A 56,474-nucleotide genomic window follows, 5' to 3' on the forward strand; every position below is an offset into this window, starting at 1 on the left:
CGGCCCAACCGAACAGGACCATCAATGACTGCGAAGAGAAGTGTGACCCGGATGAGAGACAAGGATTCCTACAGCACGGAAATGACACAATGAAATGAACTTGACCCAAACGCCCGATTAGAGAAGTGCGAATTAGGAGATGCCTCCGTACCTTTCTTGTTCGATACCCATGCCATGATCTATTCAGAGGAAGCTCCTGCGCTAGAGACGGCGTTACACAACCAGTTCGCAGATCGGCGGATCAACGCATCCAACATGCGCAAAGAATTTTTTACAGTGTCTCTGGAAGAAGTTGAGGCCGCTGTGAACGATCTTGCCCCCGAGGCTGATTTTCATACCGACATCGAAGCCCAGGAGTATTACGAGACGCTTGCAAGACGGAAAGAATTGGCCGAGCGGCTTGCACGCCAAGATTCCGAAGAATTGCTAGCGGAGATATCGGCAGCTCGGCTGGTCATATTCTGCACGCGTCAACGTCCGCTTCAGGAAAGCTGCGCTGCAGCAATACCCACAAGCTCAACTTCCGCTCTGGGCCGTCCCTGAAGATGGCCCGCTTCGTTAGATTTCAATGGCTTCTGCAATCGCAAGAGCATCTTCCAGCTCAACATCCAGATACCGAACTGCGCTATCCATTTTCGTATAACCCAACAAGAGCTGAACCGCGCATAGGTTGCCTGTCTTCTTGTAGATCTTTGTGACCTTGGTTCTCCGCATTGAATGGGTACCATAAGGCCAAGCTGAAAATCTATCACACGCCGTGGTCACCCAACTACGGCAACACCAAAATCAACACTGACAATGACGAGCGCTGGTTCTGCTACGAAGCCGAAGCTCTCGCCGCAGGATGGCGACCCGTCGCAGGGCGGTAGTCATTAAATATCGACACTACTGCCAAGCTCGGACGTTCAAACCGATCTGTTCATCGTCTTGCCGGTATCCATTTCTCCAACTTTTGCACTGTATCTATCAATCTTGGTACCTGGCGGCAGTGTCTGGCGAACAGGTGGAGCAGAGAAACCATCAGGAAATCCGGTGGTCTGAGTATTTGGCCATATGAGTTCTCCCGTTTTAGGATCATACCATTCGTCACCCAAACCCGGCTTGTGCCAAGGCTCTCGTTTCAGCGGCACATGGGGCTTTATCTTGCCCATGATCCTGGATTTTGCGACGACCCTCGCAATCAGCACACCAGCTTCTGAGAGGACGGCACCCGCGAGGCCTCCGGTGGCCGCACCCAGGGCCGCGCCGTCGAGGCGGTCGAGCACGCCGCCTTCGTCGTGGCCCGCGCCCGAGAGGCCGCCTGTTGCAGCACCGGTGCGGGCACCGGCTGGGACAGCGCCACGCACGCCTTGCCTGGCGCGGGCGGCGTTGGCGGCGACCCCTCCGACGGGAACAACGATCGTGGGCACGGCCACCGCGAGTTCGCCGCCGACAAACCAGTTCGGGTTGGCAAGCCGTTCCACATTCATCAGTTGTCGACGTTCTGCAACAAGTTTCTCGTAAGAGCGGTCGGTGAACAGCGTCTCCAGCCGCGCCATGCCTTCTTCGCCAAATCCAAAGGTCAGACCCTGGTCGCCGCCGCCCCAAAAGCTCTCGGAATCCGATGCGCGCCGTGCGTTGGTGGCCAGCTGATATTGCTCGAAGTTCCTGCGTGGGTCGTCGAGATAGAGTTCGTTGAGCATGTGCTGGGAATCAAAACCCGAAGAGACATAATCCCACAGCATATTTGCGCCGTAGCCCGCGCCTTCGAAGAGACCCACGCCGGGATTATCGTGTCTGCCAGACTCGCGCGCGGCCTGATCATAGGCCTGGTTGAAGCCTTGTTCGTCAAGGTCTGCGGGAATACCGCGCCAGTCGGACACCGCGTTTTGCTGCAACGCCTGCTCGCGTTGGCGCTCTCCGATCTGCTCCTCGGCCTTGGCCATGGCGGCTTCAGTGCCGAAGATCACATAGAGTTGTGTGACGGGCAGCGGAATATTGTGGCGGGGCGACTGGCCTTCGTCGTTCAAAATGCCCGAGGCGACACGGTCTCCGTTGGTCATGTCGTAGATGCGGTAGCCTTATGCCGGGAAGCGGCTGGCCGGTGCTGTCATCCACGGCCTCCGCTTCGACCCAGTTGTCAGGGCAGTCCTCGCAGATCTGCCCCACATCGCCGCCGGGTTGGCCGTCTGTGGCGGCAAGACCCTGCCGGAGCAGCGCGGGGTTGTTCGGGTTGCCATTTGGTCCCATCAGGCGAAGCCCGCATAAAAGTCGGTCATCTGCGTGTGCATCAGATCGACCGTCTCACCTTGGGCGACGATCCGGCGGAGCGCGCCCATCAGCGGATCATCGAACCAGTAAATGCCGTGGATCAGCGCCGCGCCGACGTAGGCCAAACGTCGCTCCGCTGCGCGCAGGCCATAGCCATCCGCATGAGAGAGACAGGCATCGAGAAACGCCTGCACGAAAGCGGCCTGCCGCCTTGCAACCAACTACTGCGCCGATGTCGTCTGATCACCATGCTGAAAAAAGGAAACGATGTGTCCGAAAAAGGGAAGATGTCGTGGCAAACGTTGGGAAGACGCGGAAAACTGGCTGTTCTGCATGGATAAAGCGCTGGATGACGAAGACCACACCGGGCCGCATGTTGACAGGTTGCGGGTTGTCTTTCGCCGTGTTGCCGCGATCCTCATCAATGATATGCCGGACTGGGAAGAGGGCAATGCCGCCGACGGTATGACGGGCAGCAAGTTCAGCAGGGCCAGAGGGCGATCAGGGTCCTGATCGCATCGACCGCGGTTGGGGCGGTCAGCCGGGCCGGGGAGGTGCACGGCCAATAGGGGTCTGGGCGGGGACGCTCCTTCGCAATCCTTCATAAAGCGTGGCAGATTGCACCAGAGCATCGCCGCTATGTGCGTCGCACTCTGTCACGAAGGCTTCGGTCGCGTTCTGTGATCCGAACCATTGCACGGCAGCGGCCATATTGGCCGGATCTGTGAGCCACCCGCGCACCAGACCTGCAGTGATCTCGGGGTGAAACTGCACGCCCCAGGCATGGGGACCGACCCGGATCGCCTGATGACGGCAGGCCGGTGAGCCGGCGAGCGTGATGCTGTCTGGTGGCAGGCGGGTCGCCGCCACCCCGTGCCACTGCAACACCGGAAACCGTGCGGGCAGAGTGTCGAAGACCAGGTCCGGGGCACCGGTGCGGGCAACGGGGCCGATGGCCACGGTCGGGGTCGCGAGCGGTTGGCATGTGCCGCCAAGGGCATCGACAAGCAATTGGTGACCGAGGCAAATGCCCAGATACGGCTTGCCCAAATCTCGCACCCATCGGGCGATTGCGGCCTTTTCGGCGATCAACCAACGATGGCTGTGGCTCTCCCAGACATCCATCGGACCGCCCATCACAATGAGCGCGTCAAAAGCGGTCAAGGCCGGGATCGGATCACCCTGATAGAACCGGACAACATGGGCGGTGTCGCCCGCTGCCGCGATATGGTCCGAGAAGGCAGCAGGTCGTTCGCTCGCAACATGCTGAAAGATCAGCACCTGCATCAGTTCTGGAGATAGACCTCCAGGCTGTCGTCGAGCGCGTCCTTCCAGGGAGTATGATGTACCGGGGCCATGGTGCCGGTGATCACGGATTTGTAGCTGTTGTTGCGGAAAGTCATGATGCCCTTTTTCTTATGGCCTTTCCATTCCTTGAAGGCTTGGCAAGCCCCTTCGACATCAAAGGTGGGGTAGTCGGTTTCTTCGATCAGCTCTTTGACATAGTCGCCCTGATACCAGATGGCGTCGTAGTCATCCTCGCCCGCGTCCTCGCGGGCCACGCGGTCTGCCACATCGGCCTGCATGGTGGCCAGATCCGGCATTTCGATCCGCCCCATGATCGCGTCGCGCACCCACCAGGCCTGCGCATCGAACATGTTGAAGGTGAACCACTGGTCCTGCATCCCGATGTAGAACAGTGCAGGTTCGTGGATATAGGCGACCCCTTTGTAGAGGTCCGCCGTGGCCAGCCGGTTGGCCGTTTTCAGACGCAGCCTGTCGGGCAGGAAGGGGAAGTGATGTTTGTAGCCGGTGCAGAGGATCACCGCCTCCACGTCCTTGGATGTCCCGTCTTTGAAGTGCGCGGTATTGCCATCCACATGGATCAGCAGCGGCACCTCCTGCCAGTTGCTGGGCCAGTCATACCCCATCGGGGCGGTGCGGTGGCTGACGGTCACGCTCTTGCAGCCGTATTTCCAGCATTGCGAGCCGATGTCTTCGGCCGAATAGGAGGTGCCGACGATCAGGATATCCTTGTCCTTGAATTCCATCGCATCGCGGAAGTCATGAGCGTGCAGCACCCGTCCCTTGAAGCTCTCAAAGCCCGCAAAATAGGGAACATTCGGGGTGGAGAAATGGCCCGAGCAGACGATCACATGGTCGAATTCCTCGGTATAGGTGTGATCTTCGGGCAGGTTGCAGACCGTGACCTTGAAAGTATCGCCGTCCTTCTCGACCCAGCGCACGGCAGTCTCGAACCGGATCCAGTCGCGCACCCCGGCCTTTTTTACCCGCCCTTCGATATAGTCGAACAGCACCGCCCGCGGCGGATAAGAGGCGATCTGTTTGCCGAAATGTTCCTCGAAGGAGTAATCCGCGAACTCCAGCCCTTCCTTGGGGCCGTTCGACCACAGGTAGCGGTACATGGAGCCGTGCACGGGCTCGCCATACTCATCAAGCCCGGTGCGCCAGGTGTAATTCCACAAACCGCCCCAGCCGGATTGTTTTTCGAAACAGACAATCTCGGGAATATCTGCGCCTTTTGCCGCAGCGGATTGAAAGGCGCGCAGCTGCGCAAGGCCCGAGGGGCCAGCGCCGATGACAGCGATGCGTTTTGTCATAGTGATACTCCCGGAACGTTTTATTTATGTCTGCCCGATTGGGCGCGATGCACGACCTTTAAGTCAATATTTTTTCACAACAGGAAACAGGCAGTGGCCGAGCATTTCTGTACACAGCCTTTGTTTTCGGCGTTTCCGACCCCTCAGATGTCAAGTGTGTTGGCTTTCTCCCAAGCTGAGAAATGTGCACAGAAATCCAGCCATTCCTGGTGCTTCATCTTCAGATAGGCCTTTGAGAACTCCTCGCCCATCGCGGCCTTGAGCCCCTTGTCCTTGTCGTATTCGCGCAAAGCATCCAGCATGTTGAGCGGCAGTTTCGGGGCCCCTCGCACCTTGTGGCCGTCGGCATACATATCGATGTCATAGCGTTTGCCCGGATCCGCCTGGCTGCGGATTCCCGACAGCCCCGCCGCGATGATGACCGCTTGCAGCAGATAGGGGTTGGTGGCCCCATCGGGCAGGCGCAATTCAAACCGACCGGGGCCGGGGACGCGGACCATGTGGGTGCGGTTGTTGCCCGTCCAGGTGACAGTGTTTGGCGCCCATGTCGCCCCGGAGGTGGTGCGCGGCGCATTGATGCGTTTGTAGCTGTTCACCGTCGGGTTGGTGATGGCGGCGAGCGCCGAGGCGTGTTTCATGATCCCGCCCAGAAAGAACTTGCCCTGCTCGGAGAGGCCCAGTTCTCCCGTCGGCCCCTCGGCCTTGTCCGTGGCAAAGACGTTGGTCTTGCCCTCCCTGTCCCAGACCGAAATGTGAGCATGACAGCCATTGCCGGTCAGCCCTTCGATGGGCTTTGGCATGAAGGTCGCCCGCAGCCCGTGTTTCTCGGCCACCGATTTGACCATGAACTTGAAAAACGAATGTTTGTCGGCGGTGGCCAGTGCATCGTCGAACGCCCAGTTCATCTCGAACTGACCGTTGGCGTCTTCGTGGTCGTTCTGGTAGGGGCCCCAGCCCAGGGCCAGCATGTGGTCGCAGATCTCGGCCACCACGTCATAGCGGCGCATCACCGCCTGTTGATCGTAACAGGGCTTGGCGGCGGTATCGAATTCATCGCTGATCTCGCTGCCATCGGGGGTCAGCAGGAAGAACTCCGCCTCGATGCCGGTTTTGACACGCAGGCCTTCCTCAGCAGCCTCTGCCACCAGGCGGCGCAGCACGTTGCGGGGGGCTTGCGCCACATCTTCGCCTTCCATAACGCAATTGCCCGCCACCCAAGCGACCTCGGGCTTCCACGGCAGCTGGATCACCGAGGCCGGGTCCGGCACCGCCAGCATATCAGGGTGCGCGGGCGTCATATCGAGCCAGGTAGCGAAGCCGGCAAAGCCCGCGCCCTCCTCCTGCATATCGGCGATGGCCTGCGCGGGCACCAGCTTGGCGCGTTGCCCGCCAAAGAGGTCGGTAAAGGAGATCATGAAGTATTTTACGCCGTTGTCGGCTGCAAATCTGGCGAGATCAAGTGTCATGCGTGTTCCCTGTCATCGATGTTGTAAGGGCGCGTCCGATGCTCCGGCGCGCCCCTTTTGCGGTTAGTAGGATGTGCCTGGTTTACCGGGATACCAGTCGGTGCCGGCAAGGGGGATCTTGGCCATCGCCGCCGCCTCCAGCGTCAGTGCACAAAGGTCTTCCGGCTCCAGGTTATGAAGGTGGTTCTTGCCGCAGGCCCGCGCGATGGTCTGTGCCTCCAAGGTCATGACCTTGAGGTAGTTGTGCAGACGTCGCCCGCCTTCGACGGGATCGAGCCGCGCCATCAGGTCGGGATCCTGCGTGGTGATGCCGGCGGGGTCCTGACCCTCGTGCCAGTCATCATAGGCCCCTGCGGTGGTCCCCAAGGCCTGATAGTCTTCCTCCCACTTGGGGTCGTTGTCCCCCAAAGCGATGAGGGCCGCGGTCCCGATGGCCACCGCATCTGCTCCCATGGCCATGGCCTTGGCCACATCGGCTCCCGTACGGATGCCGCCGGAGACGACAAGCTGTACCTCGCGGTGCATGCCAAGGTCTTGAAGGGCGCGCACGGCTTCGCGGATGCAGGCGATGATCGGTTGGCCCACATGTTCGATGAAGACATCTTGCGTGGCGGCTGTGCCCCCCTGCATGCCGTCCAGCACCACCACATCCGCGCCCGCCTTGACCGCCAGCGTCGTGTCGAAATAGGGCCGCGCGCCGCCGACCTTGATGTAGATCGGGACCTTCCAGCCGGTGATCTCGCGCAGCTCAAGGATCTTGATCTCCAGATCGTCGGGTCCCGTCCAGTCCGGGTGCCTGCAGGCAGAGCGCTGGTCGATCCCCTTGGGCAGGTTGCGCATCTCCGCCACCCGGTCCGAGATTTTCTGACCCAGCAACATGCCACCGCCCCCCGGTTTTGCCCCTTGGCCCACGACAATCTCAATGGCGTCCGCGCGGCGCAGGTCATCGGGGTTCATCCCGTAGCGGGAGGGCAGGTACTGGTAGACCAGCTTGTCGGAATGGCCGCGTTCCTCATCGGTCATGCCGCCATCGCCGGTGGTGGTCGAGGTCCCCGCCAGCGTGGCGCCCCGCCCCAGCGCTTCCTTGGCCGGGCCCGAGAGGGCGCCGAAAGACATCCCAGCAATGGTGATCGGAATGTCCAACTCGATGGGGTTTGTCGCGTGGCGGGTGCCCAGCGTGACGGCGGTTTCGCATTTCTCCCGATAGCCTTCGAGCGGGTAACGCGAGATCGAGGCCCCCAGAAACAGCAGATCGTCAAAATGCGGCAGCTTGCGTTTGGCTCCGCCGCCGCGAATGTCGTAGATGCCGGTCGCCGCGGCCCGGCGAATTTCCGCATTCACAGGGTTCGAAAAAGTGGCCGATTGTATGGGAACGGTGCGGGGAATGCCGCGTGTTTCATCGTCTTTCATCGCCATTCCTCAATATGCGTTGTCGATGTGGAAGTTATAGAGCTTGCGGGCCGAGCCGTAGCGCCGGAATTCCTCGGGCTTGGCCGTAGAGCTGCCGCGCGCCAGCAGGTCGGCGAGGATTTCGAGATGTTCGGGCCGCATCTCTTTTTCGATGCAATCGGCGCCGAGCGATTTGACCGATCCGCGCACGAACAGGCGCGCTTCATAGAGCGAATCGCCCAAGGCCTCGCCGGCATCGCCGCAGACCACCAGATTGCCCGACTGCGCCATGAAGGCGCTCATATGTCCGATGTTGCCGTGCACCACGATGTCGATGCCCTTCATCGAGATCCCGCAGCGCGAAGAGGCATTGCCCTTGATGACCAGCAAGCCGCCATGGCCCGTGGCCCCTGCGTATTGGCTGGCGTCCCCGTCGATCACGACTGTGCCGCTCATCATGTTCTCGGCCACGCCCGGCCCGGCAGAGCCCTTGATGTTGACCGTCGCCTGCTTGTTCATCCCCGCACAGTAGTAGCCTGTGTGCCCGTTGACCGTGACCTCAATGGGCGCATCGAGCCCGCAGGCCAGCGCATGCGCCCCGCGCGGGTTTTCAATGGTCCAGGTGGTCTGGTTTGTGGTTTCGGCCTGCGCATGCAGGGTGGCATTCAAGGTCCGCAAATCGGTCTGTTGCAGATCAATCGTTTGCATATCAGGCGGCCTTTTCGCTGCTGGTGGGGGCCGCGTTATGGCTCCAGAAATAGACCGTTGCGGGCTCCGGTTCCCAGACGCGGGCCGCCTCGATGCCCGGCAGGTCCACCAGCGCGCGATATTCCGAGCCGAAGGCCACATATTGGTCGGTTTCCGCCATCACCGCAGGTTTGCACGCAATCGGGTCGCGCAGCACACCGAAGCCATCCTTGGTGCCGACCACGAAGGTGAAAAAGCCGTCGAGGTCTTCAAGGCTGCTTTGCAGAGCCTCCCCCAGTGTCGCGCCGTTCTGCATCTTCCAGGTCAGATAGGCGGCGCCCACCTCGGTGTCGTTTTCGGTTTCGATATGGATGCCCTCGCGGCGCAGTTTGCGGCGCAGGGAGTTGTGGTTGCTCAGCGAGCCATTGTGCACAAGGCACTGATCGTCGCCTGTGTTGAACGGATGCGCGCCCATCGTGGTGACGGCTGATTCGGTCGCCATGCGGGTATGGCCGATGCCATGCGTGCCGCGCATTTTTTCAATCTCAAAGCGAGCTGCCACATTTTTGGGCAGGCCGACTTCCTTGTAAATCTCGATGCTGTCGCCTCTGCTCATGACCCTCAGGGACGGGTCGATATCCGTCAAAACGGCCCGTGCAGCGGCCGTCTGACCCGCTGGTAGCGTCACCACCGCATGGGTGCTTTTCACGCGCACGTCGACGGGTATGCCGAGGGGCGCGCCCAGCCGCGCCGCAAGGTCCTCAAAGCTGGTTTCAGGTGTCTCCGACTGAAGGGTGAGCTTGGTCTTATCCTCTTGTTCTCCAGAATAAATCGCAATCCCCGCGCTGTCCGGACCGCGATCTGTCATGGTAATGAGCATTTGCGTCAGCAGCGCGCCCAGCTGAGGTTCGAGACGGCTGTCTTTCAGAAACAGTCCAACTATTCCGCACATGGTGAATTCCCCGAAAAAACACCGCCCCTCGGGCGGCATACGAATCCGACGCTAGCACCAAAAAAATCACGGCTCAACTGTTGGGAAACTTTTTTTCATGTTGGGCAAAAAATACTAGTCAGATGCGGCATCTCGTGGTTCTGTTCCGACAGTGGCGCGAAAACGCAAAGCAGCCACATCCAACAGATAGCCGACACGGGGGTCAAAAACGTGGAACAACAACTTGCAGAACTCGCAGCCAAAGTGGCCGAGTTAGAGGCGGCAAGTGCGGTGGCTGCGGTCACCAACACGATGTTCGCCGAGACATTCTATTATCTAACCATCCCGCTGATGATTATCATCCACGCGGGCTTTCTTGCCTATGAGATGGGGGCCTCGCGGCTCAAAAATGTCCTGTCGTCGGGGGTCAAGAACATCCTCGCCTTCGCCTTCATGATCCCCACATTCTACTTCTTTGGCTGGTGGGTCTACTGGGGCTTCCCCACGGGTCTGCCGGGGGCACCCGGGCCTGCGGGCATCTCCGGTGTGGAATATGCCAATGCCATTGCGTGGGGCTGGGGGGAAAGTGCTCAGTACATGGGGCCAAATATAGCGGATCAGGCCTCGGGTGTTTTCTTTGGCGCCTTTGCGCTCTTTGCGGCAACAACGGCGTCGATCATGTCGGGGGCTGTCATTGAACGCATCCAGACCGTGGGCTTTGTGATCCTTGCGGTTGTGCTGGGCTCTTTTGCCTGGGTCGTTGCGGCGGCCTGGGGCTGGCATGCGGACGGCTGGCTGGTCACCCAATGGGGCGTACATGACTTTGGCGCGGCGGGCCTTGTGCACGCGGTTGCGGGCTTCTTTGCCCTGGGCGTGCTCATCAACCTTGGGCCCCGTATCGGCAAGTTCAACGCGGACGGCTCGGCGAATCACATTCCGGGCCACAACCTGCCGCTGACGGTCACGGGCCTGATGCTTATCATCGTCGGGTTCTGGGGCTTTCTGATGGCCTGCGTGATCGTACCGGGTGAAGCGTGGAGCTGGTCTGCCAGCACGCCGACCACCATATACGGCACGCCGATCACGCTGTCTGCGCTGTCCTTCAACATCCTGATGGGCATTTCGGGCGGTATCATCGGCAGCTGGGTTCTCACCCGCGATCCGTTCTGGATGATGTCGGGCGCGCTGGCGGGGATCATCTCGGTCGCCTCCGGCCTTGATATCTATTATCCGGCGCTGGCCTTCATCATCGCGTTTTCGGCCGGCATTCTGCTCAAGCCCTGTGCGGATTTCCTTGAAAACCGGGGCATCGACGATGCGGTTGGTGCGGTGACGGTGCATGGCACAATCGGTCTCTACGGTCTGATTATGCTCGGCATCTGGGGTTCTGGTTTTCCGGCGCTTCAGGGGGAGGCAGGCAGTGTGCCGACGATTTCTTTGATGGGGCAGATCGTGGGCGCCGTGGTGTTTTTCCTGATCGGCTTTGTGCCGGGCTACGTGGTTTCGCTGGTTCTGAAAATGCTGGGCATGCTGCGTATTCCGCAAGGGGCGGAAGAGGCCGGCATGGACCTCGTCAAGGTCCCTGCACGGGGCTACCCGGAATGGGGGGATGACGCCCCTGTGACACCTGCGCATCCCGCCGAATAACGACAAACCTGAAAGGAGAAAGATATGTTTCCATACGAAGAAGCCAGCTGGTCGGTTGTTGACGGTGCCATGTTCATGGGCTGGGGATCTGCCCTGCCGGGGGGTGCAACACTTGTCGCGGGGCTGCTCTGCGTGCTCGTGCTGGTCTATGGCCAGCGGTCTGAGGCGCAAAAGGCCAAACGCTTCGACAAGTAAGCGAGCGCGCATCCAGAGGGGCCGTCAGCGCGGCCCCTTTTTCCTGTCGTTTCATTTGCCCAGCAGGAAACTTTTTCTACTGACAGTCTTGATTTTGAGGCTGTCCTGAGTCTCAATCAAGGCAACAAACACATCAAGTGGGAGATCGGAATGGCCATTCTTTGGAGAACATCAGCACTGGCGCAGCGCCACGCGGAAATCGGCGGCGAGCTGGAAGACTGGAATGGCATGGGCACCGCGTGGTTCTACGATCATACGCCTGAACGCGCCAAGGCCGACTACGAGGCGATCCGCACCAAGGCGGGGCTGATGGATGTCTCGGGGCTCAAGAAATGCCACGTGGTCGGGCCCGATGCGGCCTATGTGATCGACCGGGTCACAACGCGGAACGTGGAAAAGATCATGCCCGGCCGCTCCACCTACGCCTCGATCCTGAACGATCAGGGCAAGTTCGTTGACGACTGCATTATCTACCGGCTGTCGGTGAATTCCTGGCTGGTGGTGCATGGCACCGGTACAGGCATGGAGCAACTGACAACGGTGGCCGCCGCCAAAAACTGTTCTGTTCTGTTTGACGACGACATGCATGATATGTCCCTGCAAGGGCCTGTCGCCGTTGATTTTCTGGCCAAGCACGTCGAGGGCATCCGCGATCTGGCCTATTTCGGTATGATGCAGACCAAACTTTTTGGCTGCCCCGTGATGATCTCGCGCACCGGGTATACGGGAGAGCGCGGGTACGAGATTTTCTGCCAGCGCAAACATGCGGTGCACCTTTGGGACAACATCCTTTCGGAAGGGGCGTCGATGGGCATCCAGCCGGTGCAGTTCAGCACGCTCGATCTGCTGCGCACCGAGAGCTATCTGCTGTTTTATCCCGGCGACAACTCCGAGACCTATCCCTTCGACGGTGAGACCTGCGGCGATACGCTGTGGGAACTAGGTCTGGAGTTCACTGTTTCTCCCGGCAAGACAGGGTTCATCGGGGCCGAGAACCATTATGCCTCCGAGGGCAAGGAACGCTTCAAGATTTACGGTGTCCTGCTGGACGGGACGACCCCCGCCGACGAAGGCGCGGACCTGCTCAAAGACGGTGAAAAGGTCGGTGTTGTCACCTTCGGTATGTATTCGGAGCTCAACCAGCACAACGTGGGCATTGCCCGCATGCCCGTTTCTTGTGCAACGCCCGGCACCGCATTGACAGTGCGTAACGCGGACGGGGCCGAAATTGCTGCAACCGCGCAGGAAATGCCTTTCTATGACAAGGACAAGTCCATTCGAACCGCCAAGGGCTGAACCGGATCAGCCCCAAGTGTGACCAGCATCAGCCAGAGGAACCCAATGTCGACCTTCGCTTTTCCACCCAGCATCAAGAGCCGCCCGGTCTGGGGCAGCTTTGAGCCGCAGTCAGGCTCGGCGTACCTGTTCGTGGCCGACGCAGAGGGGGCCGAGGCCATCCTTGATCTGGCCAAGGTGGCGCCCGCGCTGATGGCGTCCGCGCATATCATCTACATCCCCAAAGGAACCGATTTCGAAACGGCCCTGCGTGCCCTGAACCCCGCGCAGCTTTATGTCGGGCCCAGCTATGCGGCCTCCCTGCCACGGCTGCGCAAGACGCTTGAGGATGCCAAGATGGGGCTTCAGGTGTATCTGTCGGGCAGCGAAGGGCTGATGGGACAGGCGATGCGCGAGGCGGCAGAAGCGGGCATTCCGCACGCCGCCATCCAGACTGAGCATCGCGGGTCCGTCGCGCGGCGCATGCAATGTGTGCACTGCAAGGGCATCACCGAAGATGTGGCGGTTGACCCCTTTGTCTGCTCCCACTGCGGGTTGAACCTGTTTGTGCGCGATCACTATTCGCGCCGACTGGCCGCCTATCAGGGCGTGTGTATCGACGCCGAAGCGCCTGGATGCGTGCCGGAGCCAAAGGGGATTTACGAATGAGTGGCGCAGAAAAAATCGCCGTCAAGGTGACCGAGATCGTGCCGGTCAACGATCTGGTGACGCGCTTTCGGTTCGAGCGGGTAGACGGTGGCGCTTTGCCCACCTTCTCTGGCGGTGCACACACCGTGGTTGAGATGCAGGATGGTGAGATCACGCGGCTCAACCCCTATTCGCTGATGTCCGATCCGATGGACCCATCCGCCTATACGATCTCGGTGCGGCGCGATGATAAAGGACGCGGTGGCTCGCTCTTCATGCATCAAAAAGTGCAGGTCGGGGACGAGATGACGATCAGCTACCCGGTCAACCTCTTTCCACTCGATCTGCGGGCCAAAAAGCATCTGTTTCTGGCCGGGGGCATCGGGATCACGCCGTTTCTGGCTCAGATCAAGCAGCTTGAGCGTTTGGGGGGCCATTGGGAGCTGCATTACGCCTGCCGTACCCCGGCGCTGGGGTCTTACGTGGATGAGCTGACAGCGCATCACCCGAATGAGACCCATGTCTATTACGATGATCAGGATCAGGCGATTGACCTGAAAAACCTGCTGGATGGCCAGCCGCTGGGCACCCATGTCTATGTCTGCGGGCCGAAAGGCATGATCGACTGGGTGCGCTCCACCGCCCAAGCCGAGGGCTGGCCGCGGGAGATGGTGCATTACGAGGAGTTCCTCGCCCCACAGCCTGGCAAACCCTTTGAGGTCAAGCTGGCTGTGTCGAACAAGGTCATCGCGGTGGGCGAGCACGAAAGCCTGCTCGAGGCGATTGAACGCGCCGGTGTCGATGCGCCCTATCTGTGCCGGGGCGGTGCTTGTGGTCAGTGCGAGACGGATGTGATCGACTATGCAGGCAAATTCATTCACCGCGATCACTGGCTGGAAGAGGAACAACAGGCGAGCGGCAAAAAGATCATGCCCTGCGTGTCACGATTTGAGGGCAGAACCCTCGTGCTGGACCGATAAGGAGCCCTCATGACAATTCAATTCAACGACGAGACCTTTCGCGACGATTACACCTTTCGGAATTCCGATTGGGCGCTCAAGCGGTTTCCCTTTCCGTTCCACGAAGACAGCTACATGTATTCGGTCAACATGGAGCAACACCGGGGCGGGCCCGAAGGATCGGTCTACGAAAAACGCTTTGACGTGGACGAGCATTACGTGAGCGAAATGCGCGACCGCGCGCAGGTCCTGAGTGAAGATCCTTTGCGCTGCCAGTCGCTGCCTCATATGACGCTGGCGGGCTGGGATGTGCTGGAGCTTATCATGGTCAGCAAGTCCGAGGATTACCCGGATCTTTTTGAGCTGCACCGCGATGGCAATCGCTGGCGCTGGATCAACAAGCCGCTGGGCATTGACGATACCTTCACGTTTCTGGATGAAGCGACGCTGCCCTACGGTCCACTGGAATACATCACGCGGCAGACGCAGGGCGATTTTGCCGTATTGGATCAGCGTGACGACAACCTGTGGATGGACGCGGGCATGGTTACCACCCAGGCGGACTGGAGCCTCGATTTCGACATCGGCATGAACTTTTTCGAATGGCACGCGCCGGTGCCGATGGCGCATGAAAAGGGCATCTTTGTGCGCGCGCTCAAGTTCCTGATGAACATCCAGCAGGGCGCGCCGGCGCGTCGGCTGAACTGGACGATGACGGTGAACCCGCTACTCGACACCAGCCCCGAGAACTACCACAAATGGGGCATCCAGAAGACCACGCTCACACCTGAAAACATCGGCGCAAAACAGCATCTGCGGGTTGAGTTGCAGACATTTTTCCGCCTGCCGAGATCGAATGCGCTGGTGTTTCCGATCCGGTGTTACCTGTGCAGTTTTCAGGATCTGATGACCGTCCCGAAATGGGGGCGGCGGCTGCACCGGGTGGTGCGCGATCTGCCAGCGGAACTGGCGACATACAAGGGCTTCATCGACAATCGTCCGCTGATGCTGGACTACCTGTCAGGTTTTGACGACGGGCTGCCAACCTCGCCCGGCATCTGGCCGGATCTAGAGACCGAACCGCCACTGGCCAAATAGCCCCGCGCGAGCAGAGCGAGTCAGGTCATCTGCGGGTAGGAAATCACCGCAAGATACTTGGCGGGCAGTTTCACCAGCACCTCAGGGCCGTGGGGCGCATCCGCGTCGAAAAACAGGGTGTCTCCGGGCTGCATCTTAAAGACATTGTCGCCATGCCGGTAATCCACCTCGCCTTCGAGCATATAGATCATCTCTATGCCGCCATGCTGGAATGTCGGAAAGACGTCCGACTTATCCGACAGGGTGATGAGATAGGGCTCCACGATCACGCCGCTGGCGTTGGACCCGATGTGGCCCAACAGATTATACTGATGGTTGGCGCGGGTCCCCTCGCGCTCCAGCTCCACACCTTCGCCGGCTTTGGTATGAACTGCCTCGCGCTTTTCCTCGAAGCCTTTGAAAAAAGCGGTGAGCGGCACGGACAGCGCATTTGCAAGGGTCTGGAGCGTGGTCAGCGAGGGGGAGGTATTCCCGTTCTCGATCTTGGAGAGCATGCCGATCGACAGCCCCGTGTTCGCCGAAAGCTCCGCAACGGTAATGTCTTTTTGCCTGCGATGGCTCCGCACTTCGCGGCCAATCGCGATCTCAAGAACCTTTTCGCGCGCCTCACGCACCCTGTGAGGGTCCTGGGCAAGCTTGATCGTGCCGGGTGCACGCGTCTTTTTCAGGTCTTTCAACGTGTCTTTCCTTTTGCGCCCAGAGGCTCTGGTCCAATTTTGGCAGACAGTCGCACAACTGGCTATCAAGGTGCAATTATTTCCTGTTAGTATAAAAAAGATGACGGAGAATAAAAAAACCAAGATCGGATTTCTGGTCTTTCCAGGCTTTCCGATGGCCTGCCTGACCTCGATGATCGAACCCTTGCGCGCGGCCAATGAAATCGTGGGATTCACCGCCTTTGACTGGGCCATTCTGTCGGAGCAGGGCAGCACCGTCACCTCCAGCGCGAGGGTCGTTTTCCAGGCCGATGCCGCGCTGTCGGAGGCGGAGGGTTTTGCCCAGCTCTTTCTTCTGTCGGCCCCGACAAGCGAGTTCACGGACCCCACCCTGTCGCGGGGCCGGTTGCGCAGGCTTGACCGGCACGGCACGCTTTTGGGCGCGGTGAGCGGGGGCGTTTTCCCGCTTGCGCGGGCCGGGCTGCTGGACAGCGCCAAGACCTCGGTGCATTGGTGCTACGCGGCGGCTTTTGCGCAGGAGTTTCCGCAGATTGCCGGCACCAATGAAGTGATTTCCATTGACGGGCGTCGTATCACCGTCTCCGGGGCGGCGGCGGCCTTTGATCTGGCGCTGCATCTTGTCAGCGACAAGCTGGGCCAAGGCGTTGCGACCGAGGTTGCGTGCTGGTTCCAGCATGCGATTGTCCGGGGGCAGGGGGTCGATCAGAAGGTGCCGACCGTGCGGGCGGAAAGCACAGATGACATGCTGCCGCAGATCGTGCGGGAGGCGGTGGATATCTTTGCCAGCCACATTGAGGATCCGATCAAGGTTGCGGATGCTGCTGATATCATTGGTGTTTCCGCGCGGCAGTTGGAGCGGATGTTTCGCAAGGCAACGGGGCGCAGTCCGCTGCATTACTATCGCGCGATGCGCATGAATGCCGCCCGGCAACTGGTGCTCTATTCCAACGAAAACATGACAGATATTGCGCTCGCCGTCGGCTATGCCTCAGCCACGCCGATGATCCAGAACTACAAGGAAATCTTTGGCATCCACCCTGCGGCAGACCGCGACAAGATCAATCTATTCCGGGTGCGCAAGAATGCGGCGGTCCCGACCGCGCATTAGACAATGGCGTCTGCTGCCGTGACCAGCGCATGGTACAGCGATCCGGCAGAGGACCGCGGGCCGATGAACCGCATTTCCTCACTTTGTTTCAGACAAACCAGAAAGCAGCCCATCTGATGCACGGTCGTCCGTTGCGCGTCCCCGGTCTGCATCCGGCGGGCAGGGGCCGGGCACAGCCGCTCACACAGATCAACCACCCTGTCGCCCGACACGTCGAAACAGACCCAGGCATCGGTTTGCTCCGTGATCGAGGCCGCCTGTTTCAGCTTTGCCTTGAGCTCATCCGCGAGCCGCTCATGCGCGTCATAATCGGCGGCCACAATCCATTGATCCGGCCCCATCCAAAGCGCCGAGAACGGGTCGCGCAGCAGCGCTTTGCCGGGTGGCGGTGGCCCATCGCCGAGCCATGTCGTCAGAGTTTGACGGCAGGTCGGTTCACGCCCCTGCCGCGCTGTAACCGAGGCCAGCGCAATCTGCGGCCTCTCGGTGATGGCCATCCCGCCGATCTGATCGGTCCAGGGGGCCGCGTGCCCAAGGGCGGTGAGGGGGGCAAGATCATGCACGCAGACGCTCTCCTTCAGGATCGATGAAATGGGCGCTGACAACTTCGACCCGGGTCTCGACACCGGTCAACGGGCTGACAAGGCGCAGCACCTCGCCGAGGCGCGCGGCCCCGCCCTTGAGAAAGCCCAGGGCGATGTGATGTCCCAGGTTGGGCGAATAGCATGCCGAGGTGACATAGCCCTGATCGTGGGCGGCATCGATGGGCCCGGTTGCCGCCATCAGATGCGCCCCGGCGGGAACGGTATCGTCCGGGTTCAGCGGCTTGAGACCCACCTGATGCAGCGCGTCCGGCGCCGTCAGACCTTCGCGCTGGGACAGGACAGAGCCGATGCTGTCCTTGGCCTTGCTGACCATCCGGCCCATGCCGAGATTGAGCGCCGTGGTTGTCCCGTTCAGCTCGTTCCCCGTGGCATGGCCTTTTTCGATCCGCATCACGCCAAGGGCTTCGGTGCCGTAGGGCACGATATCGAATTCCGCCCCGGCGGCCATGATCCGCCGGATCAGCGCATCCCCATAGCGGGTGGGGACCGCGATTTCATAAGCCAGCTCACCACTGAAGGAGATGCGGAAAAGCCGCGCGCGCAAGCCGCCGCAGACGGTGATGCTGCCGCAGGCCATGAAGGGGAAGGCCTCGTTTGATAGGTCAAATTCCGGGTCCACGATCTTTTGCAGCACCCGGCGCGCGTTCGGCCCCGCCACGGCAAATTGTGCCCAGGCTTCGGTGGTCGAGATCAGCTGCACATCGAGGTCCGGAAACAGACATTGGCGTACGAACTCCATATGCCGGTAGACGCTGACCGCATTGGCCGTCGTGGTGGTGATAACAAAATGGTCCTCGGCCAGCCGGGCAGCCGTCCCGTCGTCCATGGCGATGCCGTCCTCGCGCAGCATCAGACCATAGCGCGTCCTGCCAACCGCCAGCTTGGCAAAGCCATTGCAGTAGACCCTGTTGAGGAAGGTCGCCGCATCCTCGCCCTGCACGTCGATCTTGCCCAATGTCGTGACATCGCAGACCCCGACGGACGCGCGGGTGCCTAGCACCTCGCGGTCGACACTTTCGCGCCAGTGGGTTTCATGCGGCAGGGGGAACCACTGCGCCCGCAGCCAATTGCCCACTTCGACAAAGACCGCCCCCCGCTCTTTGGCCCAGAAATGGCTGGGGGTTTTCCGGGTCGGATGAAAATCCTGTCCCACCGCCCGCCCGGCAAAGGCAGCAAGGGCCACAGGCGTGTAGGGCGGACGAAAGATCGTGGTGCCCACCTCGGGGATGGATTTTCCCGCCAGCTCCGCCATGATCGCCAGCCCGCCGAGGTTGGAGGTTTTGCCCTGATCGGTCGCCATGCCCAGCGTCGTATAGCGCTTGAGGTGCTCGACAGCGCGAAAGCCCTCCTGATGGCTCAGTTTGACGTCCTTGACGGTAACGTCATTTTGCTGATCCAGCCAGGCGCGCTCCGCCCCCTGCACGTACCAGAAGGGGGGGGCGGTGACATCTGCATCCTCGGCCTCGGGCAGGACCGGCAAGCGCCCCTTGAGCCCGAGCGCCTTTCGGGCCGCCTGCGCGCCGCTGCGCAGGGCGGCGGCGGTGGACATCTCACCCTTGGCGGCCCCCGCGACCAGCATGCCGGGGGGCAGGGATTCGCCGGGCACGAAGGCTGACAAAGCGTTGTTCCAGATCGGGCGGCCGCGCTGATGGCAGGTAAGATGCACGTTCGGGTTCCAGCCCCCCGATACCCCCAGAGCCCCACATTCGATCAGGCGCGTGTCGCCCCCGGGCAGCCGGACCTCGACAAAGGTCAGTCCCATCCGCCCCCTTGTGTCAACCACCTGCGCGCCGGGGAGCGTTTCATAGGCGCCGTCGCGGGGAGCCTCTTTGCGCACATCGATGACGGCGGCCACCTTGATCCCCTTGGCGATCAGATCGCGTGCGGTCCGATGCCCGTCATCCGACTGGGTGAAAAGCGCGATCCGTTGCGCCGGAGCGGCCCCGAAACGGTTCACATAGGTCCGCACCGCCGCGCCCAGCATGATGCCGGGCCGGTCGTTGTTGTCAAAGGCGATGGGGCGCTCTGTTGCCCCGGCGCACAGCACGGTATCGCGGCTGTAGATGCGCCACAGGATTTGGCGGGGCTTGCCGGGATCAGGGCTGTGCAGGTGGTCGCTGACCCGCTCCACCGCGCTATAGATGCCGTGATCGAACGCCCCGATCACCGTGGTGCGCGGCATCAGCCGCACGTTGGGCAGGCCTGCCAGTTCCGCCACCGCCCCGGCGGCCCAATCGGCACCGGGCTGATCCGCGATGCTCAGCGTTTCACTGTTGAGCCGCCCGCCAAAGCGAAAATCCTCGTCCGCGAGGATCACATCCGCCCCCGCGCGCCCCGCCGTCAGCGCCGCCATCAGGCCGGAGGGCCCCGCGCCGATCACCAGCAGATCGCAATGCAAAAACCCTTTGTCATAGCTGTCCGGGTCGGCCTTTAGGGACAGTGACCCAAGTCCGGCGGCCCTGCGAATGATCGGCTCGTAGAGCTTTTCCCAGAAAGCTGCGGGCCACATGAAGGTCTTGTAGTAGAACCCGGCGGTCAGAAAGTTCGAAAACCGGTCGTTGATCGCCAAAAGATCAAACCGCAAGGACCCGAGCCGGTTCTGGCTGCGTGCCCATAGGCCATCGTAAAGCTCGGTTGTGGTAGCGCGGGTGTTGGGCTCCTGTCGCGCACCGCCACGCAATTCGACCAGCGCATTGGGCTCTTCGGATCCGGCGGTCAGCGGGCCGCGCGGGCGGTGGTATTTAAAAGAGCGGCCCATCAGACGTATGCCATTGGCCAGCAGGGCGGAGGCCAGCGTATCGCCGGGATGGCCGGTGTATTGCTTGGCATCGAAGTTGAATTTCAGGGTTTTGCTGCGGTCGATCTGTCCTCCGGGGACGCGGTTCGCTTGGGTCATCTGCTGCGTCCTCTGGCGCGCGCCACGTCGCGGGCAAGTTCTACGGAGATGATTTCGTGGGTCACCGTATCGCGGGTCACCACCAGCCATGATCTGTCGCCCGCCTCGTGATACCACAGCTCGCGGTGCAGACCGGCGGGGTTGTCGCGCAGATACTGGTAGGCGTAGAACGCTTCTGCCGCAGTCTCGGCCATCCCATCGGGGCGGTCGATCAGGCTTGCATCGCCCAGGTAAGTGAATTCGGCGCTGTCCCGGGGGCCAAGCAAAGGATGGTCAATAATCATCAGTGCAAATTGGGCTGTGCACCCACCCCCTTTTCATCAATCATCAAACCCTTTTCAAAGCGGTCAAACCGGAAGGCTGTCGCCATCGGGTGCGATGCGTCGCGGGCCAGCAGATGGGCAAAGCAGAAGCCCGAGGCCGGTGTCGCCTTGAACCCGCCGTAGCACCAGCCCCCGTTGAAATAGAGCCCGTCGATGTGGGTCCGGTCGATGATCGGCGAGCCATCCATCGACATGTCCATGATGCCGCCCCACATGCGCAGCAGACGCGCGCGGCCCAGCATGGGAAAGATCGCCATGCCGCCTTCGCAGACGTCTTCGACGACGGGCAGGTTGCCGCGTTGCGCATAGGAATTGTAGCCATCGAGATCGCCGCCAAACACCAGCCCGCCCTTGTCGGACTGGCTGCAATAGAAATGCCCGGCTCCGAATGTAATGACCCCCGGCAGCACCGGCTTGAGCCCTTCGGAGACGAAGGCTTGCAGCACATGGCTCTCGAGGGGCAGGCGCATTTCTGCCTTGGCCATCAGGCGGCTGGAGGCGCCCGCAACCGCGCAGCCGACCTTCCCGGCACCGATAAAGCCGCGCGATGTTTCCACCCCGAGGCATCTGCCGTTCCGGGTCCGAAACCCGGTAACTTCGCAATTCTGGATGATGTCCACGCCCCGGCTGTCGGCCCCGCGCGCATAGCCCCAGGCCACGGCATCGTGCCGCACCGTGCCACCGCGATGCTGCGCCAGCCCGCCCTTGATCGGGAAGCGGGCGTCGTTGACGTTGAGGAAGGGGTACCGCGCCTTGATCTGGTCCACGCTTAGCAGTTCGGCGTCCGCACCGTTCAGGATCATGGCATTGCCGCGCCGGATGAAGGCATCCCGCTGCGCATCGCTGTGGATGAGGTTGAGAATGCCGCGCTGGCTGACCATGGCGTTGTAGTTGAAATCCTGCTCCAGCCCCTCCCAGAGCTTGAGCGAGAACTCATAGAACGGCTCATTGCCGTTCAGCAGGTAGTTGGAGCGAATGATCGTGGTATTCCGGCCCACGTTACCGCCGCCGATCCAGCCTTTTTCCAGCACGGCGATCTTTTTCTGGCCGAACTCTTTCGCAAGATAATAGGCCGTGGCGAGCCCATGGCCGCCGCCGCCGATAATCACGATATCATAGTGATCCTGCGGCTCAGGGTCGCGCCACGCGGGGGTCCAGCCCTTGTGGCCTGTCAGGGCCTCTTTGATGACCCGGAAACCTGAATAACGCATGGCACACCCTCTTTGGGACAAGGTGTCATATCCCTAAGATATTACCACGGCGAAACCGGACATGGTGCTTTTCAAATGCGACATGCGCGGTTGTGCATGCCGGATGCCGCACCGCCTGCTAGGGTGGATCATCCGATCTGCATGTTCCTTGTACCGACACCCAATCCTGCGCAGCATTCACCAGTGCCCAGCAAGAGGTTGCCGTCGGGATGATCTTGACCGAGGAGGAAAGCGCGCAGCTTGTGGGGCAACCAACTCCCGCTGGCAGCCCGATCGCGATGCGGATTGTGACCGAGGCGGCATGTTGCCCCCGGGGAGCCGGTTGCCGTGGCCTTTTGCAATGCGGTTCTGGAGGCCCGGACAAACCGTCATGGCGGTTTTTCGGACCTTGCCTGCAGCGTCAGCGGGGGGGCAGCATACGACGGGTTGCATATTGCTGAAAACCGACATGCGCGGCGGGTGATCGACATAAGATCGCTGCCCTGCGCAGGCAATCTGAGGACATCTGTTTACCCGGAGCCCGGGGGCCTTAATCGGGCACCTTGCAGACGCGGGGGAGAGGGGGCTGGCAGGGGCTGCCGCTATTTTTACTGGCTGAATCGCCGTTTCCGACCGGCGAGGTGTTCGCTTTGGCCGAGGATGGGAGGATCCGCCGATCCGATGCGCCCCATGCCGGTCACCGACCTTGGTGACACCTAAGACGATGTGACAAACCCGGTGATGAGCTGGCGCAGTCCCAGCGCGGCCCCGGCAAAGATCGCCAGGAAAGTGATCGGCGCGCTCAGCGCAAAGAGCGAGAAGGCAGAGATGCCCTGTCCAATGGTGCATCCCAGCGCCAACACCGCTCCAAACCCCATGCAGATGGCGCCAAGGCACTGACGTTTCAACTCCCGCGGGTCTTCGCAGGCTTCCCAGCGAAAATGCCCCTTGATCAGGCTGCCGCCAAAGGCACCGGCCAGCACACCGGCGATCGACCCCACGGCAAAAGACAGCCCGCCCCCGCTGGAGGTCATCAGAAACAACAGACTTTCGCCAATCGGTGCTGTGAAGGTGAAACTGTGCACATCCTGATATCCAAAGCCTTCACGGGCAATCCACTGCGTGCCGGCCCATCCGGCGGCGATTGTCAGACCAACAACGCCCCCCCAGGCAAGCGCGCTGCGGTTGGCGCGAAACGCGCGAGGCCAGAGCGCCCAGATCAGCAGACCGCCGCTGAGCACCAGCCCAATGGCCGTGCTTGGCAGCGGGATGACCCGTGCGAGCGCATCCGGATAACTGCGCAAGGATGTCTCGAGAGCCGTGGCTTCGATCAACCCGACCCGCAGCGCCCCGAGCGGCCCGGACAGCATGATGTAGGACGAGATGCCCATAACCAGTACGATCACGAAGGCGCGCAAATCCCCACCGCCGGTGCGCGCCAAAGCGCCAAAACCGCAGGTGCCCGCAAGCGACATGCCATAGCCAAACAAAAGGCCGCCGATGATGCTCGCCAGCGGGGAAAAGGGGGCCTGGAAATAGACCGTATCGCCTGGGGTCAGGTGCCCGGTCGCGATCAGCAGGAAGGTGGCCGCACTTGCGACACCGATGGCCAGAAGCCACATGCGCATGCGCTGATCATTTCCCTGATAGAGGTAGTCCTCTATCGCGCCCAAGGTGCAAAAGCGGCCAAGACGCGCGGCCAGCCCAAGCGCTATGCCCCCGCACAGGCCAATGAGTGCGGACAGTCCCGCATCGGATATCCCCTCGATCATGAAAGCTCCCCCCAGTCATGAACGCAATTCTTTGTCTGGCTGACCTAGTGCTCCTTGCAGAACAGGTCGTAGACCACATCCAGTATCTGAACCGCGCGTTTGTCTGTCAAACGGTAATAGATCGCCTTGCCTTCCCGCCGGGGGGACACCAACCCTTCGGTGCGCAGACGCGAAAGCTGTTGCGACACAGCCGCCTGACGCGCCGAGAGCAGCTCTTCCAACTCTGTCACCGATTTTTCGCCCGACGCGAGATGGCACAAGATCATCAGCCGACCTTCATGGCTGATCGCCTTGAGGAAGTTCGACGCCTTGCAGGCGCTTTGCATCATCCGCTCGATTTCGTCTGCAGACATGTCATTGGTGATAACAGGAAGGCTCATGGCGGGTGATTGATCCAGCATTTCGTTACCCGCGCTCCTTAACCCAGAATGCCGCAGCGCCGCAAACGACTACACCGTCGGGGAGATAAAATTTCCGCGAACGGTTACAATTTAGGCTCATTGCGAAACCTGGGCAGCCTCGGGATGTTCCGCGAGAAGCTTTTCAAGCAAAAACCAGAAGAATTCGTCGCCCGCATATCCCTCAAGACGCCCCAACTCCTTGCCATCTGCCACCAGCACAAAGGTTGGTGTAAAGACCGGCCTGCTGGTAAATGCGATGTCGTCCGGCAGGTCCCGCAGATCAACCCGGCGCAGCGGTGCGCGCACGCCCTCCGCGGTCTTGGGATAGATATGCGCGATATCCTTGTTCCATTGTGCGCACCAGTGGCAGCCATCCTGCTCGACCATGACAAGCTCATCCGCGCTTGCGGGGCCGAAGACACTCCAGATCAATGCTGCTGCGATAAGGGGTCGGGCGGTGCGCATGAGGCGTCCCTGTGCTGAATATCAAAGATATACAATAAATTGAATGTGTAAATCAAACTATTCTTCTGTGAGCAGATGCATCAAGGCAGAACATGGCGCACCGCGCAGCCAGGACCATGCGCCTTCGCAAGGCTTCAGCGAACCGCGCCGATGTGGACGAAAGCGGCTGTGAGCGACTTGCCTTGACTGGATCAACCTGACAGGTTTTGTACCATCATGGCCCCTGTGTTTTATTCCTTTCGCCGGTGTCCTTACGCCATGCGTGCGCGGCTTGCGCTGGTATCGTCGCAGGTGCCGGTTGCTCTGCGCGAGGTGGTCCTGCGGGACAAGCCCGCCGCTTTTCTGGCAGCATCCCCCAGTGGTACGGTGCCCTGCTTGGTGACGTCTGATCGCGTGATAGACGAGAGCCTCGACATCATGATCTGGGCGCTGGAGCAGAATGACCCCGAGGGGTGGTTGCAGATGCCAGCCGGGGGCTGGGACTGGATCGCGCGCTGCGATGGGCCCTTCAAAGAGGCGCTGGATAAAACCAAATATGCGACCCGCTATCCCGACAGCGATCCGGCCGAGGCGCGGGCCGCTGCGGTCGGTTTTTTGACCGATCTGGACCGCCGGCTGGAGACCTGGATGTTTGAAACGCCGTCGGGTGCCGATTTTGCCATCCTTCCTTTTGTGCGGCAGTTTGCCTTTATCGACATGAATTGGTTTGAGGCGCAGGACTGGCCGGCGCTGCAACGTTGGCTTGCGGATTTTCTGGCCAGCAGGGGCTTTGCCGCGATCATGCCGAAATTCCCGCAATGGCAGCCCGGTACGCCGGAGGTTGCCTTTCCCTGATCTGAGCTTTTCGCTTGCGTGTTGCGTTGACCTCGGGCCAAGCCGCCCCTAGAACGCAGAGGCTTTGAAACTGTCGACGCTCTGTCGGCTCTATCTTTCGGATCTGCACATCATGGCACATGCAACGCCGCCGGTTTTTCTGGTTGCCGATATTGGGGGCACGAATACGCGCGTCGCGCTCAGCGATGGCGAAAACGTGCTGTCCGGGACGATCCGCCGGTACCGCAATGCCGAACATCCCGGACTTGAGGTCGTGCTGAAGCAGTACCTGGCCGCCGAAGGCGATATCGTGCCGCGCGCGGCATGCATTGCGGTTGCCGGACCTGTGCGCGACGGCAAAGGACATCTGACCAATCTCGACTGGGATATGGACGAGGCAGGCCTTGCCAAATCAATCGGCGCGGGCCATGTGGCGATGCTGAACGACCTGCAGGCACAGGGATATGCGCTGGATCATGTCTCGGACGCGGATATGATGCTGGTCCGGCAGGGGTCGGACGGCCCTGACGGTGCCCCGAGGCTTGTGGTCAATCTGGGCACCGGATTTAACGCAAGCCCTGTTTTCGTCGCCCCTTCGGGTCCGTTTGTGGCAACCTCTGAGAGTGGCCATGCGACAATGCCGGTCCGAACGGAGCAGGACATGCGGCTGTGCGGTTTTGTGGCCCGCCAGCACGGGTTCGCGGCGATTGACGACATTCTGTCAGGGCGCGGGTTGGCGCATATCTATGCCTTCCTGTCTCATGAGGCGGGCAAGAACGACACGCTCACCTCAGCGGCGATCATGGAGGGCTGTGCGTCTCGTGCTGACCCCTTGGCCGTTGAAACTGTGGCATATTTTACACGGCTGACGGCCATGGTGATGGGTAATCTTGCGCTGGTACAGCTTCCGTTCGGTGGGATTTACATGGTGGGCGGTCTGTCCAGCGCCATCGCGCCCTACATGGCCGAATTCGGCTTTGATACCGCGTTTCGCGACAAGGGGCGGTTTGCAGATTTCATGGATGATTTCAGCATTTACGTGTTGCAGGACGACTATGCGGCTCTCAAGGGGACCGCAGCTTATCTGCACGGGCTTGTGGCACAGCAGGAACAGGCCTAGACGTCGAAAAAGACGGTTTCCTCCGGTCTCTTCAGCCGGATGTCGCACCGGTAGCTGTCACCGTCTTTGCGGGCAATCAGCGTGATGCGGCGTGTGTCCTGTTCTATCATGCGCAACACGGGGTCTGTCGTATTCGCAGCCGCTTCACCTTCGACGTAAAGCCTTCTATGCAGGCCCAGATTGATGCCGCATGCCACCAGCCAAAGGTTCAGATGCGGTGCCATCGCCTGACCGTCCGGCGCCATGACAGGCTCTGGCTTGATGGTCTCAAAGCGGAAAACGCCGCTGTCGAAATCTGGCACGACACGGCCCCAACCGGTAAATCCCGCCTCAGCCTGCGCCGTGCCCGCCTAGCGCCCCGCCGCATCCGCCTGCCAGATTTCCACCAGCGTCTGCGGCACGGGCCGTCCGTTTTCGTCAAGAACGCAGCCATGGATGATGATGCGCTCTCTGATCGGATCGCCCGAGGCGACATGATTTCGTAGCAAATCGCGGTCAATCTCGGCGATATCCTCTGTCCGAAAGGTCGGGCCGGTCAGTTCACTGGCGGTCTGATCGAGCGAGAGTTTTGGATACTGCGGCGCACGCGTGATGCTTGTCTTGTAGTCGGGCGCGAGGCCCAGGGGGTGCCACCGGTGATCGTGCGGATAAAGCGGGCGTTGGCTCATGAGGTTTGCGTTTCCATCTCCGCATAGGTCTCTTTGGCGAGTCTGATAGAGCAGTTGGTGGGGGGCACACCTGCGTAAACGGCCACATGCATCAAGGCCTCCATGACATCCTTTGGGCTTGCGCCGGTACGTGCTGTAGCCCGGATATGCATTGGAATCTCGTCGAAATTTCTGGTGGCTGCCAGAATCGCAAGCGTCAGCATCGACCGTTCCCGGAGGCTGATCGCCTCGCTTTCCCAAAGCCTGCCACAGGCACTTTCGGTGATAAAGGCCTGAAAACAGGCATCAAAAGCCGTTGTCTGCGTTTCTGCCGCACATGCGCGTCCCCCAGAACCGCGCGGTGCAAGGTCATGCCCTTGTCGGACCGATCTGACATCTGGCCTCCTCTCACCAAGTGGCGGGTGAAAGATCGCGCAGCCTTGGGGGGTACGTTCTCAAAAAGCGCCGTGATTGGATAGCGGGAAGCCCGCATTTTGTCGGATCGCTTTCCCCGGCGCGTGTCTTGAACATTCGATCCCGAAATCCGGCGGGTTTGATGTAACGCAAAGACGGTACCGCCAAATACCGGCTTGGCTGTTCCTGGAAAACTGTATTGGAGAAAACATGTTCCGCTCAATTGTCGTGGCCGTAGACGGGTCAGAACCGGCCTCTCGCGCGCTGGAGGCCGCCTGCCAGCTTGCCGGTGCGTTTGATGGCGAAATCCACCTGATCCACGTGACCGAAAACCGGAACGATCCGCAGGGAACGTCGGTCATGGCCGCCGCTGCGGCACAGGTGCAAACAGCGGGCATTACCCCCTCCAGCACGACCGTGGGTGAGGGCGACGCCTTTGAGGAGATCATGACCATCGTCGGGCTTTACGGCGCGGACCTCGTGGTGACCGGACGGCGCGGTCTGGGCAATATCAGCGGATTGTTCGCAGGCAGCACATCACAGCAGATCGCCAAACACGCAAAATGCGCTTTCTTATCGGTTCGGTGACGCAAGGGCAGGTCCCAGCAGCATCGGCGGCGGCCTGTCTTTCCTAGGCTTGTTCTGCCGATTTGCGATCAAAACAGGGATGTGAACCTGTCCGGCAAACGGTAGAGAACCTTGCTGCGGCCCCCGCCAAAGAAGGTGACCTTGCCGTCGTGCAGATCCTTGGCCTCGGCCGTCATCTTGTCGCGGAATTCGGGGAAATCAATCGTTGTCGCCTGCGGTTCCTGGAGGGCGAGCCTTTTGTAGGTCGCGATGCTCTTGGCCCATGTATCTTTCTTTTTCGCGTCCGGCTTGTTGTAGATATCGTCGCGCAACGTGGCGCGGCCTTCCAGTCGCGTCCGGCTTCTTTCAAAGTCGTAGAACCGCAAGTGCATCAGATAAAGATGAGGGGCGAGATGGCGCGGCTGATGGTTGTTGGCATGTCCGCCGTTGGTAAAGCTGACGTCGTGCCGAACAATGCAGGGTTTGGCATAATTTGCGTTCAGCCGGAACAGCCGCCGTTTTTCCAGAACGGGACCCGGGTCGGTGAGTGCCAAAGGTTCCAGGTCGGGATTGTGGACGATCTCTATCCCGAAAGGAGAGAGGGACTTGGGCGTAGACGGGCCGGTGTTTGCCTTGAGATAGGCGCGCAGGCTGGTGCCTTGGTCGGGATCAAGCACCACGATCTCGTCGACATCTCCGGCAATCATCCAGTTGTAGTAGCGCAGAAAACCATTGGTAAACTGGGTGATCAAAAACCAGCGACGCCTTTCGAACTGAAAGAGCGCGGGATCACGGGGGATATGGATGACATTTGCGCCTTCGGCAATGCGATGGTGCTCGGGATCGTTGCCATGACTGAGAATGTAGAGGTGCTGCCGTCCAACCTGTTTCTCATAATAACGCACCCAGGTGTCCAGAAGATCATAGTCCTCATACGCCATGGTCAGGATGCCCAGTGGTTCCTTTGTCGGGTCAAAGATCGGGCGGGGCGGCATGTCGAGGCTCTCAGTTCAGCACGCTGTCACGCACCGGGTTTTTCAGTTGTTCCGCAGGGTTTCAGGCCCGACGCAGCATGTCCAGTGCCGTTGTTAAAATCCGCGCGCCGTACCGGGCATTTTTGTGCGTCCTATCGTTCCGTTCACGGTGCTTCTGTACGGCGTAGGCGGGATCGGTACAGCAGCCGTCAATGACCGTTTCATCCGGCTGCCGGAGCAGTTCGATCCCGTCGGTGCGGGCAATTCCCTGCACCACATGCCAAGCCGCATCGCGCTCTTGGGGCCGGGCGTTTCTGGCTTCCGAAAACCGGGGCGGAATGGTTTCATCAAACCCCGCCGTGTCAAATGAAATGGGGGCCAAGACCACGCGGCTGTCGGCTGACGCGGCAGAGTGCCGGGCGAAATGATAGGGCTGCAGCCGGTGCAGAAAGTCGTGAATCCAGCGCCGCTCGACACCGGGTGACAGGCGCTGATCACCCGTGCGGCGGCGATGCAGCAGTTCAGGAAACAGCCGGTAAAGATCGATCCGGCAACCCATGAACAGCACCATGTCGAAATCGGCCGCGGTCAGTGTCCTGCGACCGTGCCGGTTGGTCTTGGCGAAGCGCCCGGCGGTATAATCGTCCAGCGGCTCGATCCGATCATTGCGCCAGGCCAGATGCCGAAATTGCGCGCCCGCATTGCCCCAGAACTCGATATCGACCCCCGTCGCATCGACCAGCCCGCTCTTAACGGCCTGTCTGGTGCAAATGAAATGACTGTCCCCAAAAACGCAAAGCCGTTTATTTTCCAAAAGCATTCAGCATCTCTTCTTCGCACAAGAGAGCCTCCGTCGCGTCCTCGGCGTCCTGTTCTTCATCGATGATCTTTTTGGGAAGCGCCTGCTCGGGGCCAATGGTTTTTTCCTCGATCACACCGTAGGGGCGTTGCACCTTGACGGTTTTGGAAAAGGCAGCGGCCTGATCGCTGAAAAAGCTCTCCATGACAAAACCGACACCGCTGCCCGTCACCGTGCGCATATTCGGGTCAAAGAACATGCCGCGAAAGGCGGGTTGGGTGATGATCTCATAGGATGGAAAATAATCCACATGCGGGCTGATCGTTTTCATTTGGTCTGCAACCGCGCGCAACACCGATTTTGACAGGCTGCTTGCCGTCAGCACGTGTTCACCCGACGCGGTGGCCGTCAGAGGTACCGGAGACACGGTCAGCAGCACCTTGAGGCGCGGGTTCAGCCTGCGTGCCAGTTGCACCGCGCTCTTGAGGTTTTTGTAGGTGCTTTGAAACCCATGGTTCACGAAGCTGTGGCGCGCGGCGTCGAATTCCCCCGCGGCCACGCCGGGGCAGATTGCAAATTCGATGCCGCTTTCGATGTCTTGCCAGGCTTCGGTCAGACCGAGGGTGAAAACAAGAACATCCGCCTCTTTGAGGGCCCGGTACACGGCAGCGGTGGTGACCTGCCGCGAGGCAAAGACCTCTTCCGGCGCGGCAAATCCGTTCAATTCGACGGCGGGGCGGAAAGGGTCGTAGAACCGCCCCTCCTTTTCCCAGACGATTTGTGGGGGCTCGGTCTTGCCCGAGGCCCATTGCAGCCATTGATGCAGCATCTTGGTGGTGTAGATGTTCCCGGTTCGAAAGCTGAAGATGCCGTAGTGATAATCGCGCTTGGCAGCGTCGTCATGTGTTCGGGCGCGGGTTCTGCATCAATCCAACTGTAGCCTTGCGCGGTGAGGGCGCGGCTGATGTGCTGGGCAAAACAGGATCCCGCCGTGGCGATGCGGGATCGTTTCTTGATCTGAAAACGGGGCTTCCAAAGGCCTTTGATCTCAAAGGCTGATCTTTCTGCCACGGCTGCGCGCCAGAAACTGTCGTCTCCGAGGGTCTCATAGGGATGTGCCATGGTGAAAACCTTTCCTTGTTCTGTCCCCGGCCAACAGGATCACTCGCCCCGTGCAGGCAAGAGGTCCGGATGCAGGAGTGCTGACCGGATCACCTCCGTGTCCGTTACTGCTTTGAGGAACACAAAAGACAGGCCCAATCGGAGCACTGTGCCGGTGCGCGAAACTTCCATTTCGGGGACAGCGGGCCAGGCCGACAGGTCAATCTGGTAGCTATCGTGCCACTTCCTGATCCGCGTCACACCGCCATAGGCAATGACAAAGCGGACAGCCCCCGGCCCGGTGGTGATTTCGTTCTGCCCGGAGCCCACGGTGATCTCATCGTCCCCGCTGACGGATACGACCTTGTTGCGCCCCGGCCCGGTTGAGATTTTCGAGCCACCAGGGCCATCAAAGATACGGTCGTTGCCCGCGCCACCAATCAACGTGTTGCCGTTGCTGTTGCCTTGGATGAGGTCGTTCCCGGTGCCGCCATCAAGGTAATCCCGGCCGCTACCGCCGATCAGGGTGTCATTGCCGGCCCCCCCGTAAAACCGGTTGCGCGCCTTGTTGACCGAGAGTGCTGTGAGCCGATCATCGCCGGCCCCCCCGTAAAAGGTTGAGGCTGCGTATTTGGAACCGATCATCACGTCATTGCCAAGCGTGCCCCTGACGTCAACAGCAACCCGCTCTGACGTCTCAAAATGCATCGGAGAGCTGGGGTGGCCGACCACGTGTATCTTGCGGCCGGGCCTGTCGTCCCGGCTCGTCTCTGCGTCGGCCTCGGGTCGGGCGACCACTGTACCGATGCGGATTTTTTCAATGTTTGCAGGCATGTGCACCACATAGTCATTCGGCCCGCCCATGTACCAAAGCGTGTCGGTGCCGCCATGCTTGTCTTCCTTGATGCGTTCCACATCCGCGCCGTAGGCCCAGTAGTCATTGTCCCCGGCACCGCCTTCCAGCACCACGGTGCCATCAACGGCCATCATCGCGTTCACCCCGTCGGCAGGGTTCTCGAAACCGCGCAAATCAAGCCCCAGATCCAGCGCGCCTTGCACCAGCTCGCGCCGCAGGGTTTCCAGCGGGGCGCTGTCCACAAGGTTGGTCGTCTCGCCTGGATCATTGACCAGATCGTAGACGTGTTCTTCGCCGTTCGGATAGCGAAAGTAGCGATACTGGCTCAGACCCTCGACCGACGGACGCACGGAGAGCGTGCCAAAGACCGAAGTGATCGGGGATTTGCTGGTGTCATAGGTGCCAAAAGCGGGGTCGATCAGCGGCAGGAGGCTTTGTCCCGAGGTCCAGTGATAGCGCGGCGGCAGACCGGCAAGATCAAAGATGGTCTTGGGCAGGTTATGCAGGGAAACCGGCAGGTCGATGACTGCGCCTCCGGCCATGCGCGGGCTTGAGATCGTGAGCGGGATGTGGGCGGCGCTGTCCCACTGGCTCATCTTGTGAAAGCTGTCGTGATTGCCCAGATTAAAACCATTGTCCGACAACAGGATCACGGTTGTGTTCTGACCCAGCTCTGACGCCTCCAGCGCCTCCAGAAAGCGCCCGATCTCATGATCCACGTGGCTGATCGCGGCAAAATAGGCCCGCACAACCTGCCGCCAGCCATTGTCGCCCGCGCGTTCAGGCGTCCAACTGCCATTGGCGATGTAGGCGGCCTCGTAGACAGCGAAACCGGGCTGCGGGCCGTAGAAATCCTCCGGGGCGGCGATGCTGGGCCAGACGATCTGTGCGGGGTCATACATCTGGTAGAAACGGTCCGGGCATTCCAGGCTGTAGTGGGGATGCTTATAGCCCAACTGTATCAGGTGCCGGCGTTTCGGATCTGCCTCGGCAAGGTAGCGGATGGCATTCTCGGTGACGTCATGATCGTAAAAGCGGTCATCTTGCGCGCCGTCGTCATCGGGATGGTTGATGCCGCGAATGCCGGGGCCACGATCGAGGTAATCCTTGGTTTTGTAGCGATCGCCCTTGTCTGAGCACTTCCATTCCTCGTGAAAGAGCAGGCGTTTGTAATCCGCCTTCATGGGTTTGTAATTGCCGTCGACCTTGCCGGTCTGAAAGGTCCGAAACCCCGCGCGCCGCAGATCGAACTGCCAGCCCGCGGTAGGGGGCAGGGCGTCGCGCCAGATGCGGTTGAGATCGACCAGACCGGTGCGGAAGGGGGACATGCCGGTGGCCAGCTCCGCCCGGCAGGGCGCACAAAGCGGGATGGTTGCATAGGCATTGCTGAAGCGGACCCCCCTGGCCATCAATCTGTCAATATTGGGGGTCTCTATCCTCAGCCCGAAGGTGTCGCGCCAGGTAAAGACATCGATCATGTCATCAATCCAGATGACACAGATATTGTCGCCCTGAAGCGTCTGGGGGGTAAAGCTCATGCGCGCGCGCCCCAAAGTTCGGGATGATCGAACAGATCGAGCGTCTCTTTGTGGTCCGGGTCAAGAATGTTCGTGTCGGGCCAGAGGATCGCGTCGTGCAAAAAGAAGTGCCCAAGTGTCTTGAGCAGCCGTGCCTTGTTGCTGCGACACCCGATATAGAGGGTCAACGGGTTGGTGAGGGGGATGTCGGCCTGCGTCCCGGTGGTCTGGACCGGGCCATTATCCACGCGGAGCCAAAGGCGTTGGTCAGAAAACGCCGCGTAGAGCGTTGTGACTGGTCGAGAGGTCGGCTCTTGTGCGGCGGTGATCTCGAGGGTGGATTGCTGGTCCTTGAAGATAACCTGCCCCATAATCTGCTGGAGGAACATGTAGTTGTCGACTGTGCCCGAATTCAGTGTCAGGAGCGTCCGGGCGCTGTTTTGAGGTGCCTCGAACCGCAGAGCACAGGACCAGTTCTGCGCATTGAGTGTAAGGTTCGAAAGGTAAAACCCGCAGTGCGTGCCGCTGATGAATTCGATCCCGCCGCCCTGAATTTCGGGGCGGAAGGCGCTGTTGTTCTTGTTTGGATGCGTTTTTTGCATCACCGCATCGCTGGTCCGGCTGCGCCACATCTGAATCGCGGGGACTGGGTCCTCTGACAGCGTTGCATGCTCTGGCCGCGCCGCGAACCAATGCGCCCCGTCAGCGATCAGCCGGGCGGGCAAGGCTTTGTTGGGATCTTTCAGGATCAGCGCCTCGGGGACGGTGGTTTTGAGCACGAGCATCCTGTCCCCTTTCACCATACCGGCAGCACCGCGGGCAGCGCCCAGCGATGTAGCACGCTTCCGGTGCTGCTTTTGTGGGTCCAGTCGTCGCGCAGGGCACCGCAGGCAGAAGGGTAATCCACCTCGTCCCGATCCGCCGACAGACCAAAGGCGTAGAGAATTTCAAGATCTTCACCCTTTGGCGGTTTGTCAAAGGTCAGGATAGCATCCTGCGGGTCATCCTCGGCAATCGTGACGGACAACAGCTGGGGGTCGTTTGTAGCGCCCCGCAGGCTAAAGCCACAGGCGTCGCCCGCGCCAAAAGGGTCTGCGGCGTCGATCACCAGATCGCTCAGCGCTCTGGCGCGGACCCTGATCTTTTTGCGGTCAGGCTCAGTCTCGGCCAGCAGAAAGACCGGGCAGGTCCAATCCTTGGCACCCTGCAGGGCGGTGAGCGCGCAGGCGTCCATTTCAGCCATTTGGTGCAGGGCGTCTTTGTCCGGGCGGCCAAACCGATCCTGTCGGAACATGTAACCGGGGGCCGTGAAGTGCAGACCGTGCTCCGGGCCCTGCCAGGCCAGTTCCCACTGGGCGCGCAGAACGGGGTGGTCGTTTATCCGATGCGTGCCACAGTCAAAGATCGACAGGATCGGCGGACAGCGCAGCCCCAGCCTGGCGATATCCGCGGTGAGCCTGGCGATCAGATCGAACACGCCGTTGCGGTAGGTGGTGCCGTCGCTGCGTACATCCTCAAGCGTATAGTCCAACCCCAGCGCATGGAGGCTCGCGGGACGCCCCAGTCGGCCCGCGCAAGCTTTCAATGATCGTATCGCGGTCAGCAGATTGTCATAGGCGGGGCCTGTGGCGAGCTCTGAGATCGAGGCGGCTGTGTCCGTCTCCGTTCGCGCGACGAAGAGCGGCAGGGCCTTGTGGGCGCTGTGGCGTCGTCGCACCAGCGCATCTGCAAGTGCCGCATCCCGCGTCATCTCGCGCAGGGTCTCAAGAGCTGTCTGCATTTTGGCGGTTTCCACACCGGCATGGCCGACCGCCCCCAGATCGTCCGCAGGGGCCAGTACATGCCATGGAAAATCCAAGGGGACGTCAAAACCCGTGGCCCGCCGCGCGCCTCCAAGGCTGAACACCCCGCAGAGCGGCCCCGCCCCGTCGGCGATGATGCCCGGCTCGCTCTCAGCGTCGTCAGGTTCTGCCAGCCTGCGGAACTGGCGGGGGCCCTGCAAACCGGGCAGATTGGCGTTGAAGACGTACCATTCTCCATCGCGCCGCAGGTCCCAGGCATCCACATCACCAAGGACGCCGGGATCAATCCACTCATAGGCCTGCGGGTCCTTGGGCGTGGGGTCAGGCAGCCGGCGGGCGATATCGTCGATGACCTGATCGGACAGCACCATGACCATCCCGGTGCTGTCAAACCGCAGGATGTCCCCGTTTTCGGCGCGAATGATGGTGCCGGACGGGGCGCTTGGCGCGTCGTTTGTCTTGTCGTTCATGCGCGAATGCCCTTGAACAATCGTTCCAGCTAAATACGATCCTCGCACGGCGAAAGACAATCGAAAACCCGTCCGCGTTTACAAATACCGATCCGGTGGGCTAGATCGACGTCAAAGAAAGAGAAAAATTCAGGGCGCAGGCGACATGGATGACACAAAGGCCCCGATGGCTGCGATGACCATGGTGGGCGGCGATCATTTCTTTCTCAGGCGCTGGGTTGACTATTACGGCAGGCACCTGGGGCGCGAGCATCTCTATGTCCTCAGCCACGGGGGCGATCCTGAACATCGCAAGATCGCCGAAGGGTGCAATGTCATCTACCTGCCGCATGACGCCACGCGCTATTGTTTCAACCAGCGCCGCTGGCAGATGCTGTCGATGTTTACCTCCGGGTTCACCCGCTATTACAACTGGATTTTGACCGGGGACGTGGATGAAATCGTGGCGGTTGATCCAGCGGTGTCGGACAACCTGGTAGAGTATCTCAAACGCTTTGACGCGGATGCCCGGCCGCCGGTGATCTCGCCGCTTGCCATCGAGATGGTGCATAATCCGACGCTGGAGCCGGAGCCGATTACCGAGGACCGCAACGTGCTGGATGTGCGGCGTATCTACCGGCTGAATGCCAATTACAACAAGCCCTGCATCACCCGCAACAAGATCACCTTTGCGCCGGGCGGCCATTTCGCCAACGAGCGGCGCAAGTTTCTCGACCCAGACCTTTATCTCTTTCACTTGCGGTTCGTCGACTACGATATGACTGAAGAGCGGCTTTCCCTGCGCAAATCCCAACGCACCCGACAAAGCGGCGCGCTGGAGCAGACCAGCCGCAAGGTGACAGGATGGGACAACGCCTGGGAGACCTACAAGCAGCTCAGCGTGAAAGAACCGGTGGCCGAGACGGTTGATTTCCCCGATCTGCGCCAGAAACTGAATGATGGATGGCGGCGCAAGGACGAAAAAAGCCCGTTTTTCACCTTTGGCGGCGGACGCAGCAAAGAGCTCTACAAGCTGCCTGATCGTTTTGCACAGGTCTTTTGACATGGCACAGCCTGCCGACACGCCAGCGCCACTGCACCTGCCGCCCTCGGTCCCGCTGGAGCAGGTCTGCCAGTCTGACCGTTTTCTGCTCGAAGGTGCGCATGGCAACCTGTGGTTCGAATACCGCAGCCCCACGCTGTTTGTCACCTTCGACAATCTGGCCACGCTCGATGATCCCTATCCGCGCCTGCCTTGGATGTACCGACGGGTCGAGATGCTGGGCTACTCGCTTCTTGGGGTGCAGTCCTTTCGCAAGGACTGGTTCCGCCAGCCGACCAGTTCCGCGCAGATTGCCGCCCTGGCGGAACGCGGGTTTTTCGACCGGTTTGAACGGGTTGTGTTCATGGGGGCCTCCATGGGCGCGTTTGCGGCGCTGAACTTTGCGCCGCTGGTTCGCAATGCCTGGGTTCTGGTCTTTAGCCCGCAATCGACGATGAGCCGCAAGATTGCACCTTTTGAAAAGCGCTTTCAGTACTCCGTGAAACGGTCCGACTGGGCGGAGATGCCGTTTCTGGATGCCGCCGCGGCGGTGCCCTACATCCCGAAAATTGCCATGTTCTATGATCCGCTTGAGATGGAGGACAAACGCCATGCGGCGCGCCTTGATGGACCAAACGTGCAGCATCTGGCGTTTCCCAATGCGACCCATCAGGCCATCCGGCTGGTGGTGAAATGTGACGCGCTTCCCCAGATGATGCGCGAGTTTGCGCAAACCGGCAGGCTGGAGCAGGCGTTTTACCGCACCATGCGCGCCCGCAAGGAGATACGCAGTTGGCGGCGTGCCATGATCGGCAACCTGGAAAAGCGCAATCACCCGCTGTTGCTGATGCGGGCGTGCGAATTCATGCTGGCAGATAACGACTATCTGTTTGCGCGCAAGGCGCTACAAGGTCTCAGGAAAACGCACCCCGAACTGATGGAGAACGACTAGGCACGTTTTCGTCTTTATCGCGCCGCACGGCTTTTGCTAGACTGCGCGGATCACACCAGATGACGCAGGCCTCCGCGTCTCAGAGCAAAGCAGGACATCACATGCAGACCAGACGCGCCGTTGCCTCTCTCTGGATCGGAGAGAAGCTGCACTACATCAACCAATTGTGTCTGAAATCGCATCTGCTGCAGGGCCATCCGACCACGCTTTACTGTACCCACGACGTGACCAACGCGCCCGAGGGCGTCGAGATCCGCCCAGCCGCCGAGATCATGGACATCGACATGGAGTTGGTCGCGGTCACCAGCGCTTCGTTTTTGTCGAATGTCTTTCGCTACAAGATGATCCAGAAGACCGGCGCGATCTGGATCGATTGTGATGCCTTTTGTCACAAGCCCTTTGATGCGGATCAGCATTTTATCTTTGCGGGTCATGGCATGCTGGGCAATCTGAATTGCGGGGTCGTGGCCATTCCACAGGCCTGTGATCTGATGGACCAACTGCTGGACTACTATGAAAATCTGCCGGACTACCCACCCTGGTGGAACAAGAACCAGCGCAGAAAGATGGACCGGCTGCAACATCAGAACCTCAGCCATGCCGCGCGTATCTACAAAGCCGAACGCACCGCGTTTGGCCCACAGGCCTTTACCTATTTCTGCAAGCAGACCGGCGATTTTGACAGGGCGATGACGCCTGATGTGCTCTACCCGGTTCCGTTCCAGCTCAACGATGTCTTTTATGATCCGTATGGGCGTGTCGAAGGGCATTTCACCGAAAAGACCATCTCGGTGCACCTCTACACCAATGGGACAAAGCCGTGGTGGCGCAAGAATCCGCCCCTGCCGAATTCTTACATGGCGCGCATGTGCGACAGGATCGGGATCGACCCAAAGGCCGCCTTGCACTAGGGCGCGTGATCCGGGGCGAAATTGACCCCGGAAAAGAGGATGATACTGTCCCCGCATGGAGGCGCGCGATGACCCACGCTGAAGCGATCAAGACGATTACGGATGCCACAAGCGACGCACCGGGCATCCGGGCCTTGTTTCTGAGCGGCAGCTATGGAAACGGCATGGCGGATGCCTATAGCGATATCGATTTTGTCATGGTTGCAGAGGCGGGCGCGACCGATGCGGTGGCGGACATCTGGCGCCAGGCCGTCGCGCAAACCGGTGAGATCGTCCTGTGGTGGGACCGGACCACCGTCCCCGTTCTTATAAACGCCATCACCGCAGACTGGACCCGCACGGATGTTCTGATCCTCAAGCCGGAACAGATGGCGGCACAGGCCCAAAGCAGACTGAAACCGCTGTTCGACCACGACGGCATTTTTGATCGTCTGGCAGAGACGCCCAAGGATACCGGGCCGAATCTGAAGAAATTCAAGTATCAGGTCGAGGAGTTCATCCGGATACTCGGCCTTTTGCACCTTGCGGCAGGCCGCGAGGAATACATCAACGGCGTCCTTGGGGTCTTTCATCTGCGCAACCTTCTTGTCGATCTCATGATCGAAGACACAAACGCACCCAATCGCGGGGGGGTGTTGCACCTCAATCGGCTTATTACCGACGAGCAGAAGGCAGTTCTGACATCGCTTCCCCCCGCAGTCCCCACGCGGGAGGCGATGCTCACGGCACATCTTGCCTATGCCAAGGTCTATCTGCCCCTCGCCCGAAAACGCGTGGCGGAATTGGGTCTGGCCTGGCCGGAGAGGTTTGAGGCCGTAACATGGGCCAAACTGCGCGATACCTTGTCTATTGAGCGGCCCTACAGTCCGCAGTGATGCGGGTGGCAAAGAGTTGCCGATCTTGCGGGCCTCCCAGGGCGGCAACTGCAACTGGTTGATCTGTCTTGTTTAATCGTCCGCACCTCCGGCGGATTTTAGCTGCCGGCGCGCGACTGACAACACAGGAGTTTCCCTTACGTCAAAAACACGTTAACCTTCGGTTGCGTCGGCATTTTAATGGCGCGTTTTGTTTTTGACATTCTGTTTTTGTTTTACGCAATAGACGCGGTACACGCTTATGGACACACGGCCTGAATTTGAACTACGTCTTTTGGGAACCTTGGAATTGTTCTCTTCAGATGGTGAAAACCTGACACCAAGGCTCGAAAAATCCAAAGGTTTGCTGGCGTATCTTGCTGTGGCAGAAGGGCGCGCAGTGGCCCGGACGGTATTGCAGGCGCTGCTATGGAGCGACCGAGGCGAGATACAGGCCCGCGAAAGCCTCAAGAAAGGGCTGAAAGATCTGCGGCGCAGTTTTGGGACGCGGGCGGGGGACGTCCTGATTGCTCAGAACGGGACCCTTCGGCTGGATCTGTCACGGCTGCGCGTTGATCTGTTTGCCGAGGCATTCTCCCAGCAATCGCTTTACACACCGGTCTTTCTCGACGGCATCAATATCCGCGACGAGTGTTTCGAAGAGTGGCTGCGCATGACCCGCGCCCGCTTGAGTGACCGCCCAAAGGTACCCGCCGTCACGGCGCCAACCGCAGCTGCTGAGGAGCCGCCACGCCCCAACCTGCATCGCATCGGGATAGGCTTTCTGGAGACCACGCCGCCGTCTTGCAAGGTCGCAGGCGCGCTGGCGTTCAGGCTGCGGCAGGCCTTGCAGCAAAAGTTCACGCAGAGCGGTTTTTTCGATGTGCACGATTACGCAATCGGCCAAAGCGATATTGGCGGCACGCCGCGGGTCTCTGATCTGATGTTCCGCGTTGACTGTCAGCAGATCGGGCATGAATTCAGCCTTGCGCCCAACCTTTTTGATGTGGCCGGCCGGCGGCTCCTGTGGTCGGACGCACTGAGTTTTGATGGTCGCACGGTCACGCTGGACGATGCGCAAATCTACGCAAATCAGGTCTTTGACCAGCTCTGCGAACGGATTTTCAAATGTGGTGCATTGCAGTCAGACGCCCATCTTGCGGCCCGCCATGCCTTTGTGGCCATCGACCATATCTTTCGGCTGTCGCGCACCGATCTGACCGCGGCTGAGCGCGCGTTGAACCAGGCGATAGATTGTGTCGAGGGGGCTACGTTTTATGCTTGGCAGGCCTTTCTTTCGGCGTTTCAGGTTGAAAAGATGGGGCGCGTGAACTCGCCTGATATTCTCGAAAAGGCGCATTTCTATGTCAAACGCGCCTTGGAGCTTGACCGTCACAACCCGTTGGTTGTGGCTCTTGTCGCGCATATTCAGAGCTTTGTCCTGCGCGAACGCGAGCAGGCGGTGGAGCTGCTGCGGGGCTGGGACAAGCGGGGGCCGACCAACCCGATGCTGTCGGACACGCTGGCGATGCTGAATTTCTACGAGGGCCGTTTCGCGCAGGCCGAAATCCATGCGCGGCAGGCTTGCCGGTTGGGGGCGAACAACCCGTTCCGCTACAGTTTCACCACATCGCTCGCGATGAGCCAGTTGATGCAAAAGGACTATGCACGCGCGGCCAGAACATCGCAGCGTGCCCTCGCCCAGCATCCTTTCGCAACCGGGCACCGGTATGAGCCGACGCTGCGCACCCTTGCTGCGGCCTGCAGCTTTTCGGACCGCAAAGCGGAAGGACGCAGCGCGCTCGAGACACTCAATGCCCAAAGCGGGCAAGACACCCTGGCGGTGTTGCAGTCGGGGTCTGACACACCCTTTCCCAATACCGACGTTCTGACGGTCGTGCGCAGTGGTTTGGAGGGGCTTTATGCCTGAATACGTCATTGAAAACGTCATGATGACGCCCGAGGGTGATCTGATCCCACCTGATTGCGAACTGACCCCGATCAATACCGAAAACTTCACGCCGGACGATGAGCAAGCCTTCGTGGAGACCCTGCGGGTCAACCTTGAGCCGGTACAAAGGGTATTGGAGTCCTACAACAGCAAGGAGATCTGCCTCGACAGGGTTTTTGAGGCGCTGACCCCGCTGGTCACCGAGAGCTTTGAGGTCAGAAGCCTGACCGCCGCGCGGACCCGGGCCAGCTTTAGTTTCGGGGCTTTTTCGAAATCGAAAAGCAAGTCCAAGTCAAAATCGAAGAGCAAGTCGAAGTCGAAAAGTAAATCAAAGGGTACGGTTAACGTCACCGGCGCCGCTGACATCATATCGACCAGCAATGCGGTCTGGGAGGAACTGCGCGAGCTCACCTTCATCATCATTGACAAACCGGATCGCCCCGCCGCGCTGCCGTGGGAGAGCCTCGCGCTGCCGCCGCCGCCGGGCGTGCGCCATACGGTGGAGGAGATTGCGGAAATCCTCCGGCAGGAGATCGCGCTTTACGACGATGAACCCCGCAAACGCGAGATCGTGGATCAGGTGTCCTCGGCGGACATCACCGAAGTACTGCGTCCTTTGGGGATTTCAGACCCCACAGAGGCTCCGCATACGGTCGCGCTCATCGAAACCGTCATCGATATCGCAGAGCGGGTCGGGCTGCTTTACAAGGACAAATTCGCCCGTCTGCGTCCGAACCTCTTTGACCCGGGGCTGCGGCCCTACCTCGATAATCCACCGCATGATGCCTATCCCTCCAACCACAGCTTTCAGCTTTTCTCGGTGGCGGAGATGATGACGCGGCTCTTGCCGGAAAACCCCTCCACCACCGAGCTGTTTTTCGTGGCCCAGCGGGTGGCGGAGAACCGCGAGGCGGCGGGCCTGCATTATCCCTCTGACAGCTTTGCCGGGCGCGAGCTGGCACGGCTCTTTTCGCCGTATCTTTTTGTGGCCTGCCGCAGGCTGATGCGCGCGGCTCTCAACGAGTGGGTGTAGCCATGTCCAACGATCCGATTTTCCCAGGTATCCCGAACTTCAACACGCAAGCCAGCCCACTGGACGAGGCGTCGATCTTTTGGCATCTGGATGCGATTGGCGTTTTGAACAACAACAACGATGGCACGTTTGATGCCCCGCAATGGCCGGATCAGGGGGATGCCCCCGCCAATCCCGCAACCGTCGCGATCATCGATACAGGTATCGACACCGGCCACCCGAACCTCGAAGGCGCCATTGACCCCGGCACCGAGATCGATTTTGCAACCCGTCTGTTGGGCGCGCGCTATCAGGGCGCACCCGCCGGTATTCCGAACACGCCGGCGCAAAAGGCCGAGCTTTCGGCGCTCTTTGCAGCCGACCCGGCGATGCAGGCCGAATTTGACACCCTCTATGACAGGCTTGTCGTTGATCCGGTGGAGGTTCTGCCGGTGGATGATCCGTCGCGCTATTTCGGCGCGCATGGCACCGCCTGCGCGGGTCTTGTGGGGGGGCGGCCCAAGCTCGTGCCGCAAGAGGGGATCTTGCAATACTACGGGGCCAATCCCTTTTGCAGGATCGTGCCGATCACCACCCCCTACAGCCACGAGATCCGGCCCATGATCCACGCGCTGATCTATGCCTATCTACAAGGGGCCGAGGTCATCTATATCCCGCGCGGGATGCCCGACTACGACGCGCTGACGGACCGTGCCGCGCTCTCGCCCCGCAAAACGCGGATATTGAATGATCCGGTTACAATGGCAGCGCCGCTTGATACCGCCTATGTCCCCGTGGAGGGGGATCTGGCGGTCAAGGAAAGATTGCTGAAAGACAAAACGATCTTTGAGACGCTGCTGCAGGGCATCAGCACGATCCGCTATGTCGTGCTGGCGGCGGGCAATGACGGGCGGCCTGATGCGGTTTCCTACCCCGCCGCTGTCAGCGGTTTTGCCACCGATGCCATGCCGATTGTGGTGACAGCGCAGAACGCCGCCGGGCTGCCGTCGTCCTATGCAAATGGTGCCGATTTCGCCGATGCGTTGCTCGATATGCCCAGCGATGACGGTTTTGCCATCGATCAGGAGCGTCTGGCCCTGAACCCAAGGGAGCGCGAGACGCGCGATTACAATTACCTTCCCCACCTTGGCGATCAGGAGACCTCGACCTTTTCCTACTGGGGGGTGCTGAGCCTCGATGTGCGGGGCAGCTACGGCTATGCCGTGGGGTTGCGGCCCGATCCCCCCGATCTGGATGACGACGAAGCGACCGAGGGGCTCTATACCATCTTTGGCGGGACATCCGCAGCCTCGGCGATTGCTGCGGGGCTGGTATCCTTGCTGGTCCAGAACGGAAAACTTGCGCCAACGCCGATAACGCTGGCGCAACTCAAGGCCGTGTTGGCGGCTGAAAGCCTGGGCCTTTAGTTCTGGGTGACAATCCCGGCGAGCGCCCCCAGTGCCCCGGCGTTGGCCGCAACCAGCAGGTCGGGGATGTCGATCTGGCCGTAGGAGAGCGTAATCGTCCCCGCCAGCGACACGATCAGCGTGGCGCCAAGCGCCCAGACGACCATGCGGTAGACCTGTGTGTTCGGCAGCTCATTGCGCATGACCTGTTCGATGGCCCCCACGGGATCGTTCCTGACCTCTTCCAGAATGGTTTCGTCGGCACGCATCGCTTTCGATAATCCGCGAATGCTTTGAACTTTTGAAAGTGATTGGTCCATGAAAAATACCTCTCAAATAAGTCATCGTAAAAAGATCAGGGCCCCCGTACACTTGGGGACCCTGAAGTGGCGGAGCCTTTAAACGAGGCTACTGGTTACCTCTTCACCAAACTCCGCGATATTGCGGACCCACCACTCTTCGTATGGCATCTGGGTTCCATCCTTGTCTTCGATGGTGACCGTGACGCCAGAAACAAGACCGTCTCCATTGGTGCTGAGGACGATGATCTCGCCGTCAAACCCGGTCAGCGTCATGCTGACACATTCGGTATAGCCGAGCAGTTGCTCTTCGAGCATGCCGACGGCGATGCGTTCCCCCATCCGCAGACTGTCGTAATAGTCGGTGTAGTAATGCACCCCGGCCATATTGCGCCCGATGGAGATATTTGCCGCCAGCTTGTCCAGCTCCTGCGCGACGGTTGTGCGCGCGAAATCCGCCTGATCCGCTGCGGCGACCAGATTGCCCTCGGCGTCGGGGACGACAAACCCGTCCATCGACGTGCCCTCGGAAAGTTTCCAATCGGGATCGAAGAACGCCTTGAGGATCGTCACGCAGGCGCCCGCAACGGTCGCATGTCCTGCGCCGTAGGCGGCGTGCATGGGCGATCCTTCGCGGAAGGCCATGGGCAGCAGATAGGTGTATTCCGCCTTGATGGTGTCGCATTCGATGTCGTGATCCTCTGCGGCATTCATCTCGGCGATCCAGGTCAGCAGCATGGCGGGCTTTTGCGGATGGTACTTGCTGCCATGCCCCAGTTCCTTCAGCATCGCGTGCAGCTTGGCCTTTGCCATCTGGTCCATCGAGCCTGCGGCGTTATTCGCCACCTGTGTCAGACGCGCGGCCAGCACTTCCGGGCGGGCGCGGCGGTGCACCTGGAACTTCTGGCGGCGCACGGCGCGCAGGGCGCGGCTGGCAACCTCGGGCATGATGCTCAGAATGTGCGGCCCGCCAAAGGTTGCGAAGCCTTCACTGTTGTGGCCGCGTCTGCTCTCGATCGGAAAGCCGGGATCCATTTTCGGGCTGTTGCCCAGCAGGATCAGACAAGCGCTCAGATAGGCCTGATAGAGCTGGTCGAAATGCACATAGGTCGCCATGTCCCGCGGTGTCTTGATAAAGCGGGTGCCGACGAAATCGCCCTCTTCGGTTGCGGGGCGCGCGCCGCGCTGGATGGCGAGCCAGTCTGTCCAGCTGCGCATGAAGTCCAGACCTTCTGCAGCAAGATCAACACGCTGGTCGATGCTTTGCGCGCCATCCTCGATGTAGCCGTCTTCGGGCGTCCGCGTCTCGTCCTGGCGGCTCCCGGTCCCGAGCAGCATGAACTGAGACACAATCGGCCCCCGTTTTGCGCCTTCGGTCGATCCGCGGAACAGGCTTTTGACGGAGAAGGTGCGCTTTTCATCCCAGTTGGCTTCGCGGCGGCGCTGCTCATGTTCGGTCGGGGCATCCCCAAAGAACCAGATCGGATTGCCGTTGGGGTTGATCCACGAGAGTTTGCAAAGCTCATCCACCAGATGCTGAACGGTGGCGGGCGCGCCGGCATTGGGATGGCCTGCGGGCAGGGTAAAGCCGATCTCTGTGGCAGGATCCTGCAGGTCGGCAAAGGGAATGTCTCGGGTCAGCGCCATGGCGTAGACCATCGCCATCTCGGCACAAAGCTCACTGCTGCCCAGACGGGGTGCGGGGGCCATCGCAACAGCATCAGGGTCCGGTCCAAGGCCGGTGAAATAGTGACCGGCCAGCGGGCTTTCCCAGCGGCGCTGGCTCTGCGGCGCGGTAGGCACGGGGAAATCATATTTCGGCTCAACCAGGGCGTCGCGAAAGCTCTGATAATCCGCCCGCGCTGCCAGCCCATAGGCGTCATGGGGCAGGCCCTTGGTGAAATTCATCGGCTGCGACGTCATCTTGTCGTCCTCGCCGTTGGAGGGCACCGCGACGACTGGCCGGCGTGCCGCCAGCTTGGCCATTTCGATGCGCCGGCTATAGGCTTCTTGGCGTCTTTGCTCAGTGGCGCTGAGGTAGTGTTTTGAATCAGTTGACTTATTCATTATCTTTCCCTTGAAATTCAGATGTTAAAGGTACTCTTCGAGCCAAGGCACGCGACTGGCTGAATAGTGCCAGCTCTGACCTTGGGACGACCTTGGCGCGGGGTAGGGCACATCAATGAGAACCCTGGCACCGCTGTCGTTCGATCCGACCGTGTGGTGGTGCCGTCCGGCGGCCACCAACGCCAGTTCGTCTGCGGATCCGCACAGGTTCAGATACCCTTCCGCCGGGAAAAACTGGTCTTCACCGATAAATCCCGCCCCCTGCCTGCGCATGAACAGAAAGGTGGCCTCTGCGGTGCTCCCGGTGGCGTCGATCTGGACGCCAAAGAGCTTTTGGGTCGGTCTGAGCGTTGCAGGGGCAATGATGTCATCCACCCCGGCAGCGACGCCTGTATGTGCAAGCGAGATGTAGCGCCCCGCTTGTCCGATCCGCTCTGCGATCAGCCATTCGCTTTTGACGAATGACGTTTCCCAGGGCTGGTCATATGGACCGATCCTGATGGTGCCCCGGACCGCAATCTTGAAAGCGCGCAATGGTTTACCTCCTTTACCAGATCACCTTACCGGATGTGGGGGGAACGGAGGGGGACCTGGGGAGGGAAAAGATCAGGAATTAAGGGGGAAATATTCCCAAAGCTTGAGGGTTACGGGGTTTTTGAGCGGACAAGGCTGCTGCTTTGAGCGCCCGACCGGGTGTTTTGTTCGACGAAGCGTGCCGGACCCGGTGCCGTGGCATCGGGTCAGGGGGAGCTGGCGACCGAAGGGTTTAAAATGCCCCCCGCCACATCCGCTTTGGTCCTCACCCTTCGGCAGGATGGACAAGCGCCGTTGAGCGGCGGTTGTCTGATTGCCTTGAGCGTTGCTGCGGCGCGCCGATCCGCCCCGCTCAGCCAGCTTCTTTCAGTTCAGGGTGCTGCCCGGCATCTTCCGTCATCGCGGACCAGTTCAGCTCCCCCTCATAGCGCCAGGCCATCTGTCCGCTTTCATCAAGGACGAAGAGATGCAGCCAGCGATTGTCAAACAGCGCCCGGACACCGTCGTGCCGTTTGAGAATATCGCTCATCGCCGCGCGCGGAGCTTCGATACAGACCGAGAGGCGCAGCGGGTCATGCGCGTAACCTTCGCCCTCATGTACGGATTGCCAGGGCAGACCGGCCCGCAGGATGCCCCCGTTCCCCTCGACCACGCCGATCCCGCCGGTGACATTGTGCAAGAGCTTGTTGCCTGCCCCAAAGGCCTGGGGTGCGACGGTTGACCCGTAGTATTGCAGGCTGATCCAGCTGGCCACCACCACGGGGGCCGTCATGATCAGCTCCAGCACGCCGAAATCCTTGTCCTGATGCCAGTCGTAGTCATGCAGGAAAGCGCGCCCGGCAAGGCTCTTGCCCGCCGTGCGCTGGCGGGGGGCGGCCACAAAGGCCTTGCAGCCCGCCAGCGCCCATTCGGGCCGCGTTTCGGCCCAGTCCCGGCTGCGCTGCGCGATATCCGCAGCACCCTCTGCCCGTGGCAACCGCAGGGCGCGTTCTGTGCGGGTCATCGCGCCAGCCTTGACGAACCAGTTCTCGGCCTGTTTCAGATCCGCCGTGTGATCCGCTGAGGGATGGTCGCTGGCGTAAAGCGTGATCGCATCGGTGGTGGTGTCATGCAGCGCACCGACGAAAAGCGTATCAGCGGGAATTGCGATGCCCCGCGTCCCCAGACCCTTGCGCACCTCGGCACTGTTCAAGAGGCCTGCCAGCAGCCGGGCGTTTACCTCGCCGGAATATCCGCCACAGGCCCCGCAATGCAATCCGCTGGCAAAGGGGTTGTTGACCACATTGCCACCATGCCCCGCCACGACAACCAGCCGGGCAAAGTTGTCGGTAAAGGACATGGCCCGCAGGATGGTTTCGGCCGCATCGGTCTGTGCCGCAAGATCAAGCGCTGGTTCTAATTGTGGGGCGGGATCCTCCGGTCGGTCGTTTGGCGCGATACTCAGCGCATCCCGCACCAGCTTGGCCGCATAGATGGGCCCGGTGGCCTCGACAAAAGCAAAGGAGGAGACCGCCGCCAGTTTGAACCGGCCCCAGGCGCGGCTGGCGCGGGCCTTGAACCGGGCGGTCTGATCCGCGTCCGGGTTATCCCCGTGCGCGGTCGACGTCACACCGGGATTGAGAAGGACCGGCAGGCGCAGTTCCTCCACGTCAGAGGCAAACCCCTTGTGCGATGCGGTCAGGCCGAAAAAGCCCGCAAAGCCCAGTGTCCGGATGTTCGGATCTACCGCTTCGAGCGCCCGCCGAAACACCTCTGAGCGGACATCAATGCAGAAGGCTGCCTGAAGGGCCGGGCGGGTTGGCTCGGCCTCGGAGGTCGGGGTGGCAAAGGTCCGGGCCAGATCCCGCTGCACCGCGCGTTCCCAGGCCTCCTGCAGGACAGCGTCGACCACAAGGTCCGTCTGGGGCGTCAGCGGGGCTGCATGGGCGTCTTTCACCGCCTCCCAGGCCTCGGCGATCTGGTCGTGGTACTGGGCAAGTATGGCCTCTTCCCACAAAAGCCGGACCGTCAGGAGATCGGTGAGTGTCTCATCGCCGCCGCCAGCCAGTTCCGCCTGCCAGAGATGATAGCGCGCAACCTGGGCCCAGCCGCCAAGGGAAAACAACAGCTGATGCAGATAGGTCTCAAGCGTCTGCGCGCGCAGCCCAAGCCGGCTTGAGGCCCGCGTTCGGGCCTCGCCAGCCGTATCAGGGGTTTCGCTGACAAACTGGGCAAATCCGCGCAGTCCTGCGATCTCCGGCGTGAGGTCGTGGGTCGCATACTGGCGCCAGGCATCATAGGCCCCGCGCCTGCGGGGGGCTGCCCAAAGCGCCTGACCCTGATCGAAGTACCCCGCGGCCCAGACCCCGAAGCGGTCCGCGATCATGCCGGGCCAGTCTATGCCGGAGGCTTCTGCCGCGAGATTGGCAATGGTGGGTTGCGCCGCAGGTGTGGCTGTGGCCTTGCCCGCCAGGCGTTTGAGGTCCGCGAGGGCCGGCAGGTCGGCTGCGCTCTGCGCTTCCAAGGCGGCGGCGATATCTGCATCCGCGATTGTGCCATCATCGATCCGGGTTTTGTACCAGGCCCGCGGCATCGTGACCGGCACACCACCCACCCGAGCCAGCCGGGCCCCGGCCTCGGTCAGCGTCTCGCCGGTTTGACCCAGAAACGGGTTCACCGCAACCGACGAGGCCAAAGGCCAGACCGGCGGGATCGCGCGGGCGGCTTCGTCAATGGCTTTGCCGAGGCGGGAGGGTGAAAGCTTTGAAGGGGTCTTCATGGAATATGTTCCTTTGCCGCGATTAGGAGTGATGCCTGCTGGACCAGCCGCGCAGCAGCTTGTCGAAGACGGCGTTGGCATAAAGCCCGTTGGACAGGTGAACGCGCAGGCCTGCCGCAGCGGGGTGGTAGGCCCAGAGCGGGAACATCGCCTGTGCGACCGCCACCAGACCGAAGCTCAGCAGGGCCAGCACGATCAACGCCCATTCCAGTGGTCCGGGGGCCGGTGTGGCGGGCAAGGTGCCCTGCATCAGTCCCTCGGCCCCGGTCTGGAGTGCAAAATAGCCCACTGCCGCCGCCACCGAATAGACTGCGGTGCGTTGCGTCAGCACCCGTGGCGCCGCGTCCGCCAGACCCTGCGCCAGCAGGTAGGCCACGCCAAAGATCAAGATCGCCCCCAATGCGACGGCCTGTGGGGATTTGTCTGCCACCCCAAAGAGAAACCCGACCACGGCATAAATCACCAGCGCGATCAGAAACGCGCGGCCCACGGCGACGCCATTGGGGATTGCCACCGGCCCCGGACGCCGGATCGTGGCCACGCCGTCCACCGCCATGCCGGAGGCCAGGAAAGCATGTGCCTTGTAAAGCGAATGCGCCACGATATGCAGCAGTGCGAGCGGAAAGAGCGCCAGACCGCATTGCAGAATCATGAACCCCATCTGCGCCACCGTCGACCAGGCCAGCGAGGTTTTCACGGCCGATTGGGTCAGCATCACCAGCCCGCCAAAGAGCGCCGTAAACCCGCCGACCATCACCAGAAGAGCCAGCACGGCGGGGGACAGCAGCATCACGTCTGCAAAGCGGATCAGCAGGAACCCTCCGGCGTTTATCACACCGGCGTGCAGCAGGGCGGAAACCGGGGTAGGCGTCTCCATCACTTCGGTCAGCCAGCCGTGCATCGGAAACTGGGCGGATTTCAGGATCGCCGCGATGGCCAGGGCGGCGGCGATCCACGCAGCCTCCGGACCGCTCGCTACAATTCGCGCCGCCGCCAGAATCTCCGAGATGTCGCCTGTGCCGTAGTGGACAAACAGGGTGAGCACCGCGATCATCAAGGCCGCATCCCCGAGCCGCGCGGTTACCCATTTCTTGCGCGCGGCTCTCTGCGCGGCCACACGTTCGGGATAATGCAGCAGGAGCTTGTGCAAAAGGATACTGGTTGCGATCCAGGCGCCGGCCAGTTGCAAAAGGTTCCCCGCGATCACCAGCAGCATGACAACGGCAAGGGTGGCACAAAGCCAGCCGGTGAACGCGCCCTGCTGGGCTTCACCGTCCATATAGGTGGCGGCAAATCGGATCACGACCCAGCCCACGAAGGACACCAGCAGCAGCATGACGGCACTGACCGCATCGAGTCGCGCGGAAAGCCCCATGCCGTTCAGACCCAGCAGCGGGCTGGTCGCAGGGCCGTGCGCCAGAAGCAGGACGCCCGACAGCCCAGCGACCGCGACCGCGACAAGCGCGGCCCTCTCGACCCATTTCAGGGGTTGCAGAGGGCGCATCTGTGGGCCGCGAAAGGCCAGCAGGGCCGCCAGAATGAGGACAGCCGGTGCGAGAAAGGACAGGAGAGCGATGGACACGGGGGCGGTTTCCTTCGGGCTGATTTGCTATTCCGGCAACCGGTACCATTTCATATGCATCTAAAAAAATTCATTTATTAGCTGCATCTGTTCAGTTTTGTGTATGAATAGACCTGCCGTCACACTTCACCGACTGCACGGCCTGTTGTCTTGCAAAGGACGGCAATGCAAAGACGAGGCTCCAGACTGCCGGGCCTGCTGAGGTCATCAAGGCTTTGGAACCGGGCGCTCAAGTCAGCTGCGCCGCAGCAGACGCAATCTCATGCTTCTCTCGTTGCTTCGCTTCTGGACCATCAACCAGATCGCCTGGGCACCGCGTGGCCAACCCATTGCTGAAGGTTCCAGCCGGTCGGCCAAATCACCGCCTGACCATCGGGCCGCCCCGTTCAGAAACCCTGCTCAAAAGTGGCCCATGGAAATGGGGCTGGACAAAGTGTATGTGGTTTGCAGGAGCGGTTTGGGAGCAAGTTGGATTTCGCTGGGTCTCTGCCACCTGCGAAAATCGGGAAAGATGTAACACTATGAATCCGATGCAAAGCCGGTCTGCGCAGAGTCACCGCGAAACCATTACTTTCAGGCTGCTCGGGCAGGTGGAAGCGGCTGATTTTTTCACCTGGATGGAGAGACACGCCGGCAAACTTGGCGTTGAATTCGACATGATCGAAGCGCTGCCACATCGCGTCAGCATTCGTGCAAGCGGCGCTGAAGAGATGGTTGACGCCTTTGCTTTGGCATGCAGCCTGGGCCCCCAAAGCGTCTGTGTTGAGGTGTTGCAGTTCATTGGCATGTCAGCCAATGCGCCGCGTGACGAAAAATCAGGCATTTCACGAAAAACCACGTAACCTTGAGTGGAAACTTGAGGCGGGCCATTGGGACGACTTGATTTTGCGCGGTGCGCCCTCCTAGAGTGCGTCCTGCGCGAAAGGGGTGCTGTGGACTGGATTGCTGTTGGATTGAGTGTGGATGTTCCTGCGGGTACTGTTGTGCCGCGCCGGGTAAATGACACCGATATGGCCATTTGGTGCAGTGCGGCGGGCAAGCTTCATGCCTGGGGTGATCGGTGCCCGCACCGCGGCATGCGGTTGTCGCATGGGTTCGTGCGCGGCGAAACGCTGTCTTGTATCTATCACGGCTGGCAATATGGCATGGACGGTACGTGCAGCTACATTCCGGCGCATCCGCAGCTTGAGCCGCCTAAAACGATCTGCGCCAGGAGTTATGCCTGCAACGAGCAGGACCAGATGATCTGGGTGGCTTTGGCGCCGACACAGGCAAAAACACCCGACGCCGAAGGACGCCGCCCGGTCCGGTCACTGGAGATCACCCTGCCGGTCGCCAAGGTGGCAGAAGGCTTGGGCCATCCAATGTCGTCTTTGATGGTGCTGGGTGGCGTTTATGACCTGGCCGTGGCGCTGCAGCCCAGCACGCAACACAGTTGTGTCCTGCACGCATTTGCAGGAGCGGACCAGGAGCGCAAACAGGTATCGCGGCATTTGGAAAAGATGCGAGCAGAACTGGAGAGCGCAGATGCGTGAAGCGGTTGACGACCATTGGTACCCGGTGGGGTTACTGTCGGGCCTGGAGGATACGCGCAAGACATTGCTGCTGGGCCGGGAGATTGCGGTGGGGCGCAACGGTGCCGGTGTCTTTGTCCGTGACGCTGCGGGCCGGGCGTTGCCCACGGTTGCACGGTTTGGCCATCTCTGGACAAGCCCCGGCCAGCCGACCCGCGATCTCTTCACGATCCCGGAGGCAGATACGCCGGGCCGGCAACTGGTTGATGTGGGGTCTGTCCGGGTGAAATGCTCCCCCTTGCGGGCTGTTGAGAACTTTCTCGACATTGCGCATTTCCCCTTTGTGCATACGGATATTCTTGGGGCGGAGCCGCATACCGAAGTTGAGCGTTATCAGGTGGATATCCGTGAGGAGGTGGATGAGGTCTGGGCCACGGAGGTGAAGTTTTTCCAGCCCCAGGCCGCCAGATCCGCCGAAGGTGGTATCAAGACAGAATACATGTACCGGGTGCCCGCCCCCACCTGTGCGGTGCTCTACAAGACCTGTCCACCGCGACCGGGGGAGTGGGACGTGATCACCCTCTTTGTCCAGCCCCTGACAGAGGAATGGTGCGAGGTCTGGCCTTGGATGGCGCTTTATGATGACCAGTCCACCATGGCTGAGATGGTCAGTTTTCAGCAGATGATCTTCATGCAGGATCGCTCGATCCTGGAAAACCAGATCCCGCGCAAACTGCCGCTCGATCCGGGCATGGAGGTGCCGACCCAGGCGGATATGACATCGGTCGCGTATCGGCGCTGGCTCAAGCGGATCGGCTACACCTATGGGGCGCAACTGGTAGCCGCATGATCCTCTACGACTATATTCTCAGCGCCAGTTGTTACCAGGTGCGCTTGATGGCGGCGCTTCTCGGGCAGCCCCTCACAACGCGGGCGGTGAACTTTCACCCCGCAAAAGAGCATAAATCGCCTGAGATGCTCAAACTGAACCCGAAGGGAACGCTTCCGGTCCTGCAAGACGGCGATCTGGTGCTGACCGAGAGCGCTGAAATCCTGCGCTATCTGACCAGGGATACGCCGGACTGGCGCGGGCAGGACGAGGTGTGGTTGTCCTTTGCAGCGGCGCTGAACGGCAGTATCGGGACGGCCCGCCTGCACGATATCCTGAGCTACGATGCCGATATCGATGCGGTGCGCCGCGCTGGGGTGCAGCACCTGCGCCAGCTTGAGGCGCATCTGGTTGAGCAACGGTTTGACGGGATGATCTTTCTGACCGGTCACACGCCGACCATTGCCGATATTGCCTGTTTCCCGACCACGGCTCTTGCGCCGGATGGCGGTGTCAGCCTCGATGTATATCCCTCCATCCGCCTGTGGATGCGGGCGATCCGCTCGCTGCCCGGATTTATCGAAATGCCTGGCATCCATCGCCTGCATGAGTTGGAGGCGGCCCCATGACGGCGCTTTTGCTCCGGAACTGCGACGCGATTGTGACCTCCGCCTCCGATCCGGTTCTGCACGGCCAGGATATTCTGTGCGACAACGGGGCGATCACGGCCATCGGGCCAGATCTTGACCGCGATATCCCGGCGGGCACCGACATCATCAGCGGGGCGGGCCTTTTCATCTATCCCGGTCTGGTGAACACCCACCACCATTTCTTTCAATGCTTCGTGCGCAACCGCGCCGAGCTGGACTGGACCCGCTACAGCGTCATTGAATGGCTGGACCGGATCTATCCGGTTTTCTCGCGCTTGACCGAAGAGTGCTTCTATCACTCCTCCATTGTTGCGATGGCCGAGCTGATCAAGCACGGCTGCACCACCGCCTTCGATCATCAGTATTGCTTTCCAAAACACGCAGGCTCGCGCATCATCGACCGTCAGTTCGAGGCGGCGGAGCTGATGGGGATGCGCTTTCATGCCGGGCGCGGTGGCAACACCCTGCCCAGATCCGAGGGCAGCACGATCCCCGACGCGATGCTGGAGACCACGGATGCCTTCATCGCCGACTGTGCCCGCGTGATCGAAGCTTACCACGATCCAGACCCGCTTGCGATGCGCCAGGTCGCCGTCGCACCCTGCCAGCCGGTGAATTGCTACCGCGAGACCTTCGTGGAATCCGTTGCACTGGCCCGCGACAAGGGCGTGATTTTGCACAGCCATGTGGGCGAGGGCGAAAGCCCGGTGATCGCGCAGGTCCATGGGATGCGCACGGTCGACTATTGTGAAAGCCTTGGTTTTGCGGGCCCCGACACGTTCTATGCCCATGGCTGGGAATTGACGCATGATGAGCTGAGGAAAATGGCGGCCTCCGGCACCGGTGTGTCCCATTGTTCTGAGCCCGTCTATCTGGTCGGTGCGGAGGTCACGGATATCCCCGCGATGGACGCGCTTGGGGTGCGCCTGGGGTTGGGATGTGATGGCGCGGCCTCCAACGACAATTCCAACCTGATGCACTGCGTGCATTCGTCCTACATGCTGCAATGTTTGGCGGCCCGCACGCGTGATGATCCCGTGCCTGCACCTGCCGCGTTCCTGTCTTACGCGACCGAAGGCGGCGCATCTTTGCTGGGCCGCACGGATATCGGTGCGTTGCAGCCCGGCAGGGCGGCAGACCTCTTTGCCATCGACACGCGCAAGCTTGACTATGTCGGTACGCGGCATGACCCGATCAGCCTGATCGCCAAAGTGGGCATCGGCGCGGCTGTCGATCTGACCGTGATCAACGGGCGCATCGTCTGGCGCAACGGCGCCTTTCCGCATCTGGACGAGGGCGCGCTTTTTGCCGCCGCCGAAGACACACTTCACACCATACTGCCAAAAACAGGGGGACTCTAAATGTCACATACCGTTCAACGCCGCACGTTTCTGAAAGGATCGCTGGCCGCGACCACCGCCATCGCCTTGCCCATGCGGGCCATCGCCGACGATGTGCTGAAAATGGGTGTGGTGCTGCCATCCCCCGAAGCTGACGTGGGCTGGTCACACACCTTGATGGAAGGCGTACGCAGCGTGCAGGAGGCTTACGGCGACAAGATCGAAGTGACCGTGCTGGAAAACATTGCCGAAGGGCCAGATGCGGACCGGATCGCCAATGGGCTTGTGGCCGACGGGAACACCGTCCTGCTCCTGGGGTCGTTCGGCTATCAGAACGGCGGTATCCAGATTGCCAAGCGCCGGCGCGATATCTCGATCATTCACGCCTCGGGCTTCATGGTCGAGCCGAACTTTGCCCCGTTCACCGCCAAATACTGGCAGGGCACCTATCTGATGGGGATGGCGGCGGCCTCTCTTACCAAGACCAAGAAGCTCGGCTGCGTCGGGGCCTTTGCGATCCCGGAACTCATCACGTCGATCAATGCCTACATGCTGGGGGCGCAATCCGTCGACCCCGAGATCGAGATGAGTGTGGTTTGGGTCAACAGCTGGTTTGATCCGGCCTCTGAGCAAGAGGCGGCGAAAGCGCTGATTTCGCAAGGGGCCGATGTGATCTTTTCGAACGCGCAAGACACGCCGTCCGTGATCGCGGTGGCCGAAGAGGCGGGCGTTTACGCCTGGAACCTGAATTCGTCGATGAAGACATATGCGCCGTCCAAGTATCTGGGCGTTGTGGGCACCGACTGGGGACCACATTTCAAACGTCTGGTCGATGCTCATGTGGCCGGGGATTATCCGGGTGAAAACTTCTGGCTCGGGATGGAAGACGACATCGTCTTTACCGCAGACTGGAACCCGGACATTCCCGCCGATGTGGTCGCCCAGATCGAAGCGCGCCAGGCCGAGATCAAGGCCGGTACCTTCGATGTCTTTAAGGGACCGCTGACGGATCAATCGGGTTCAGTACGTGTGGCGGACGGTGTGACCATGACGGACGGCGAAATCCTCGGCATGGATTGGCATGTCGCGGGCGTGACAACGCCGCTCCCTT

55 protein-coding genes and 3 pseudogenes (1 of these 58 running past the window's edge) are annotated in these 56,474 nt (G+C 60.7%); 27 read left to right on the forward strand and 31 right to left on the reverse strand.

Annotation, left to right across the window (positions count from 1 at the left end; genetic code table 11):
• Positions 1-120 precede the first annotated feature (120 nt).
• A pseudogene (locus H7847_RS11745) lies at positions 121-543 on the forward strand (GIY-YIG nuclease family protein); the annotation flags it as partial.
• 15 nt (positions 544-558) lie between these two features.
• On the opposite strand, the pseudogene H7847_RS11750 reads toward H7847_RS11745, so the two are convergent.
• Positions 559-729: pseudogene (locus H7847_RS11750) on the reverse strand (integrase); the annotation flags it as partial.
• Here H7847_RS11750 and H7847_RS27365 point away from each other — a divergent pair.
• Positions 714-869, forward strand: a complete 156-nt coding sequence (locus H7847_RS27365; protein WP_455115531.1) for a sunset domain-containing protein — start codon at positions 714-716, stop codon at positions 867-869. The pseudogene H7847_RS11750 and the gene H7847_RS27365 sit on opposite strands and share 16 nt — an antisense overlap.
• Before the next feature lie 36 nt (positions 870-905).
• Here H7847_RS27365 and H7847_RS11755 read toward each other — a convergent pair whose 3' ends face one another.
• Both H7847_RS11755 and H7847_RS11760 read right to left on the reverse strand, forming a co-directional pair.
• Positions 906-2,042 carry a hypothetical protein gene (locus H7847_RS11755; protein ID WP_227269675.1) on the reverse strand — a complete coding sequence of 379 codons (1,137 nt, stop codon included), beginning with the start codon at positions 2,040-2,042 and terminating at the stop codon, positions 906-908.
• A 186-nt stretch (positions 2,043-2,228) separates the two neighbouring features.
• A complete protein-coding gene (locus H7847_RS11760) occupies positions 2,229-2,471 on the reverse strand; it encodes a hypothetical protein (RefSeq protein ID WP_227269676.1) in 243 nt (80 codons plus the stop codon).
• 112 nt (positions 2,472-2,583) lie between these two features.
• Here H7847_RS11760 and H7847_RS11765 point away from each other — a divergent pair, with 112 nt between their 5' ends.
• Positions 2,584-2,763: a globin family protein gene (locus tag H7847_RS11765; protein WP_227269677.1), complete on the forward strand. Its 180-nt coding sequence runs from the start codon at positions 2,584-2,586 to the stop codon at positions 2,761-2,763.
• A 24-nt stretch (positions 2,764-2,787) separates the two neighbouring features.
• Here H7847_RS11765 and H7847_RS11770 read toward each other — a convergent pair whose 3' ends face one another.
• From H7847_RS11770 to H7847_RS11795, 6 genes are all read right to left on the reverse strand, one after another.
• The gene (locus H7847_RS11770; protein WP_227269678.1) at positions 2,788-3,537 is read right to left on the reverse strand and encodes a type 1 glutamine amidotransferase; all 750 of its coding nucleotides are present in this window, start codon (positions 3,535-3,537) and stop codon (positions 2,788-2,790) included.
• Positions 3,537-4,871 carry an NAD(P)-binding domain-containing protein gene (locus tag H7847_RS11775; protein ID WP_227269679.1) on the reverse strand — a complete coding sequence of 445 codons (1,335 nt, stop codon included), beginning with the start codon at positions 4,869-4,871 and terminating at the stop codon, positions 3,537-3,539. The genes H7847_RS11770 and H7847_RS11775 overlap by 1 nt, the downstream gene beginning before the upstream one ends.
• Positions 4,872-5,014: 143 nt before the next feature.
• Entirely contained in the window at positions 5,015-6,337 is a 1,323-nt protein-coding gene (gene glnT, locus H7847_RS11780; protein WP_227269680.1) for a type III glutamate--ammonia ligase, read from the reverse strand.
• 63 nt (positions 6,338-6,400) lie between these two features.
• Positions 6,401-7,747 (reverse strand): FMN-binding glutamate synthase family protein, encoded by a 1,347-nt coding sequence (locus H7847_RS11785; RefSeq protein ID WP_227269681.1) that lies wholly within the window; start codon positions 7,745-7,747, stop codon positions 6,401-6,403.
• A gap of 9 nt (positions 7,748-7,756) precedes the next feature.
• Positions 7,757-8,434: a GXGXG domain-containing protein gene (locus H7847_RS11790; protein WP_227269682.1), complete on the reverse strand. Its 678-nt coding sequence runs from the start codon at positions 8,432-8,434 to the stop codon at positions 7,757-7,759.
• A 1-nt stretch (position 8,435) separates the two neighbouring features.
• Positions 8,436-9,365, reverse strand: coding sequence for a class II glutamine amidotransferase (locus H7847_RS11795; RefSeq protein ID WP_227269683.1), 930 nt, complete (start codon positions 9,363-9,365; stop codon positions 8,436-8,438).
• A 210-nt stretch (positions 9,366-9,575) separates the two neighbouring features.
• Here H7847_RS11795 and H7847_RS11800 point away from each other — a divergent pair, with 210 nt between their 5' ends.
• The 6 genes from H7847_RS11800 (at position 9,576) to H7847_RS11825 (ending at position 15,166) form a co-directional block, all read left to right on the forward strand.
• The gene (locus H7847_RS11800) at positions 9,576-10,991 is read left to right on the forward strand and encodes an ammonium transporter (RefSeq protein ID WP_227269684.1); all 1,416 of its coding nucleotides are present in this window, start codon (positions 9,576-9,578) and stop codon (positions 10,989-10,991) included.
• Between the two features lie 24 nt (positions 10,992-11,015).
• Positions 11,016-11,186 (forward strand): hypothetical protein, encoded by a 171-nt coding sequence (locus H7847_RS11805; protein WP_227269685.1) that lies wholly within the window; start codon positions 11,016-11,018, stop codon positions 11,184-11,186.
• A 150-nt stretch (positions 11,187-11,336) separates the two neighbouring features.
• Positions 11,337-12,482 (forward strand): aminomethyltransferase family protein, encoded by a 1,146-nt coding sequence (locus H7847_RS11810; RefSeq protein WP_227269686.1) that lies wholly within the window; start codon positions 11,337-11,339, stop codon positions 12,480-12,482.
• A gap of 45 nt (positions 12,483-12,527) precedes the next feature.
• Positions 12,528-13,130 carry a dimethylamine monooxygenase subunit DmmA family protein gene (locus H7847_RS11815; RefSeq protein ID WP_227269687.1) on the forward strand — a complete coding sequence of 201 codons (603 nt, stop codon included), beginning with the start codon at positions 12,528-12,530 and terminating at the stop codon, positions 13,128-13,130.
• Positions 13,127-14,089, forward strand: coding sequence for a PDR/VanB family oxidoreductase (locus H7847_RS11820; protein WP_227269688.1), 963 nt, complete (start codon positions 13,127-13,129; stop codon positions 14,087-14,089). The genes H7847_RS11815 and H7847_RS11820 overlap by 4 nt, the downstream gene beginning before the upstream one ends.
• A gap of 9 nt (positions 14,090-14,098) precedes the next feature.
• Positions 14,099-15,166 (forward strand): heme-dependent oxidative N-demethylase family protein, encoded by a 1,068-nt coding sequence (locus H7847_RS11825; protein ID WP_227269689.1) that lies wholly within the window; start codon positions 14,099-14,101, stop codon positions 15,164-15,166.
• Positions 15,167-15,186: 20 nt separating this feature from the next.
• On the opposite strand, the gene H7847_RS11830 is transcribed toward H7847_RS11825, so the two are convergent.
• Positions 15,187-15,843, reverse strand: a complete 657-nt coding sequence (locus H7847_RS11830) for a helix-turn-helix domain-containing protein (RefSeq protein ID WP_227269690.1) — start codon at positions 15,841-15,843, stop codon at positions 15,187-15,189.
• A 100-nt stretch (positions 15,844-15,943) separates the two neighbouring features.
• Between H7847_RS11830 and H7847_RS11835 the strand changes: the two genes are divergently transcribed.
• Positions 15,944-16,951 (forward strand): GlxA family transcriptional regulator, encoded by a 1,008-nt coding sequence (locus tag H7847_RS11835; RefSeq protein WP_227269691.1) that lies wholly within the window; start codon positions 15,944-15,946, stop codon positions 16,949-16,951.
• Here the strand turns inward: H7847_RS11835 and H7847_RS11840 are convergent.
• Genes H7847_RS11840 through H7847_RS11855 form a run of 4 tightly spaced genes read right to left on the reverse strand, consistent with a single transcriptional unit; the run spans position 16,948 to position 21,986 of the window.
• Entirely contained in the window at positions 16,948-17,514 is a 567-nt protein-coding gene (locus H7847_RS11840) for a sarcosine oxidase subunit gamma (RefSeq protein ID WP_227269692.1), read from the reverse strand. The two genes, H7847_RS11835 and H7847_RS11840, sit on opposite strands and share 4 nt — an antisense overlap.
• Positions 17,507-20,452, reverse strand: a complete 2,946-nt coding sequence (locus H7847_RS11845; RefSeq protein ID WP_227269693.1) for a sarcosine oxidase subunit alpha family protein — start codon at positions 20,450-20,452, stop codon at positions 17,507-17,509. Before H7847_RS11845 ends, H7847_RS11840 begins: the two co-directional genes overlap by 8 nt.
• A complete protein-coding gene (locus H7847_RS11850; protein WP_227269694.1) occupies positions 20,449-20,736 on the reverse strand; it encodes a sarcosine oxidase subunit delta in 288 nt (95 codons plus the stop codon). The genes H7847_RS11845 and H7847_RS11850 overlap by 4 nt, the downstream gene beginning before the upstream one ends.
• Positions 20,736-21,986, reverse strand: coding sequence for a sarcosine oxidase subunit beta family protein (locus H7847_RS11855; protein ID WP_227269695.1), 1,251 nt, complete (start codon positions 21,984-21,986; stop codon positions 20,736-20,738). Before H7847_RS11855 ends, H7847_RS11850 begins: the two co-directional genes overlap by 1 nt.
• A gap of 309 nt (positions 21,987-22,295) precedes the next feature.
• Between H7847_RS11855 and H7847_RS11860 the strand changes: the two are divergent.
• Positions 22,296-22,685 (forward strand): annotated as a pseudogene (locus H7847_RS11860) (aconitase X); the annotation flags it as partial.
• Here the strand turns inward: H7847_RS11860 and H7847_RS11865 are convergent.
• The 3 genes from H7847_RS11865 to H7847_RS11875 form a co-directional block, all read right to left on the reverse strand.
• Positions 22,682-23,737 (reverse strand): YeeE/YedE family protein, encoded by a 1,056-nt coding sequence (locus H7847_RS11865; protein ID WP_227269697.1) that lies wholly within the window; start codon positions 23,735-23,737, stop codon positions 22,682-22,684. The pseudogene H7847_RS11860 and the gene H7847_RS11865 sit on opposite strands and share 4 nt — an antisense overlap.
• A gap of 44 nt (positions 23,738-23,781) precedes the next feature.
• Complete coding sequence (locus H7847_RS11870) at positions 23,782-24,117, reverse strand: ArsR/SmtB family transcription factor (RefSeq protein ID WP_227269698.1); 336 nt, start codon at positions 24,115-24,117, stop codon at positions 23,782-23,784.
• Between the two features lie 117 nt (positions 24,118-24,234).
• Positions 24,235-24,603 (reverse strand): thioredoxin domain-containing protein, encoded by a 369-nt coding sequence (locus H7847_RS11875; protein WP_227269699.1) that lies wholly within the window; start codon positions 24,601-24,603, stop codon positions 24,235-24,237.
• A gap of 216 nt (positions 24,604-24,819) precedes the next feature.
• On the opposite strand from H7847_RS11875, the gene H7847_RS11880 reads away from it, so the two are divergent.
• Positions 24,820-25,437 carry a glutathione S-transferase gene (locus H7847_RS11880; RefSeq protein WP_227269700.1) on the forward strand — a complete coding sequence of 206 codons (618 nt, stop codon included), beginning with the start codon at positions 24,820-24,822 and terminating at the stop codon, positions 25,435-25,437.
• Between the two features lie 112 nt (positions 25,438-25,549).
• Positions 25,550-26,536 (forward strand): glucokinase, encoded by a 987-nt coding sequence (locus H7847_RS11885; RefSeq protein WP_227269701.1) that lies wholly within the window; start codon positions 25,550-25,552, stop codon positions 26,534-26,536.
• On the opposite strand, the gene H7847_RS11890 is transcribed toward H7847_RS11885, so the two are convergent.
• The 3 genes from H7847_RS11890 to H7847_RS27160 are packed head-to-tail and all read right to left on the reverse strand — an operon-like array spanning position 26,533 to position 27,614.
• Entirely contained in the window at positions 26,533-26,838 is a 306-nt protein-coding gene (locus H7847_RS11890; protein ID WP_227269702.1) for a peptidase associated/transthyretin-like domain-containing protein, read from the reverse strand. The genes H7847_RS11885 and H7847_RS11890 overlap by 4 nt on opposite strands.
• Before the next feature lie 48 nt (positions 26,839-26,886).
• The gene (locus H7847_RS11895; protein ID WP_227269703.1) at positions 26,887-27,204 is read right to left on the reverse strand and encodes a dioxygenase family protein; all 318 of its coding nucleotides are present in this window, start codon (positions 27,202-27,204) and stop codon (positions 26,887-26,889) included.
• Positions 27,201-27,614, reverse strand: coding sequence for a carboxymuconolactone decarboxylase family protein (locus H7847_RS27160; RefSeq protein ID WP_406675994.1), 414 nt, complete (start codon positions 27,612-27,614; stop codon positions 27,201-27,203). Before H7847_RS27160 ends, H7847_RS11895 begins: the two co-directional genes overlap by 4 nt.
• Positions 27,615-27,807: 193 nt before the next feature.
• Between H7847_RS27160 and H7847_RS11905 the strand changes: the two genes are divergently transcribed.
• Complete coding sequence (locus tag H7847_RS11905) at positions 27,808-28,185, forward strand: universal stress protein (protein ID WP_227269704.1); 378 nt, start codon at positions 27,808-27,810, stop codon at positions 28,183-28,185.
• Between the two features lie 68 nt (positions 28,186-28,253).
• On the opposite strand, the gene H7847_RS11910 is transcribed toward H7847_RS11905, so the two are convergent.
• The 6 genes from H7847_RS11910 to H7847_RS11935 form a co-directional block, all read right to left on the reverse strand.
• Positions 28,254-29,159: a glycosyltransferase family 2 protein gene (locus H7847_RS11910; protein WP_227269705.1), complete on the reverse strand. Its 906-nt coding sequence runs from the start codon at positions 29,157-29,159 to the stop codon at positions 28,254-28,256.
• A 61-nt stretch (positions 29,160-29,220) separates the two neighbouring features.
• Complete coding sequence (locus H7847_RS11915) at positions 29,221-29,958, reverse strand: hypothetical protein (protein ID WP_227269706.1); 738 nt, start codon at positions 29,956-29,958, stop codon at positions 29,221-29,223.
• Positions 29,942-30,766, reverse strand: a complete 825-nt coding sequence (locus H7847_RS11920) for a GSCFA domain-containing protein (RefSeq protein ID WP_264479549.1) — start codon at positions 30,764-30,766, stop codon at positions 29,942-29,944. The genes H7847_RS11915 and H7847_RS11920 overlap by 17 nt, the downstream gene beginning before the upstream one ends.
• A 332-nt stretch (positions 30,767-31,098) precedes the next feature.
• Entirely contained in the window at positions 31,099-33,432 is a 2,334-nt protein-coding gene (locus H7847_RS11925) for a sulfatase-like hydrolase/transferase (RefSeq protein ID WP_227269707.1), read from the reverse strand.
• Complete coding sequence (locus tag H7847_RS11930; RefSeq protein ID WP_227269708.1) at positions 33,429-34,196, reverse strand: hypothetical protein; 768 nt, start codon at positions 34,194-34,196, stop codon at positions 33,429-33,431. Before H7847_RS11930 ends, H7847_RS11925 begins: the two co-directional genes overlap by 4 nt.
• A gap of 11 nt (positions 34,197-34,207) precedes the next feature.
• On the reverse strand, positions 34,208-35,683 hold the full coding sequence (locus H7847_RS11935) for a hypothetical protein (RefSeq protein ID WP_227269709.1): 1,476 nt from the start codon (positions 35,681-35,683) through the stop codon (positions 34,208-34,210).
• A 145-nt stretch (positions 35,684-35,828) separates the two neighbouring features.
• Here H7847_RS11935 and H7847_RS11940 point away from each other — a divergent pair, with 145 nt between their 5' ends.
• From H7847_RS11940 to H7847_RS11970, 7 genes are all read left to right on the forward strand, one after another.
• Positions 35,829-36,725 carry a glycosyltransferase family 2 protein gene (locus H7847_RS11940; protein ID WP_227269710.1) on the forward strand — a complete coding sequence of 299 codons (897 nt, stop codon included), beginning with the start codon at positions 35,829-35,831 and terminating at the stop codon, positions 36,723-36,725.
• 1 nt (position 36,726) lies between these two features.
• The gene (locus tag H7847_RS11945; protein ID WP_227269711.1) at positions 36,727-37,656 is read left to right on the forward strand and encodes an alpha/beta hydrolase; all 930 of its coding nucleotides are present in this window, start codon (positions 36,727-36,729) and stop codon (positions 37,654-37,656) included.
• A 101-nt stretch (positions 37,657-37,757) separates the two neighbouring features.
• Complete coding sequence (locus H7847_RS11950) at positions 37,758-38,567, forward strand: glycosyltransferase family 32 protein (RefSeq protein ID WP_227269712.1); 810 nt, start codon at positions 37,758-37,760, stop codon at positions 38,565-38,567.
• A gap of 68 nt (positions 38,568-38,635) precedes the next feature.
• Positions 38,636-39,442 carry an aminoglycoside 6-adenylyltransferase gene (locus H7847_RS11955; protein WP_227269713.1) on the forward strand — a complete coding sequence of 269 codons (807 nt, stop codon included), beginning with the start codon at positions 38,636-38,638 and terminating at the stop codon, positions 39,440-39,442.
• A gap of 289 nt (positions 39,443-39,731) precedes the next feature.
• Positions 39,732-41,351: a hypothetical protein gene (locus tag H7847_RS11960; protein ID WP_227269714.1), complete on the forward strand. Its 1,620-nt coding sequence runs from the start codon at positions 39,732-39,734 to the stop codon at positions 41,349-41,351.
• Positions 41,344-42,405, forward strand: a complete 1,062-nt coding sequence (locus H7847_RS11965; protein WP_227269715.1) for a phosphatase PAP2 family protein — start codon at positions 41,344-41,346, stop codon at positions 42,403-42,405. The genes H7847_RS11960 and H7847_RS11965 overlap by 8 nt, the downstream gene beginning before the upstream one ends.
• Before the next feature lie 2 nt (positions 42,406-42,407).
• A complete protein-coding gene (locus tag H7847_RS11970) occupies positions 42,408-43,811 on the forward strand; it encodes a S8 family serine peptidase (protein ID WP_227269716.1) in 1,404 nt (467 codons plus the stop codon).
• Here H7847_RS11970 and H7847_RS11975 read toward each other — a convergent pair.
• The 5 genes from H7847_RS11975 to H7847_RS11995 all read right to left on the reverse strand — a co-directional run bounded on the left by H7847_RS11975 (position 43,808) and on the right by H7847_RS11995 (position 51,030).
• The gene (locus tag H7847_RS11975; RefSeq protein ID WP_227269717.1) at positions 43,808-44,110 is read right to left on the reverse strand and encodes a hypothetical protein; all 303 of its coding nucleotides are present in this window, start codon (positions 44,108-44,110) and stop codon (positions 43,808-43,810) included. The two genes, H7847_RS11970 and H7847_RS11975, sit on opposite strands and share 4 nt — an antisense overlap.
• 78 nt (positions 44,111-44,188) lie before the next feature.
• Positions 44,189-46,156, reverse strand: coding sequence for a vanadium-dependent haloperoxidase (locus tag H7847_RS11980; protein ID WP_227269718.1), 1,968 nt, complete (start codon positions 46,154-46,156; stop codon positions 44,189-44,191).
• A gap of 24 nt (positions 46,157-46,180) precedes the next feature.
• The gene (locus H7847_RS11985; protein ID WP_227269719.1) at positions 46,181-46,690 is read right to left on the reverse strand and encodes a hypothetical protein; all 510 of its coding nucleotides are present in this window, start codon (positions 46,688-46,690) and stop codon (positions 46,181-46,183) included.
• 352 nt (positions 46,691-47,042) lie between these two features.
• Positions 47,043-49,448, reverse strand: a complete 2,406-nt coding sequence (locus H7847_RS11990) for a YbcC family protein (RefSeq protein ID WP_227269720.1) — start codon at positions 49,446-49,448, stop codon at positions 47,043-47,045.
• Positions 49,449-49,470: 22 nt separating this feature from the next.
• The gene (locus H7847_RS11995; protein WP_227269721.1) at positions 49,471-51,030 is read right to left on the reverse strand and encodes a proton-conducting transporter transmembrane domain-containing protein; all 1,560 of its coding nucleotides are present in this window, start codon (positions 51,028-51,030) and stop codon (positions 49,471-49,473) included.
• Positions 51,031-51,551: 521 nt separating this feature from the next.
• Between H7847_RS11995 and H7847_RS12000 the strand changes: the two genes are divergently transcribed.
• From H7847_RS12000 to H7847_RS12025, 6 genes are all read left to right on the forward strand, one after another.
• Entirely contained in the window at positions 51,552-51,872 is a 321-nt protein-coding gene (locus tag H7847_RS12000) for a hypothetical protein (RefSeq protein WP_227269722.1), read from the forward strand.
• A gap of 90 nt (positions 51,873-51,962) precedes the next feature.
• Positions 51,963-52,565 carry a Rieske 2Fe-2S domain-containing protein gene (locus H7847_RS12005; RefSeq protein ID WP_227269723.1) on the forward strand — a complete coding sequence of 201 codons (603 nt, stop codon included), beginning with the start codon at positions 51,963-51,965 and terminating at the stop codon, positions 52,563-52,565.
• Positions 52,558-53,394: an aromatic ring-hydroxylating oxygenase subunit alpha gene (locus tag H7847_RS12010; protein ID WP_227269724.1), complete on the forward strand. Its 837-nt coding sequence runs from the start codon at positions 52,558-52,560 to the stop codon at positions 53,392-53,394. The genes H7847_RS12005 and H7847_RS12010 overlap by 8 nt, the downstream gene beginning before the upstream one ends.
• The gene (locus H7847_RS12015) at positions 53,391-54,002 is read left to right on the forward strand and encodes a glutathione S-transferase family protein (protein WP_227269725.1); all 612 of its coding nucleotides are present in this window, start codon (positions 53,391-53,393) and stop codon (positions 54,000-54,002) included. The genes H7847_RS12010 and H7847_RS12015 overlap by 4 nt, the downstream gene beginning before the upstream one ends.
• Positions 53,999-55,384 (forward strand): amidohydrolase, encoded by a 1,386-nt coding sequence (locus H7847_RS12020; protein WP_227269726.1) that lies wholly within the window; start codon positions 53,999-54,001, stop codon positions 55,382-55,384. The genes H7847_RS12015 and H7847_RS12020 overlap by 4 nt, the downstream gene beginning before the upstream one ends.
• A protein-coding gene (locus H7847_RS12025; protein WP_227269727.1) for a BMP family ABC transporter substrate-binding protein crosses the window boundary here: on the forward strand, positions 55,385-56,474 show its 5' portion. The gene runs 5 nt beyond the window's last position; 1,090 of the gene's 1,095 nt are visible here — the first part of the coding sequence; its start codon is at positions 55,385-55,387; its stop codon lies off the right edge, out of view. It abuts the gene before it with no gap.

Origin of the sequence: Roseobacter weihaiensis (assembly GCF_020622345.1) — a bacterium.
GTDB lineage: Bacteria > Pseudomonadota > Alphaproteobacteria > Rhodobacterales > Rhodobacteraceae > Roseobacter > Roseobacter weihaiensis.

Bases quoted from the DNA above. Each gene is read 5' to 3' on its own strand.
- H7847_RS11755 (WP_227269675.1), bottom strand. From the start codon at position 2,042: ATGACCAACGGAGACCGTGTCGCCTCGGGCATTTTGAACGACGAAGGC.
- H7847_RS11765 (WP_227269677.1), top strand. From the start codon at position 2,584: ATGGATAAAGCGCTGGATGACGAAGACCACACCGGGCCGCATGTTGAC.
- H7847_RS11770 (WP_227269678.1), bottom strand. From the start codon at position 3,537: ATGCAGGTGCTGATCTTTCAGCATGTTGCGAGCGAACGACCTGCTGCC.
- H7847_RS11775 (WP_227269679.1), bottom strand. From the start codon at position 4,871: ATGACAAAACGCATCGCTGTCATCGGCGCTGGCCCCTCGGGCCTTGCG.
- glnT (WP_227269680.1), bottom strand. From the start codon at position 6,337: ATGACACTTGATCTCGCCAGATTTGCAGCCGACAACGGCGTAAAATAC.
- H7847_RS11785 (WP_227269681.1), bottom strand. From the start codon at position 7,747: ATGAAAGACGATGAAACACGCGGCATTCCCCGCACCGTTCCCATACAA.
- H7847_RS11790 (WP_227269682.1), bottom strand. From the start codon at position 8,434: ATGCAAACGATTGATCTGCAACAGACCGATTTGCGGACCTTGAATGCC.
- H7847_RS11795 (WP_227269683.1), bottom strand. From the start codon at position 9,365: ATGTGCGGAATAGTTGGACTGTTTCTGAAAGACAGCCGTCTCGAACCT.
- H7847_RS11805 (WP_227269685.1), top strand. From the start codon at position 11,016: ATGTTTCCATACGAAGAAGCCAGCTGGTCGGTTGTTGACGGTGCCATG.
- H7847_RS11810 (WP_227269686.1), top strand. From the start codon at position 11,337: ATGGCCATTCTTTGGAGAACATCAGCACTGGCGCAGCGCCACGCGGAA.
- H7847_RS11815 (WP_227269687.1), top strand. From the start codon at position 12,528: ATGTCGACCTTCGCTTTTCCACCCAGCATCAAGAGCCGCCCGGTCTGG.
- H7847_RS11820 (WP_227269688.1), top strand. From the start codon at position 13,127: ATGAGTGGCGCAGAAAAAATCGCCGTCAAGGTGACCGAGATCGTGCCG.
- H7847_RS11825 (WP_227269689.1), top strand. From the start codon at position 14,099: ATGACAATTCAATTCAACGACGAGACCTTTCGCGACGATTACACCTTT.
- H7847_RS11835 (WP_227269691.1), top strand. From the start codon at position 15,944: ATGACGGAGAATAAAAAAACCAAGATCGGATTTCTGGTCTTTCCAGGC.
- H7847_RS11845 (WP_227269693.1), bottom strand. From the start codon at position 20,452: ATGACCCAAGCGAACCGCGTCCCCGGAGGACAGATCGACCGCAGCAAA.
- H7847_RS11850 (WP_227269694.1), bottom strand. From the start codon at position 20,736: ATGATTATTGACCATCCTTTGCTTGGCCCCCGGGACAGCGCCGAATTC.
- H7847_RS11855 (WP_227269695.1), bottom strand. From the start codon at position 21,986: ATGCGTTATTCAGGTTTCCGGGTCATCAAAGAGGCCCTGACAGGCCAC.
- H7847_RS11865 (WP_227269697.1), bottom strand. From the start codon at position 23,737: ATGATCGAGGGGATATCCGATGCGGGACTGTCCGCACTCATTGGCCTG.
- H7847_RS11870 (WP_227269698.1), bottom strand. From the start codon at position 24,117: ATGAGCCTTCCTGTTATCACCAATGACATGTCTGCAGACGAAATCGAG.
- H7847_RS11875 (WP_227269699.1), bottom strand. From the start codon at position 24,603: ATGCGCACCGCCCGACCCCTTATCGCAGCAGCATTGATCTGGAGTGTC.
- H7847_RS11880 (WP_227269700.1), top strand. From the start codon at position 24,820: ATGGCCCCTGTGTTTTATTCCTTTCGCCGGTGTCCTTACGCCATGCGT.
- H7847_RS11885 (WP_227269701.1), top strand. From the start codon at position 25,550: ATGGCACATGCAACGCCGCCGGTTTTTCTGGTTGCCGATATTGGGGGC.
- H7847_RS11895 (WP_227269703.1), bottom strand. From the start codon at position 27,204: ATGAGCCAACGCCCGCTTTATCCGCACGATCACCGGTGGCACCCCCTG.
- H7847_RS11905 (WP_227269704.1), top strand. From the start codon at position 27,808: ATGTTCCGCTCAATTGTCGTGGCCGTAGACGGGTCAGAACCGGCCTCT.
- H7847_RS11910 (WP_227269705.1), bottom strand. From the start codon at position 29,159: ATGCCGCCCCGCCCGATCTTTGACCCGACAAAGGAACCACTGGGCATC.
- H7847_RS11915 (WP_227269706.1), bottom strand. From the start codon at position 29,958: ATGCTTTTGGAAAATAAACGGCTTTGCGTTTTTGGGGACAGTCATTTC.
- H7847_RS11920 (WP_264479549.1), bottom strand. From the start codon at position 30,766: ATGCTGCATCAATGGCTGCAATGGGCCTCGGGCAAGACCGAGCCCCCA.
- H7847_RS11925 (WP_227269707.1), bottom strand. From the start codon at position 33,432: ATGAGCTTTACCCCCCAGACGCTTCAGGGCGACAATATCTGTGTCATC.
- H7847_RS11930 (WP_227269708.1), bottom strand. From the start codon at position 34,196: ATGCTCGTGCTCAAAACCACCGTCCCCGAGGCGCTGATCCTGAAAGAT.
- H7847_RS11935 (WP_227269709.1), bottom strand. From the start codon at position 35,683: ATGAACGACAAGACAAACGACGCGCCAAGCGCCCCGTCCGGCACCATC.
- H7847_RS11940 (WP_227269710.1), top strand. From the start codon at position 35,829: ATGGATGACACAAAGGCCCCGATGGCTGCGATGACCATGGTGGGCGGC.
- H7847_RS11945 (WP_227269711.1), top strand. From the start codon at position 36,727: ATGGCACAGCCTGCCGACACGCCAGCGCCACTGCACCTGCCGCCCTCG.
- H7847_RS11950 (WP_227269712.1), top strand. From the start codon at position 37,758: ATGCAGACCAGACGCGCCGTTGCCTCTCTCTGGATCGGAGAGAAGCTG.
- H7847_RS11955 (WP_227269713.1), top strand. From the start codon at position 38,636: ATGACCCACGCTGAAGCGATCAAGACGATTACGGATGCCACAAGCGAC.
- H7847_RS11965 (WP_227269715.1), top strand. From the start codon at position 41,344: ATGCCTGAATACGTCATTGAAAACGTCATGATGACGCCCGAGGGTGAT.
- H7847_RS11970 (WP_227269716.1), top strand. From the start codon at position 42,408: ATGTCCAACGATCCGATTTTCCCAGGTATCCCGAACTTCAACACGCAA.
- H7847_RS11975 (WP_227269717.1), bottom strand. From the start codon at position 44,110: ATGGACCAATCACTTTCAAAAGTTCAAAGCATTCGCGGATTATCGAAA.
- H7847_RS11980 (WP_227269718.1), bottom strand. From the start codon at position 46,156: ATGAATAAGTCAACTGATTCAAAACACTACCTCAGCGCCACTGAGCAA.
- H7847_RS11990 (WP_227269720.1), bottom strand. From the start codon at position 49,448: ATGAAGACCCCTTCAAAGCTTTCACCCTCCCGCCTCGGCAAAGCCATT.
- H7847_RS12000 (WP_227269722.1), top strand. From the start codon at position 51,552: ATGAATCCGATGCAAAGCCGGTCTGCGCAGAGTCACCGCGAAACCATT.
- H7847_RS12010 (WP_227269724.1), top strand. From the start codon at position 52,558: ATGCGTGAAGCGGTTGACGACCATTGGTACCCGGTGGGGTTACTGTCG.
- H7847_RS12015 (WP_227269725.1), top strand. From the start codon at position 53,391: ATGATCCTCTACGACTATATTCTCAGCGCCAGTTGTTACCAGGTGCGC.
- H7847_RS12020 (WP_227269726.1), top strand. From the start codon at position 53,999: ATGACGGCGCTTTTGCTCCGGAACTGCGACGCGATTGTGACCTCCGCC.